The organism is Pinirhizobacter soli, assembly GCF_015905305.1.
Taxonomy (GTDB): Bacteria; Pseudomonadota; Gammaproteobacteria; order Xanthomonadales; family Rhodanobacteraceae; genus Pinirhizobacter; species Pinirhizobacter soli.
Genome location: NZ_JADZLQ010000005.1, coordinates 1 through 57,671, shown reverse-complemented (window position 1 = coordinate 57,671; position 57,671 = coordinate 1). Strand labels below are relative to the sequence as shown.

At 63.9% G+C, this 57,671-nt stretch carries 43 protein-coding genes and 1 pseudogene (1 of these 44 running past the window's edge); 23 read left to right on the top strand and 21 right to left on the bottom strand.

The window, feature by feature from the left end; all coding sequences use genetic code 11:
- The 8 genes from NDK18_RS18885 to NDK18_RS18850 all read left to right on the top strand — a co-directional run.
- Window positions 1–31, top strand: partial view of a fibronectin type III domain-containing protein gene (locus tag NDK18_RS18885; RefSeq protein ID WP_250628693.1) — the 3' end only. The gene continues 809 nt to the left of window position 1, outside the view; 31 of the gene's 840 nt are visible here — the last part of the coding sequence; its start codon lies beyond the left edge, outside the window; it ends in the stop codon at window positions 29–31.
- Window positions 32–198: 167 nt separating this feature from the next.
- Window positions 199–882, top strand: coding sequence for a response regulator transcription factor (locus NDK18_RS18880; protein WP_250628692.1), 684 nt, complete (start codon window positions 199–201; stop codon window positions 880–882).
- Window positions 866–2,242, top strand: coding sequence for a sensor histidine kinase (locus NDK18_RS18875; protein WP_250626634.1), 1,377 nt, complete (start codon window positions 866–868; stop codon window positions 2,240–2,242). The genes NDK18_RS18880 and NDK18_RS18875 overlap by 17 nt, the downstream gene beginning before the upstream one ends.
- A 148-nt stretch (window positions 2,243–2,390) precedes the next feature.
- Complete coding sequence (locus NDK18_RS18870; RefSeq protein WP_250628691.1) at window positions 2,391–5,579, top strand: efflux RND transporter permease subunit; 3,189 nt, start codon at window positions 2,391–2,393, stop codon at window positions 5,577–5,579.
- Window positions 5,572–6,747 (top strand): efflux RND transporter periplasmic adaptor subunit, encoded by a 1,176-nt coding sequence (locus tag NDK18_RS18865; RefSeq protein ID WP_250628690.1) that lies wholly within the window; start codon window positions 5,572–5,574, stop codon window positions 6,745–6,747. The genes NDK18_RS18870 and NDK18_RS18865 overlap by 8 nt, the downstream gene beginning before the upstream one ends.
- Window positions 6,734–8,158, top strand: coding sequence for an efflux transporter outer membrane subunit (locus NDK18_RS18860; RefSeq protein ID WP_250628689.1), 1,425 nt, complete (start codon window positions 6,734–6,736; stop codon window positions 8,156–8,158). The genes NDK18_RS18865 and NDK18_RS18860 overlap by 14 nt, the downstream gene beginning before the upstream one ends.
- Window positions 8,159–8,436: 278 nt before the next feature.
- Entirely contained in the window at window positions 8,437–9,753 is a 1,317-nt protein-coding gene (locus NDK18_RS18855) for an ABC transporter permease (RefSeq protein WP_250628688.1), read from the top strand.
- A gap of 11 nt (window positions 9,754–9,764) precedes the next feature.
- Window positions 9,765–10,994, top strand: coding sequence for an ABC transporter permease (locus NDK18_RS18850; RefSeq protein WP_250628687.1), 1,230 nt, complete (start codon window positions 9,765–9,767; stop codon window positions 10,992–10,994).
- A 125-nt stretch (window positions 10,995–11,119) separates the two neighbouring features.
- On the opposite strand, the gene tal is transcribed toward NDK18_RS18850, so the two are convergent.
- The 3 genes from tal to NDK18_RS18835 form a co-directional block, all read right to left on the bottom strand.
- Window positions 11,120–12,073, bottom strand: a complete 954-nt coding sequence (gene tal, locus NDK18_RS18845) for a transaldolase (RefSeq protein ID WP_250626640.1) — start codon at window positions 12,071–12,073, stop codon at window positions 11,120–11,122.
- Between the two features lie 83 nt (window positions 12,074–12,156).
- Entirely contained in the window at window positions 12,157–14,331 is a 2,175-nt protein-coding gene (locus NDK18_RS18840; protein ID WP_250626641.1) for a primosomal protein N', read from the bottom strand.
- A gap of 371 nt (window positions 14,332–14,702) precedes the next feature.
- Complete coding sequence (locus NDK18_RS18835; RefSeq protein ID WP_250626642.1) at window positions 14,703–15,884, bottom strand: DUF3667 domain-containing protein; 1,182 nt, start codon at window positions 15,882–15,884, stop codon at window positions 14,703–14,705.
- 151 nt (window positions 15,885–16,035) lie between these two features.
- Here NDK18_RS18835 and NDK18_RS18830 point away from each other — a divergent pair, with 151 nt between their 5' ends.
- Both NDK18_RS18830 and sppA read left to right on the top strand, forming a co-directional pair.
- Window positions 16,036–17,403, top strand: coding sequence for an MATE family efflux transporter (locus tag NDK18_RS18830; RefSeq protein ID WP_250626643.1), 1,368 nt, complete (start codon window positions 16,036–16,038; stop codon window positions 17,401–17,403).
- Window positions 17,404–17,455: 52 nt separating this feature from the next.
- On the top strand, window positions 17,456–19,405 hold the full coding sequence (sppA, locus tag NDK18_RS18825; RefSeq protein WP_250628686.1) for a signal peptide peptidase SppA: 1,950 nt from the start codon (window positions 17,456–17,458) through the stop codon (window positions 19,403–19,405).
- A gap of 9 nt (window positions 19,406–19,414) precedes the next feature.
- Here sppA and NDK18_RS18820 read toward each other — a convergent pair whose 3' ends face one another.
- Together NDK18_RS18820 and NDK18_RS18815 are read right to left on the bottom strand one after the other, a co-directional pair.
- Window positions 19,415–19,663 (bottom strand): hypothetical protein, encoded by a 249-nt coding sequence (locus NDK18_RS18820; RefSeq protein ID WP_250628685.1) that lies wholly within the window; start codon window positions 19,661–19,663, stop codon window positions 19,415–19,417.
- On the bottom strand, window positions 19,663–20,466 hold the full coding sequence (locus NDK18_RS18815) for an ABC transporter ATP-binding protein (protein WP_250628684.1): 804 nt from the start codon (window positions 20,464–20,466) through the stop codon (window positions 19,663–19,665). The genes NDK18_RS18820 and NDK18_RS18815 overlap by 1 nt, the downstream gene beginning before the upstream one ends.
- Window positions 20,467–20,528: 62 nt before the next feature.
- On the opposite strand from NDK18_RS18815, the gene NDK18_RS18810 reads away from it, so the two are divergent.
- Entirely contained in the window at window positions 20,529–21,311 is a 783-nt protein-coding gene (locus NDK18_RS18810) for an SDR family oxidoreductase (protein ID WP_250628683.1), read from the top strand.
- A 14-nt stretch (window positions 21,312–21,325) separates the two neighbouring features.
- Here NDK18_RS18810 and NDK18_RS18805 read toward each other — a convergent pair whose 3' ends face one another.
- Window positions 21,326–21,961 (bottom strand): DUF4124 domain-containing protein, encoded by a 636-nt coding sequence (locus tag NDK18_RS18805; RefSeq protein ID WP_250628682.1) that lies wholly within the window; start codon window positions 21,959–21,961, stop codon window positions 21,326–21,328.
- Entirely contained in the window at window positions 21,961–22,905 is a 945-nt protein-coding gene (locus NDK18_RS18800) for a DegV family protein (protein ID WP_250626649.1), read from the bottom strand. The genes NDK18_RS18805 and NDK18_RS18800 overlap by 1 nt, the downstream gene beginning before the upstream one ends.
- 223 nt (window positions 22,906–23,128) lie before the next feature.
- Here NDK18_RS18800 and NDK18_RS18795 point away from each other — a divergent pair, with 223 nt between their 5' ends.
- The 4 genes from NDK18_RS18795 to NDK18_RS18780 all read left to right on the top strand — a co-directional run bounded on the left by NDK18_RS18795 (window position 23,129) and on the right by NDK18_RS18780 (window position 28,106).
- Window positions 23,129–23,920, top strand: a complete 792-nt coding sequence (locus NDK18_RS18795; protein WP_250626650.1) for an AMP nucleosidase — start codon at window positions 23,129–23,131, stop codon at window positions 23,918–23,920.
- A gap of 64 nt (window positions 23,921–23,984) precedes the next feature.
- The gene (locus NDK18_RS18790; protein WP_250628681.1) at window positions 23,985–25,670 is read left to right on the top strand and encodes a hypothetical protein; all 1,686 of its coding nucleotides are present in this window, start codon (window positions 23,985–23,987) and stop codon (window positions 25,668–25,670) included.
- A 413-nt stretch (window positions 25,671–26,083) separates the two neighbouring features.
- Window positions 26,084–26,542, top strand: coding sequence for a hypothetical protein (locus NDK18_RS18785; protein WP_250628680.1), 459 nt, complete (start codon window positions 26,084–26,086; stop codon window positions 26,540–26,542).
- Window positions 26,543–27,338: 796 nt separating this feature from the next.
- On the top strand, window positions 27,339–28,106 hold the full coding sequence (locus NDK18_RS18780; protein WP_250628679.1) for a hypothetical protein: 768 nt from the start codon (window positions 27,339–27,341) through the stop codon (window positions 28,104–28,106).
- A 120-nt stretch (window positions 28,107–28,226) separates the two neighbouring features.
- Here NDK18_RS18780 and NDK18_RS18775 read toward each other — a convergent pair whose 3' ends face one another.
- The 10 genes from NDK18_RS18775 to NDK18_RS18730 all read right to left on the bottom strand — a co-directional run bounded on the left by NDK18_RS18775 (window position 28,227) and on the right by NDK18_RS18730 (window position 47,578).
- Window positions 28,227–31,211 (bottom strand): TonB-dependent receptor, encoded by a 2,985-nt coding sequence (locus NDK18_RS18775; protein ID WP_250626654.1) that lies wholly within the window; start codon window positions 31,209–31,211, stop codon window positions 28,227–28,229.
- A 449-nt stretch (window positions 31,212–31,660) separates the two neighbouring features.
- Complete coding sequence (locus NDK18_RS18770) at window positions 31,661–34,744, bottom strand: TonB-dependent receptor (protein ID WP_250628678.1); 3,084 nt, start codon at window positions 34,742–34,744, stop codon at window positions 31,661–31,663.
- 629 nt (window positions 34,745–35,373) lie between these two features.
- Window positions 35,374–38,463 carry a TonB-dependent receptor gene (locus tag NDK18_RS18765; protein ID WP_250628677.1) on the bottom strand — a complete coding sequence of 1,030 codons (3,090 nt, stop codon included), beginning with the start codon at window positions 38,461–38,463 and terminating at the stop codon, window positions 35,374–35,376.
- Window positions 38,464–38,738: 275 nt separating this feature from the next.
- The gene (locus NDK18_RS18760) at window positions 38,739–41,489 is read right to left on the bottom strand and encodes a TonB-dependent receptor domain-containing protein (protein ID WP_250628676.1); all 2,751 of its coding nucleotides are present in this window, start codon (window positions 41,487–41,489) and stop codon (window positions 38,739–38,741) included.
- Between the two features lie 169 nt (window positions 41,490–41,658).
- Window positions 41,659–42,582 carry a Grx4 family monothiol glutaredoxin gene (gene grxD, locus NDK18_RS18755; protein WP_250628675.1) on the bottom strand — a complete coding sequence of 308 codons (924 nt, stop codon included), beginning with the start codon at window positions 42,580–42,582 and terminating at the stop codon, window positions 41,659–41,661.
- 103 nt (window positions 42,583–42,685) lie between these two features.
- Window positions 42,686–43,084: an EF-hand domain-containing protein gene (locus tag NDK18_RS18750; protein ID WP_250628674.1), complete on the bottom strand. Its 399-nt coding sequence runs from the start codon at window positions 43,082–43,084 to the stop codon at window positions 42,686–42,688.
- Window positions 43,084–43,677 carry a GTP cyclohydrolase I FolE gene (gene folE / locus NDK18_RS18745; RefSeq protein ID WP_250626662.1) on the bottom strand — a complete coding sequence of 198 codons (594 nt, stop codon included), beginning with the start codon at window positions 43,675–43,677 and terminating at the stop codon, window positions 43,084–43,086. Before folE ends, NDK18_RS18750 begins: the two co-directional genes overlap by 1 nt.
- Before the next feature lie 121 nt (window positions 43,678–43,798).
- A complete protein-coding gene (locus tag NDK18_RS18740) occupies window positions 43,799–45,166 on the bottom strand; it encodes a DNA recombination protein RmuC (protein WP_250628673.1) in 1,368 nt (455 codons plus the stop codon).
- A gap of 30 nt (window positions 45,167–45,196) precedes the next feature.
- The gene (locus NDK18_RS18735; protein WP_250626664.1) at window positions 45,197–46,270 is read right to left on the bottom strand and encodes a DNA topoisomerase IB; all 1,074 of its coding nucleotides are present in this window, start codon (window positions 46,268–46,270) and stop codon (window positions 45,197–45,199) included.
- 45 nt (window positions 46,271–46,315) lie between these two features.
- On the bottom strand, window positions 46,316–47,578 hold the full coding sequence (locus NDK18_RS18730; protein ID WP_250628672.1) for a 6-phosphofructokinase: 1,263 nt from the start codon (window positions 47,576–47,578) through the stop codon (window positions 46,316–46,318).
- A gap of 136 nt (window positions 47,579–47,714) precedes the next feature.
- Here NDK18_RS18730 and NDK18_RS18725 point away from each other — a divergent pair, with 136 nt between their 5' ends.
- From NDK18_RS18725 to NDK18_RS18705, 5 genes and pseudogenes are all read left to right on the top strand, one after another.
- On the top strand, window positions 47,715–48,299 hold the full coding sequence (locus NDK18_RS18725; protein ID WP_250626666.1) for an adenylate kinase: 585 nt from the start codon (window positions 47,715–47,717) through the stop codon (window positions 48,297–48,299).
- Between the two features lie 60 nt (window positions 48,300–48,359).
- Window positions 48,360–49,718: a UDP-N-acetylmuramate:L-alanyl-gamma-D-glutamyl-meso-diaminopimelate ligase gene (gene mpl / locus NDK18_RS18720; RefSeq protein WP_250628671.1), complete on the top strand. Its 1,359-nt coding sequence runs from the start codon at window positions 48,360–48,362 to the stop codon at window positions 49,716–49,718.
- Between the two features lie 10 nt (window positions 49,719–49,728).
- Complete coding sequence (locus tag NDK18_RS18715; RefSeq protein WP_250626668.1) at window positions 49,729–50,331, top strand: LON peptidase substrate-binding domain-containing protein; 603 nt, start codon at window positions 49,729–49,731, stop codon at window positions 50,329–50,331.
- Between the two features lie 20 nt (window positions 50,332–50,351).
- On the top strand, window positions 50,352–51,170 hold the full coding sequence (locus NDK18_RS18710; RefSeq protein WP_250628670.1) for an SDR family oxidoreductase: 819 nt from the start codon (window positions 50,352–50,354) through the stop codon (window positions 51,168–51,170).
- A 302-nt stretch (window positions 51,171–51,472) separates the two neighbouring features.
- Window positions 51,473–52,399, top strand: a pseudogene (locus NDK18_RS18705) (sigma-54 interaction domain-containing protein); the annotation flags it as partial.
- A 103-nt stretch (window positions 52,400–52,502) separates the two neighbouring features.
- Here NDK18_RS18705 and NDK18_RS18700 read toward each other — a convergent pair.
- On the bottom strand, window positions 52,503–52,664 hold the full coding sequence (locus tag NDK18_RS18700; protein ID WP_250626670.1) for a hypothetical protein: 162 nt from the start codon (window positions 52,662–52,664) through the stop codon (window positions 52,503–52,505).
- A 258-nt stretch (window positions 52,665–52,922) separates the two neighbouring features.
- Between NDK18_RS18700 and NDK18_RS18695 the strand changes: the two genes are divergently transcribed.
- Entirely contained in the window at window positions 52,923–54,197 is a 1,275-nt protein-coding gene (locus NDK18_RS18695; RefSeq protein WP_250628669.1) for an acetylornithine/succinylornithine family transaminase, read from the top strand.
- Here the strand turns inward: NDK18_RS18695 and NDK18_RS18690 are convergent.
- Genes NDK18_RS18690 through thiE form a run of 3 tightly spaced genes read right to left on the bottom strand, consistent with a single transcriptional unit; the run spans window position 54,168 to window position 56,709 of the window.
- On the bottom strand, window positions 54,168–54,788 hold the full coding sequence (locus NDK18_RS18690) for an HAD-IA family hydrolase (RefSeq protein ID WP_250628668.1): 621 nt from the start codon (window positions 54,786–54,788) through the stop codon (window positions 54,168–54,170). The genes NDK18_RS18695 and NDK18_RS18690 overlap by 30 nt on opposite strands.
- The gene (gene hemL, locus NDK18_RS18685) at window positions 54,785–56,074 is read right to left on the bottom strand and encodes a glutamate-1-semialdehyde 2,1-aminomutase (RefSeq protein ID WP_250626673.1); all 1,290 of its coding nucleotides are present in this window, start codon (window positions 56,072–56,074) and stop codon (window positions 54,785–54,787) included. Before hemL ends, NDK18_RS18690 begins: the two co-directional genes overlap by 4 nt.
- Complete coding sequence (gene thiE, locus NDK18_RS18680) at window positions 56,071–56,709, bottom strand: thiamine phosphate synthase (RefSeq protein ID WP_250628667.1); 639 nt, start codon at window positions 56,707–56,709, stop codon at window positions 56,071–56,073. Before thiE ends, hemL begins: the two co-directional genes overlap by 4 nt.
- A 95-nt stretch (window positions 56,710–56,804) precedes the next feature.
- Between thiE and NDK18_RS18675 the strand changes: the two genes are divergently transcribed.
- Complete coding sequence (locus NDK18_RS18675) at window positions 56,805–57,002, top strand: rubredoxin (RefSeq protein ID WP_284691639.1); 198 nt, start codon at window positions 56,805–56,807, stop codon at window positions 57,000–57,002.
- 117 nt (window positions 57,003–57,119) lie between these two features.
- The gene (locus tag NDK18_RS18670; RefSeq protein ID WP_250626675.1) at window positions 57,120–57,284 is read left to right on the top strand and encodes a hypothetical protein; all 165 of its coding nucleotides are present in this window, start codon (window positions 57,120–57,122) and stop codon (window positions 57,282–57,284) included.
- Window positions 57,285–57,671: the final 387 nt, after the last annotated feature.

The window sequence follows — 57,671 nt, the reverse complement described above, 5'->3', positions numbered from 1 at the left end:
GTCTCTGGTCATCGCCCAAACCACTCTCTGACCTCTGTTCGCGGGAGCTCGTGGCTGGCAACGGGCACGAGTTCTTGCGATTGGTTCGAGGTCCTGATAGCCGGATTTCGCAGTAGCGGCAGGTCCAGGCGTATCATTCCCGGAGTCGGCCAGCGCCTGCCTGCCCCGACTTTACGAGGCTCCACGAGGACTCAACATATGCCGCGCGCTTTAATCATCGAAGACGATGAAGTCACTGCCCGTGAAATTGTCGCGGAGCTGGTCGTGCACGGCATGGTGGCGGAGTGGGTCGCGGATGGGCGACATGGCCTGGACCGGGCACTGGAAGGGAAATTCGACCTGATCACGCTGGACCGGATGTTGCCCGGGATGGACGGAATCGATGTTGTGGCCGCGCTTCGGCGCGCTCAAGTCGATACGCCAGTCTTGATGATCAGTGCGCTGAGCGATGTCGACGAGCGCGTTCGCGGGTTACGCGCGGGAGGCGACGATTACCTGACCAAGCCGTTCGCCCCGGACGAGATGTCCGCCCGTGCCGAGGTACTGCTGCGTCGGCGCCAGGTCGGCGAGAGTGGCGTCAACCGGTTGCGCGTGGCGGACCTGGAACTGGACCTGGTGACCCATGCGGCCAATCGTGCCGGCCAGGAACTGCCGCTTCAGCCCACCGAATACCGCTTGCTTGAATTCCTCATGCGCCATGCCGGCCAGGTGCTGACGCGCACGATGATCTTCGAGCATGTCTGGGGCTTCCATTTCGATCCGGGCACCAATGTGATCGACGTGCATATCGGCCGGCTGCGCCGGAAGATCGATCAGCCGGGGCAGTCGTCTCTCATTCGTACCATTCGCGGTTCGGGATACGTCATTGCGCCCGCTGACTGAAGTCTGGAGCGCCGCCACCTCGCGGTTGATGCTCATCTACGGCGGCCTGTTCGCCATCTGGTGCGTGGTCCTGCTCGGTGCCGTGCAATTTGAATCGTCGCGTTACCTTTCCGGCGTGATCGATACCATGCTGCAGCAACGCATTACGCTGTTGTCGCGCTCGGAACCGTCGGGATTGAAGGGTGCCATCGAGAACGCGGTAACGATCGATCCAGCCGGCGTGATGTGGCTGGGCCTCTTCGATGACCACGGCCGTCGCATTGCCGGTAACGTCAGCGCGCTACCGGCTGAACTGCCGGTCGATGGCCTGGTGCACGTGGTTGAATCGGGTGCCCTGCATCCCGTGGTGGGCCGTCCCGTACGCTCGCGCGCGGTGGTGATGACACTCCCTGACGGCCGGCGTCTGGTGGCCGCGAAGGATTCGCGCACCATCGATGGCCTGGGCGCGATCATGCGCCGCGGCCTGTTATGGGGGCTGACACTTACGCTTATTCCCGGGCTGCTGGGCGGCTTCCTGCTGAGCCGCGCGCCGGCCAGGCGTATCCGGCAGATGCAGCTGGCAGCCGAACCGATCCAGCGCGGCGATCTTTCGCGGCGCCTTCCTGTCAGTGGCAGAGGCGATGAGATCGATCTTCTGGCTGGCATCGTCAACACCATGCTGGCCGAGATCGAGCGGCTGATGGGCGAGGTCAAAGGCGTGTGCGACAACATCGCCCACGACCTGCGCACCCCGCTCACCCACCTGCGCGCCCGTCTTTACCGCACGCAGCAACAGCTCAAAGGGCCCGAAGAGGCCGCATCGCTGGACGCGTGCCTTGCCGACATCGACGCCCTGATGGCGCGTTTCCGCGCCCTGTTGCGCATCTCGGAACTGGAGGACGGGCAGCGCAGCGCCTGTTTCCAGCCGATCGACCTCGCCGATGTGATGCGCCAGGTGCACGAGTTCTATGGCCCGCTGGCCGAAGACCGTGGCCAGCGCTTCGAACTGGACCTGCAACCGATGCCCGCCACGCGCGGCGATCCGCAGCTGTTGTTCGAGGCCTTGGCGAACCTGGTGGGCAATGCGATCAAATTCACCCCCGCCGGCGGCATGGTGACCTTGCGCAGCGCCAACGACGATGACGGCGGCTACATCGAGGTGGGCGATAGCGGCCCGGGTATCCCTGAAGGTGAGAGGGAAGCGGTGCTGCTGCGCTTCTACCGCGGCGACGGCAGCCGCAGCACACCCGGCTCGGGCCTGGGGCTTTCCATTGTCAGCGCCATCGCGCGCCTGCATGGCTACGGCCTGGAAGTGGGCGGTGACGGCCACGGCGCACGTATCCGCATGCGTTTCGGACCTGCGGCGTCAGCCGTCGGCTAAACGTAAAGACGTCCAAACTTTCCTGCGTCTTTCATTCAATTTATTTGAATGATGAAACAATCTTCATCGATCCGGCGGGCCGGATATTTATGCTGCATGGCAAAATAAGCAGGTCGGCGCCCTTTCCCAGCGCCGGGAAACACTCCCCATGATTGGAATTGTCCGGATCGCGCTGACGCGGCCGTATACCTTCATCGTCCTCGCGTTGCTGATCCTGATCATCGGCCCGCTCTCGGCCATGCGTACGCCCACCGACATCTTCCCGGATATCAAGATCCCGGTGATCAGCGTGGTGTGGCAGTACACCGGCCTGCCGCCCGACCAGGTGGCAGGGCGGATTTCCTCGCCGTTCGAACGCGTGCTTACCACCACGGTAAACGACGTGGAGCACCTTGAGGCATCGTCGATCTCCGGCTTCGGCATCATCAAGATCTTCTTCCAGCCCACGGTGGATATCCGTACCGCCAACGCGCAGGTCACTGCCGTGGCGCAGACGCTGCTCAAACAGTTGCCGCCGGGTATTACGCCGCCGCTGATCCTGAACTACAACGCCTCCACCGTGCCGATCATCCAGCTGGCGCTGTCGGGCAAGGGGCTGACGGAACAGAACCTGGGCGACCTGGGCCTTAACGCCATTCGTCCACCGATGACCTCGGTGGCGGGCGCGTCGGTGCCGTATCCCTTCGGTGGCAAGTCGCGCCAGGTGCAGATCGATATCGATCCGGCGGCCTTGCAGGCACGCGGCTTGTCCGCGCAGGACATCGCCAACGCCCTGGCCGCGCAGAACCTGATCATCCCGATCGGTACGCAGAAGATCGGCGATTACGAATACACGCTTCAGCTCAACAACGCACCGAGCGACATCGCCGACCTGGGCAACCTGCCGATCAAGACGGCCAACGGCACCACCGTGTACATCCGCGACGTGGCCCACGTGCGCGATGGCGCGCCGCCGCAGACCAACATCGTGCACGTGGACGGCAACCGTTCGGCGCTGATGACCATCCTGAAGAACGGTTCGGCCTCGACGCTTGCGATCATCGCCGGCGTGAAGGACAAGGTGAAGGAAATCGCCCCGACCCTTCCCGATACGCTGAAGATATCCCCCATCGGCGATCAGTCGCTGTTCGTCTCCGGTGCGATTTCAGGCGTAGCGAAGGAAGGCGTGATTGCCGCGGCGCTGACCAGCCTGATGATCCTGCTGTTCCTGGGCAGCTGGCGCTCCACGGTGATCATCGCCATTTCCATCCCGCTGGCCATCTTAGGTTCCATCGCGGCGCTATCAGCCATCGGTGAAACCTTGAACATCATGACTCTCGGCGGCCTGGCGCTGGCGGTGGGCATCCTGGTGGACGATGCCACGGTGACCATCGAGAACATCAACTGGCATCTTGAGCAAGGCAAGGAGGTGGAGGAATCCATCCTCGATGGCGCGGCGCAGATCGTCACGCCGGCGTTCGTATCGTTGTTGTGCATCTGCATCGTGTTCGTGCCGATGTTCTTCTTGAACGGCGTGGCGCGCTTCCTGTTCGTGCCGATGGCCGAGGCTGTGATGTTCGCCATGGTGGCCAGCTTCATCCTGTCGCGCACCCTGGTGCCGACCATGGCCAACTACCTGCTGCACAAGCACCAGGCCGGTGAAGAGCATGGCCATTCGATGGCGCCGTCGCGCAATCCGCTGGTGCGTTTCCAGCGTGGTTTCGAAAAGCGCTTTGAAAACATCCGTGGTGGTTACCACGGGATGCTGGCGCTGGTACTGGAATACCGCAAGGTGTTCGTGATCGGCTTTCTGGTATTCGTGGTGGCGACCTTCGCGCTGGTGCCGTTCCTGGGCAAGAATTTCTTCCCGGCGGTGGATTCGGGCCAGATCCTGATGCACGTCCGGGCGCCGGTGGGTACCCGGGTGGAGGAAACCGCGCGCATCTTCGCCGACATCCAGGCGTCGGTCCGCCGCATGGTTCCCGAGGACGAACTGGGCACGGTGGTGGACAACATCGGCCTGTCGATCTCGGGCATCAACAATGCCTACAACAACACCGGCACCATCGGCGAGCAGGACGGCGATATCCAGATCGCGCTGAAGGAAGACCACGCGCCCACGGCCAAGTACGTCAAGGCCTTCCGCGAACGGCTGCCGCGTGAATTCCCCGGCGTGACGTTCTCCTTCCCACCGGCGGACATCATCAGCCAGATCCTGAACTTCGGTTCGCCCGCGCCGGTGGACCTGCAGATTCGCGGCAACAACATCGGCGCGAACTTCGACTTCGCCAACAAGGTGCTGCGCGAGATCCGCCGCGTTCCCGGCGTTGCCGATGCGCGCATCCAGCAGTCGCAGCAGAACCCGGTGTTCAACGTGGACGTCGACCGCACTCGCGCGCAGCTGGTGGGCCTGACCGAGCGTGACGTCACCAACAGCCTGGGCGTGAACTTCGCAGGCTCCAGCCAGGTCGCCCCGACGTATTGGCTGAACCCGCAGAACCAGATCTCCTATCCGATCGTGATGCAGACGCCGCAGTACAGCCTGGACAGCCTGCCGGCGCTTGAGAACCTGCAAGTGTCCGGCCCGGGTGGTTCGCAGATCCTGGGCGGCTTTGCCAAGCTCACGCGCACCAACTCCAACGCGGTGGTGACCCAGTACAACATCCAGCCGGTGGTGGAGATCTTCGCCACCACGCAGGATCGCGACCTCGGCGCCGTGGCCGCGGACATCCAGAAGATCATCGACGCCCACCAGAAGGAATTGCCCAAGGGCTCGAGCATGGCCTTGTTGGGCCAGGTGCAGACGATGAACAACGCCTTCAGCGGCCTGATCCTCGGCCTGCTCGGCGCGGTGGTGCTGATCTATCTCCTGATCGTGGTGAATTTCCAGTCTTGGAGCGATCCGTTCGTGATCATCACGGCGCTGCCCGCCGCGCTGGCCGGCATCATCTGGATACTCTTCGCCACGCACACCACGCTTTCGGTGCCCGCGCTTACCGGCGCCATCATGTGCATGGGCGTGGCCACGGCCAACTCGATCCTGGTGGTGAGTTTCTGCCGCGAGCAGCTGGCCCTGCATGGCGACGCCGCCAAGGCGGCACTGGAAGCGGGCTTCGTGCGCTTCCGCCCGGTGCTGATGACGGCGCTGGCCATGATCATCGGCATGGCGCCCATGGCCCTGGGGCTGGGCGAGGGCGGCGAGCAGAACGCCCCCCTGGGCCGCGCGGTGATCGGCGGCCTGGTGTTCGCCACCGCGGCCACGCTTCTTTTCGTACCTGTCGTTTTCGCCATCATCCACGGGCGGCATGCCCGCACCGCACCCGCGGCGCCTGCTTCCGGAGAACCTGTCCATGTCTGACAACATCACGAAGCCCTCGCGTCGCGGCTTGCGACTAGCCGGCTTCATCGCCCTGGTCGTGGTCGTCGCCATCGTGGTCGCCGGCATCGCCACCCGCGCCGCCGATGCCCGCCGGCTGCGTACGTGGACGGACGATCAGGCCGTGCCCACGGTCACCGTTGCCCCGCCGTCCCCGGACAACGACGGAGCGCCGCTGCAGTTGCCTGGCCGCACTCAGGCCTATTCGCGTGCGCCGTTGTTCGCCCGCGTCAGTGGTTACCTGAAGTCGTGGTCGGTGGACATCGGCGGTAAGGTCAAGGCCGGCCAGCTGATCGCCGAAATCGAAACCCCCGACCTCGACCAGCAACTCCTGCAGGCCAAGGGTGCACTGGCAAGTTCACAGGCCAACGCAGCGCTGGCGGCCACCACCGCCAAACGCTGGCAGTCGATGCTGGGCTCCGATTCGGTATCCAAACAGGAAGTGGATGAGAAGACCGCCGATTACACCGCCAAGCTCGCCATGCAGCGCGCGGCGCAGGCGGACGTGGACCGCATCCAGGCCCTGAAGGGCTTTACCCGCATCATCGCGCCGTTCGATGGCGTGGTCACCGCACGCAATACCGATGTCGGTGCGCTGATCAACGCCGGTGGCGGCACGGGCCCGGAACTGTTCGAGGTTTCGGACATCCGCAAGCTGCGCGTGTACGTGCGCGTGCCGCAGAACTACGCCCCGGATATCCATAATGGCGACATCGCCGAGCTCACGGTGCCTGAGTACCCGGGCAAGTCCTTCAGCGCGAAGGTGGAAGCATCCGCCGGCGCGATCAACGCTGAGTCGGGCACGACCCTGGTGCAGCTGGCCGTGGACAATGCTGACGGCAAGCTGATGCCCGGCGCCTTCGCCAACGTCAATTTCAAGCTGCCCGCCGACGCCAGCGCCTTCAGCATCCCGGCCAGTGCGCTGGTGTTCGATGCCAAGGGCATGCGCGTGGCAACGCTGGGCGCCGACAACCGGGTGAAGTTCAAGCGCGTGACCATCGCCCGTGACCTTGGCAAGACGATCGAGCTCGGCTCCGGCGTCGACCCGCAGGATCGCGTCATCGAGAACCCGCCCGACGGGCTCGACGATGGCGATCCGGTGAAGCTTGCTCCCAAGGACAATACGGCAGAAGCCCATGGCAAGGCCTGATCGCGCGATCCTCGTCGCCGCGCTGACAGCCGTGCTCGGCGCCTGCTCGCTTGCACCGAAGTACGAAGTCCCCCAGGTGCCGGTGGCCGACCAGTACAAGCAGGTGGCCCCGTGGGCGCCGGCCCAGCCCGCCGATGCGTTGCCGCGCGACGGCTGGTGGCATGCCTACAGCTATTCGCGCCTGGATGAATTGCAGACAAAGCTTGCCGCCAACAACGCCGATCTCGCCGCGGCATTGGCGCACTACCAGCAGGCCGACGCCTTCCGCAGGGAGGTTCGCTCAGGCCTGTTCCCGACCATCGGGGTCGATGCCGATGCGCAGCGTGATCGCCAGTCCGATACCAAGCCATTGCGCGGCGTACTGGGATCGCCGACTTCGCCGCGTACGTACAATTCGTTCACCGTCGGCGCCGACCTCGACTACGAGATCGACCTTTGGGGTCGCGTGCGCGATAGCGTCAAAGCCGGCAATGCCGAGGCCGAGGCCGCCGCGGGCGACTTCGCTTCCGCACGGCTGAGCCTGCAGGCGCAGCTGTCGGACAGCGTGATCGTGCTCAACGGCCTGGATCGGCAGATCGACCTTCTGCAGCAGAGCATCGGAGCCTTTGAAAAAGCGCTGCAGCTCACCGAAGACCGCCATGCCGGCGGCATCGCCTCGGGGCTGGATGTGGCGCGCGCGCAGACACAGCTCTCCAGCGCGCGTTCGCAGCTGAAACAGACCCAGGCCCAGCGTGAGATAACCGAGCACGCTGTCGCCGTGCTGGTGGGCGACTCAGCGTCGACATTCTCGCTGCCGACGGACCTCACCGCGGTGAACCTGCCAGCGATCCCGGTGGGTGTGCCTTCAACCTTGTTGCAGCGCCGTCCCGACATCGCCTCCGCCGAACGCCGCACGGCGGCGGCCAACGCCCGCGTGGGCGTGGCCCGTTCGGCGTACTTCCCGCAGATCACGCTGGATGCGCAGGGCGGTTACCAGAGCTCGGTGTACGGCGGCCTGTTGAATGCACCGAACCATTTCTGGTCGTTGGGGCCGAGCTTCCTTTTGACATTGTTCGATGGTGGCCTGCGCAAGGCTGGCGTTGAGGCGGCCAAGGCCGCCACGGACGAAGCCGGCGCGAAATACCGCAGCGTGGTGCTGAACGCCTTCGCCCAGGTGGAAGACAGCCAATCCCAACTGGCCGACTTCGCCTCGGCGATCGAAGACCAGCAGGCCGCCGCCGACGCTGCGCAAAAAACCCTCGACCTCTCCATGGAACGCTACAAGCAGGGCGCCGTCGGCTACCTCGACGTCGTCACCGCCCAGCAGACCGCACTGGACGCCAAGCGCAGCCTGATCAACCTGAAGACCCAGCAACTGCGCGCCAGCGTCCAGCTGGTCAAGGCCCTCGGCGGCGGCTGGCAACAAACCTAACCACCAGCCACTAGGGGTCAGAGTCATAGCGACCCGCCGCAAACATCACTAGGGGTCAGAGTCATAGCGGTCTGGAAACATCACTAGGGGTCAGAGTCATAGCGGTCTGGCATCAAGCCCGCGCACTATGACTCTGACCCCTAGTGGAGGCTGTCCGTGTCCATTGAGCGAGTTGTCCGCGGACACCGCTTCCGGCTTCGCGCCCTGTGTCGCAGTGCGCCTTCGCAGTGGCACGCTGGTTGCTACGCTGCTTCCCCAGGGGAACAGGGGCGACACGAATGGGTGGTTATTACGTGCAGTTGGCGCTGGGAAGTTTCCGGCGCAACCCGGTGCTTACGGCGCTGATGATATTGGCCATTGCCATCGGGGTGGCCATGTCGATGACGGCGTACACGATTCTCGCGGTGATGGCGCGAGATCCGATCCCGTGGAAGTCGGGCCAGCTATTCGCCGTGCAGGTCGACAACGGCGGTCCCCGCAGTCGCAAGCCCGGTGATGATGAACCTCCCACGCAGCTTTCCTGGCGCGATATCTCGGGCCTGCTGGCGTTGCATGGACCCATCCGTCAGGTCGCCATGCACCAGGTGTCGTTGACGCTTACGCCTGCCGACCACGCCGCCAAACCTTTCTCCGTAGCGGGCCGCGCCACCACGCCGGCATTCTTCGCCATGTTCGACGTGCCCATGCTTTCCGGGCGCGGATGGAGCGATGAAGAAGAGAATCGCGGTGCAGCGACGGTCGTGATCACGCGCAAGCTCGCCGAACGGCTCTTTGGCAGCGATGCCGTCGTCGGCAAACACATTGACCTTGGCGGTGATCCGTACACCATCATCGGTGTCACGGGCGATTGGGATCCGCGTCCGCGCTTCTACGATGTGATCAACGGGCAGGATTTCGAGGAAGGCGAGGATGTGTATCTGCCGCTCTCGGTGGCCCATGCGAAAGAGATGACCACCAGCGAATACGAATTCTGCGATGCCGGTCCGCGCGGTGAAACCTTCGCCGAGCTCACCCGAAGCGAATGCGTGTGGCTTCAGTACTGGGTGGAGTTGCCCACCGCCGTATCGGTCGCGGCATACCGCAGCCAATTGACCAACTATGCCAGTGAGCAGCAACGGACAGGCCGATTCAACTGGCCGCCCAACGTGCGCCTGCGCAATGTCACGCAATGGCTGGAAGCCCGCAAGGTGGTTCCCGATGACGCGAAGCTTTCCACCCTGGTCGCCTTCGGTTTTTTCCTTGTATGCCTGGTGAGCGCGTTGGGACTGATGCTTGCCAAGTCACTTGAGCGGGGTGGCGAGTTCAGCCTGCGCCGTGCGCTGGGTGCCAGTGCGCGCAGCATCTTCGCCCAGGCCCTGACCGAATCGGCCATGCTCGGCGTGGTCGGTGGTATCGGTGGCCTGGCCCTGACCGCGCTGGCGCTGTGGGCCATGCGTGCACTATTTCCCGAAGGCATGGAACGCATTGCCCGCATGGACACCACCCTGGTGGCTACCAGCATCGCCGTGGCCGTGGGCGCGACGCTCGTCTTCGGCATCTATCCGGCATGGCGCGCGATGCGTGTGATGCCGGCCCTGCAACTGAAGAACGGATAGAGGGTCCGAGCATGCAGATCGCACCCATCCTGGCTGCGCTCAAGCGCAGCAAGACCGGCGCCGTACTGGTAGTGCTGCAGGTGGCCCTGACCTTGGCCATCACCAGCAATATCCTGTCGATCGTTCAAGCGCGCGTGGCCCTGGTCATGCGCTCTACCGGCGTTGATACCGAAAACGTGTTCGCTCTTGGTTTCCGCCTGGATGCAGGGGCCATCACCCGGGCCTCGCGCGACGCGGATCTCGCCGCCGTGCGCGCGGTACCGGGCGTCGTCGACGCGGTGGCGGCAAACAGCTACCCGCTGCGCGGCACCGGTTGGGTCGATGGCGTGAGTCTCACCCCGGGTGTCAAGTCGATTCAGGAGCAGAATGCCTCCGCGGCTTTCTATGCCATGGACGAACATGCCATCCCGGCGCTGGGCCTTGCGTTGGTCGAAGGCAGCAACTTCAACGGCAACGATAGTCTGGAAGGAAACTTCAACGCAGGTCCCATGCCGAACGTCGCGATCCTCAGCGAAGCCCTGGCACGGCACCTGTTTCCGGGCGCAAGCGCACTGGGCAAGGTGTTGTACGTGTCCTCCGACGCCTCGCGGCCGGTCAGCGTGGTGGGTGTGGTGAAAGCACTACAGACGCCCATGGCGGCAGGCACGATCGACCCCGCCATCAGCGACTACAGCGTAATGGTGCCCATCCACGGTGGCGGCTCGCTTGGCCTGTACCTGGTACGAGTGCAGTCCGGCCGGATGGACATCACGATGGGCAAGGTCAGGCAAGCGCTTAGCGCCGTGGAACCTGCACGCAGCTTCGGCAAACTCAAACCCTTCGCCGATGTCCGCGATGCCGCCTACCGCAAGGATCGCTCGCTCGCCATCGCGCTGTCCGTGGTGTGCCTGGTGCTGGTCCTGGTGACGGTGCTCGGCATCGTTGGCCTCACCAGTTTCTGGGTATCGCGACGCAAACGTCAGATCGGCGTACGCCGCGCATTGGGCGCCACCGGGGGCGCCATCGCACGATATTTTCTTCTGGAGAATGCCTTGTTGTGCACGTTCGGCGTGCTGCTGGGCGTCGTGGTGGCAGAGGCGTTGAACGCCTGGCTCGCCACCCATTACGGCGTTTCGCACTTACCAGCGTGGCAACTGCTGGCAAGCATCGTGATCGTGCTCCTGATCGGCCAACTGGCCGCCGCAACCCCCGCATGGCGTGCCTCGCGCCTGCCACCCACCGAAGCGCTACGCGCCGTCTAGCGCCGCTCACTAGGGCGCTCACTAGGGGTCAGAGTCATAGCGGCACGCCGCCAATGCTATGCACTATGACTCTGACCCCTAGTGGCGCTTGCGAAGGGATGCTATGACTCTGACCCCTAGTGGGGTTAGAGCTTGGCGCCGAGGAGTTCTTCGAGCTTGCGCTGGTCGACGGCGAACTTGCGGATGCCTTCGGCGAGCTTGTCGGTGGCCATGGCGTTTTCGTTGTGGCCCCAGCGGAAGGCGGCCTCGCTGATCTTCGCCGGGCGGTCTTCGCGCTTGCCGTTGTCGGACAGCACGCGAGGCAGGTTGTCCTGGGTTTCCTCGAGCTTCTGCAGCAGGTCGGGGCTGATGGTGAGGCGGTCGCAGCCGGCCAGGGCCTGGATCTGGCCGATGTTGCGGAAGCTTGCGCCCATCACGATGGTCGGATAGCCGTGCAGCTTGAACCAGTCGTAGATGCGGCGCACCGACTGCACGCCGGGATCTTCAGCCGGCGCATACACCTTCTTGTCGGTGTGCTCGACATACCAGTCGTAGATGCGGCCGACGAACGGTGAAATGAGCGTGGCACCGGCTTCGGCGCAGGCGCGCGCCTGTTCGAAGCTGAAAAGCAGCGTCAGGTTGCAGTTGATGCCTTTCTTTTCCAGGTACTCGGCGGCGCGGATGCCTTCCCAGGTGGATGCCAGCTTGATGAAGATGCGCTCGTTCTTGATGCCGGCATCGTTGTACATGCCGATCAGCCGCTCGGCCTTGGCAATGGAAGCGTCGGTATCGAAGGAAAGGCGCGCGTCCACTTCGGTGGACACGCGACCGGGCACGATGTCCAGGATCTTCAGGCCCGCCTGCACGGCCAGGTAGTCGCTGGCATCGGTCAGCTGCTGCTGGCGGTCTTTCGATTTGCCCTTGGCCCAGGCGATGGCCTCGTCGATCAGCGGGGCGTAGCCGGCGTCACCAGCGGCCTTGAGCAGCAGCGAAGGATTGGTGGTGGCGTCCACCGGCTTCCACTTGGCGACCGCCTGGATATCGCCGGTATCGGAGACGACAGTGGTGATCTTGCGCAGCTGTTCGAGTTGGCTCGCCATGGGGGACATCCTGGAGTCGAAGGGAAGGGCTAATCAGACCGATATTTGTACCAGACCGTGCGTTGCCAAGGTGTCGATGGCGGTTAGTAAAGGTCCACGGGGTCGACATCCAGCGACCAGCGCACCTTGCGCGCCCCCGGGGCGGCCGCCAGACGGGCCGCCCACGTCTTCAGGAAGGCGTGAAGCTTGCCGCGCGTGGCAGCTTCCACCAGCAACTGGCCCCGGTGGCGGCCGGCCCGGAGCGGCATGGGCGCGGGCATGGGACCTGCGACACCCCATCCGGCCTCTGGCGGAATCGCGGCCAGCGCCTGGGCCAGGAAGGCATCGACGGCGTCGCGGCCGAGCGCGTCCACGCGCAACAGCACCTGGCTGCCGAAGGGCGGCAGTTCCGTCACCCGCCGTTCGTCCAGGAGCTGTGCGGCGACCGCGCCGTAACCCGACTGCAGCAAGGTGCGCAGCATCGGGTGATCGGGATGGTGGGTCTGCAGGATCACCGTGCCTGGTTTGCGCGCGCGCCCGGCACGCCCGGCCACCTGCACCACCAGCTGGGCGAGTCGCTCGTTGGCGCGGAAGTCCACGCTGTGCAGGCCTTCATCGACGCCGACGATGGCCACCAGCGTGAGGTTGGGCAGGTCGTGGCCCTTGGCCAGCATCTGCGTACCTACCAGGATCGCCGGCTTTTCGTCGGCCAGTGAGCCGAGCAGTTCTTCGAAGGCGTCACGGCGGCGGGTGGTTTCGCGATCCACGCGCAGCACGGGCACATCCGGAAAGCGTGCGGTGAGCGCTTCTTCAAGCCGCTCGGTGCCCTGGCCCTGCGGTCGAAGCTCGGTGGCTCCGCAGTTCGGGCAGGCCTCCGGCAGGCGTTGTTCCCGGTTGCAGTGATGGCACACCAGCCGGCGTCGCCCGGCGTGCAGTGTCATCGGCCGTTCGCAGCGCGTGCAGTCGGCATGCCAGCCGCAGGCGTGGCACAACAACACCGGTGCATAGCCGCGGCGGTTGCGGAACACCAGGGCTTGCTCGCCGCGCGCAAGGCACGCCGCCACCGCGTTGATCAAGGTGGGCGACAGGCCGTGGTCCAGGCGTTGCGCACGCATGTCCACGATCTCCACTCGCGTGGGTTGCGCCGCGCCCGGCCGCACCCGCAGGCGCAGGTCGCGGTAGCGGCCTGCATCGACGTTGGCCAGGCTCTCCAGCGACGGCGTGCCCGAACCCAGGACCACCGGCACGTTCAGCGCGCGGGCGCGCACCAGGGCGAGGTCGCGCGCGTGGTAGCGGAAGCCTTCCTGCTGCTTGTAGGACCCATCGTGCTCCTCGTCCACCACGATCAACCCGGCCTCGGGCAGGGGCGTGAACACCGCCGAGCGCGTGCCCAGCACCACGCGCGCACTACCGTCGCGGGCGCGCAGCCAGGCACGGGCGCGGTCGCCTTCGGACAGATTCGAATGCAGCACTTCCACCGCCACGCCCAGGCGGTCGCGCAGGCGTCGCACCGTCTGTGGGGCGAGCCCAATTTCCGGCACCAGCATCAGCGTCTGCTTGCCGGCGGCCAGCGCCTGCTCGATCAGGGCGAGATACACCTCGGTCTTGCCGCTGCCGGTGACGCCATCAAGCAGGAAAGGCTGGAACTGACCGAACGATTCGCCGATGGCCGACACCGCCGCGGCTTGCTCGGCGGTCAACTGCGGCGCCGGCGCGCCACGACGGGGCAGGGTAGCGGCGGACCACTCCAGCTTCTCCACCAGGCCCCCTTCCAGCAGGCGCCGGCCGGCTTCGCGCCATTTGGGAACAAGCTCATCCAGTTCATCGGCGGCGCGCGGACCGTCGGCCAGTGCATCGAGCAGGCGCAGGCTGCCACCCTTGCGCGTGCCGGCGGCGTGGGCATCGCGGCCTGCCTGCGTCGTGGCCCAGGCTTCGCGACCCAGCGCCGGCAAGGGCCGGGGTTCGCGCAAGGCCAGGGGCAGTGCGTTGACCAGCGCCTCGCCGGGTGCTCCCAGCCAGTAGTCCGCAGCCCAGTTCACGCTGGCCAGGAGTTCGGCATCGAGCAGCGGGGCATCGTCCAGGAGTTCCAGGGCGGCTTTGAGTTTTCCGCCCGCGACCGTGGATTCGACCGCCGGATCCACCACCACGCCCACCACCTTGCCCTTGCCGAACGGCACCAGCACCCGCGCGCCAGCCCGGGCCTGGCCGCTGGCGGGCGGCAGGTAATCGAACAGGGTGGGTAGGGGAACGGGCAGGGCAACGCGCAGGACGACAGGCATGGCCAGAAGTGTAGCGGGCGGCGTCGCAGGGCCTGCGACCGCCTGCGTGCGGAGGCTTCCCGGTCTGGATCATTACCTTGGGCAGCGATTGATCACCGTCATCGAGATGTCATCGCTAAGTATCTATGGGTGGGGGGGTTTCAACCTTATCCACAACATCTGTGGATAAGTCTGTGGATGGAGGAAGGGCAGAGGCTCTTTTTGCACGGCGGGGGGCCTCGTTGGTCACCCTGATTACATTTTGATCACCCAAAAAAACTGTTTTTAATCAATCAGATACAAATTCATGCCTTGCAGTGTTCATGTTCTGGTCACCATCTCGTCACCTTGGTTGACGAGCCTCGGCGTCTGTGCAAAACCCTGGCGGCCGCCTAGTGCGAAAGACTGATCGCGGCCGCTATCAGCAGCGCCCAGAACAGCATCCACGCGTACCAGAACCCGGCAAAAAAGTACTTCATGACGGTTTTGAACCAGCCCTGCCGGTAGACCCGTTTCTGGGTCAGCAACAGATAGATAGGCATCCACGTGAAAATGGCGGCCTGCAGCCAACCGGTCGTCGTGTACGCCCACTGCGCATGGGGCCTAAGCAAGCTGCCCAGCATCGATAGCAGGGCCACCAGCAGCACGGACAGGAACAGGAAGGCATGGCTGTGCAGGGACACGATCATGTGCTCCATGTACAGGCGCCGGCGGAAGATATAGACGATCTTCAGCAGCAGGGCGAAGACCGGCAGCAGCACCAGCATGGTTTGCGGAAGCACGCTGAACAGGCCGGTGATGAACCGTTCCTTGGCGTCGGCGTCACCGTCCTTCATGGCGGCCAGGTTGGCCTTCACCCGCACCCAGCCCTGCTCCAGGCGGATGTTCACCAGATTGGGCAGCCAGCCGATATGGAAGCGGGTGGCCTCTTCCGGATGGCTGGGGTCGACCCGTTCATCGGGATGGTTGTGCTCGAAGGCGTTCAGCTCGGCCATGCGCCGGTTGGCCTCGTGCACGCGCTGCGCCGATTGATCGTCCAGAGCCGCAATGTCAGCGCCAGGCTTGTGGCGAGCGGCATCGATCTGGCCCTGGGCGGCATCCAGGCGCTTTTGCACGCCCTCCTCGGTGGTATCGCGGGCGAATTCCCCCGCATCGCCGTCGCTCCACTTGGTGGTGACGTGCGTGCCATGGGCCGCGGGTACGGTGCTATCGGTATGTCCGAAGCCTATCGCCAGGTGCACGGCGAAGAACGCCAGCAGGCAGAACACGAACATCAGGCGGAACGGCTGCACATAGCGAACGCGGCGCCCGGCGAAGTACTCCAGGGTAAGGAACCCGGGCTTCAGGAAGAGCGGCGGCAAGGTGTGCACGATGCGCTCGTCGACATGGAAGACCATGTCCAGGGTGTCTTCCACCATCGAGTGGATCGGCCGCAGTACGCTTTTCACCGACTGGCCGCAGGCATGGCAGAACGGCCCTTGCAGGGGCGCCTGGCAGTTGGCGCAATGCAATGCCGGGGCAGTCGCCGGTTCGGTTTCCGGTGCTGCCGTCGGCGCGAGCTCGTTGCTGGACATCGTTCCCTCCCCGGGACAAAGCTTGGCGGCGCGAATGATCGCACAGCCGGTCCTCCACCGGCTCACGCCATAGGGCACCCTCGCTTTCGGCACAGACCCCGCCACCGCATCGCCCGTACAATGGCCGGCCCCATTGTCGTTTGCCTTCTTCATGGCCGTTCACACCATCGATCGCGCCCGCGTCCGCCGCGAAGCCGGGGCGACCGTGCGCCTGGCCTTGCCGCTGATCGTCGCCCAGCTGTCGGCGATGGCGCCCAATGCGATCGACGCCATCCTGGCCGGCCATTTCAGCGCCCACGTGCAGGCGGCGGTGGTGACCGGCACCAGCATCTGGGTGCTGGCCCTGGTGCTGGCCCTGGGCACCATGATGTCGGTGTCGCCCACGGTGTCGCAGCTCGATGGCGCGCAGCGGCGTGGCGAGATCGGTGCCATCTTCCACCAGGCGCTGTGGATCGCCTGGATCCTGGGCGCGGCGCTGTGGTTCGCCTCGCGCAATGCCACGCCCTTGATGACCGCCTTCGGCGTGGTGCCCTCGCTGCACGACGACGTCGAGGCCTTCCTGCATGCGATCAGCTGGGCGGCGCCGGCGCTCACCACCTACTTTGCGCTCCGCGGCTTGTCCGAAGGGCTGTCGATGCCGATGCCGTCGATGTATTTCAGCATCGGCGGGCTGTTCGTGCTGGCGCCACTGGGCTACGTATTGGTGTACGGCAAGCTCGGTTTCCCGCCGATGGGAGCCCGCGGCACCGGTATCGCCACCGCGGTGGCGATCTGGGCGGAAATGATCGGTTTTGGCATCTACGTGCTCACGCACCGCGCCTATCGCGACATCAATCTGCGCCAGCGCTTTGCCATGCCGCGGTGGTCGAAGATCGCCCCGCTGCTGCATATCGGCGTGCCGATGGCCATCACGCTGTTGATGGAAGCGGGCATGTTCGTGGGTGTGGCGTTGCTGATCGGCCGGCTGGGCGAGACAGTGGCCGCCAGCCACCAGATTGCCCTGAACGTGGCGTCGATGTCGTTCATGGTGCCACTGGGCCTGTCCATGGCCATCACGGTGCGCGTTGGCAATGCTGTGGGCCGCAAGGACGCCGCGGGCGTGCGCTATGCAGGTTTCTGCGGCATCGGCCTGGTGGTTGCCGTGCAACTGGTGGCGGTGGCGCTGATGCTGGGTCTGCCGCACGGTATAGCGGCGATTTATTCCAACAATCCGGCAGTGATCGCGATGGCCGCGCACCTGTTGTTGTTCGCCGGCATGTTCCAGTTTTCCGACGGTATCCAGGTGGCTTCCAACAGCTGTCTCAGGGGTCTTAAGGACACCCGGGTACCGATGGCGATCACCCTGGTGGCCTATTGGGTGATCGGCATGCCGATCGGCTGGTACCTGGGCTTCCCGCGGGGGCTGGGCGCCCCGGGGATGTGGATCGGCCTGATCGCCGGACTCACCGCGGCGGCGGCATTGTTATTCGGGCGTTTCTACCGGGTGGCCCGGCGCGCCAGCTGGACTTCCGCCACGTGACCGCTCCCGCGGGAACGGCTACGCTGCGCACCGAGCCCACCGGATTTCCTGCATGAGCGACCAGCTGCCACCTGCCTACCCACCGCCGCCACCGCCCCCTGCGCCCGGGCCGGCTCCGGTGCGAGTTCAGGCGGCCGCGCCTGTGCGTCGACCCAATGGCTTCTGGACCTTCCTGAAGGCCCTGGGTCGGGGCATCAACATCACGCGGCTGGTGGTATTGAACCTGCTGTTCTTCGGCGTTTTGTTCATCGTACTGATGTTCGTCCTGCTGAGCGCCGTGGGCAGCCGCGAACTGCGCATGGTCAAGGACGACAGCGTGTTGCTGATCCGGCCTGAAGGCCGTCTGGTGGAGCAATTCAGCGATCCCATCGGCACGGCCATCTCGCGCCTGTCGGGCAACAAGACACGGCAAGTGCAGGTGCGCGACCTGGTCGGTGCCATCGACAACGCCGCCACCGATTCGCGTATCTCGCGCATCGTGCTGGATGTGGACGACATGCAGGCAGGCGGCTTCGCTGCCTTGCGCGAAGTGGGCGCGGCGATCGATCGCTTCCGCGCCACCGGCAAACCCGTGATTGCCTGGGCCGCCAACCTCGACCAGGGCCAGTACTACCTCTCATCGCACGCTTCGAAAATCCTGCTTGATCCGCAAGGCAGCGTGCTGCCCACGGGTCTTGCCAACTACCGGCTGTTCTACAAGAACCTGCTGGACAAGATCGGCGTGGACGTCCACCTGTTCCGCGTGGGCCAGTTCAAGTCGGCCGCGGAGCCTTTCATCCTGGATCATGCCTCGCCTGAATCCAAGGCCGCCGACACGTTCTACCTTGGCGGCCTGTGGGATACCTGGCTCGAGGAAGTAGCCGCGGCGCGCAAGATCGACCCGGCCAAGCTTCGCGCCTCGATCGACAACATGCCCCAGCTGATCGCTTCAGCGCGCGGCAACATCGCGCAGCTGGCGCTGGACCAGCACCTGGTCGATGGCCTGGCCACGGAAGAAGAATTGATCGACGGCCTGCGCAAGGATGGCGTACCCGCCGGCAAGAACGGCGAAGGCGTGCGCAGTGTTTCGCTCGAGCGCTACAACGCGCAGATCGCCTCCCTCAGCCCGTTCAACAGCAAGCCCGGCGTGGCCGTGGTGGTTGCCGAAGGCGAGATCGTCAGTGGCAAGCAGCCGCAGGGCCAGATCGGCGGCGAATCCACCGCGGCACTGATCCGCAAGGCGCGCCTGGACAAGAAGACCGCCGCTCTGGTGCTGCGGGTGGATTCCCCCGGCGGTGAGGTCTACGCCGCCGAGCAGATCCGCCGCGAAGTGGCGCAGACGCGCGAGGCCGGCATTCCGGTGATCGTCTCGATGGGCGACGTCGCCGCCAGCGGCGGTTACTGGATTTCGATGAACGCCAACGCGATCCTGGCCGAACCGAACACCATCACCGGCTCCATCGGCATCTTCGGCATGTTCTATACGGTGCCCAATGCCTTGGACAAGATCGGCGTGCATTCCGATGGCGTGGCCGTGGGCCCGCTGGCGGGCTCCTTCGACATCACCCGGCCGCTGGATCCGAAGATCGGCCTGGTGGTGCAGTCGATCATCGACAAGGGTTACCGTGATTTCGTCGGTGGCGTGGCCGCGGCGCGTGGCAAGGATTTCGCCAGCATCGATGCCATCGCCCAGGGTCGCGTGTGGACAGGCACCCAGGCGCATGAGCGCGGGCTGGTGGACAAGCTCGGCGGTCTCAGCGACGCCATTGCCCTGGCGCGCAGCGAGGCGAAACTCGAAAAGGATGCGCCCACGCGTTACATCGAGGCGGACCTGGGCACCTTCGGTCGTGCGGTCGTCAGCATGAACGACAGCGCTGCGCTGGAAATCGGGCGCTCGTGGGGCTTGGGGCTGCCGAAGTGGTTGTCGACCATCGACGAGCGCCTGCCGGAATTGAAGCTGCTCGAACACGCGCAGGCCGGTCGCCCGAACGTCTACGCCTACTGCTTCTGTTCGCCGCAGTAGGCAACGGATTTATTTCGACTGGTCTTCCACCGCCGCATCTTGCGTGGCGTGCTGCTGGTCCACGGTGGTCTGCACCGCGCGGGCCCGGTCGCGCGTCTTGAGCATCGGGTCGAGCGGGTTGTAAGGCCTGGCCGTGGTTTGCGCCGCCTGCGGCGCGGGCGGTGCGTTAGGGTCGGGCGGCGGGGGATGGGAACAGCCGCAGGCCAACGCGGCGGCAGTTGCCAGGGCACATGCGCGCCATGATCGTGTGTTCTTCATCAAGCCACCCTCGCCGAATACCAAGCCTCGTTTCGCTGCGCGAGCAGCGGCATGTCGAACAGGCGCGACAACGCATCGCCGCCCAGGATCTCCGCCTTCGGGCCATCGGCGAACACCTTGCCATCGCGGATCATCACCACACGGCCGATTTCGGGGATGATCTCCTCGATGTGGTGGGTGACCACCACCAGGGTGGTGCCGCCCTGGGCCAGTTCCCGCAGATGGCCCAGGAATTCCCGACGCGCGGAAAGGTCGAGCCCGGTGCAGGGTTCGTCCAGGAGAAGGGCACGCGGCTGGTACACCAGCGCACGGGCAATCAGCACGCGCCTCGCCTCGCCGGTGGACAACGTGGCCACTTCCCGATCAGCCAGCGCCAGCATGCCCATCCTTTCCAGAGCCCGGTTGGCGGCCTGCTGCATGTCGTGGGTGACATCGTGGTCCAGCCCAAGCACCAGCGAGGCAAAGAACCCGGACAGCACCACCTCGCGCACTCGAAGGCCCTCGACGGTTTCCAGGTCACGTCGCAGTTCCGCCGACACCACGCCGATCAGGCGACGAAGCTCGGTGACATCCCAGCGGGCGCGGCCGAAAACGCGTACCGGGTCGCGCCCGTCACCGGGTGAGAGCGGGTAGAGGCGGCGTTCGATCATCCGCACCAGGGTGGATTTACCCGAGCCGTTGGGGCCAAGGATCGCCGTGTGCTCGCCGTCGGCAACGCGCAGGCTGAAATCCGCCAGCAGGGTGCGGTCGCCGCGGAGCACGGTGGCATGGTCGATGTCGAGCAGGATGGCAGGCTGGTCCATGCCTTCGAGGATAACGCGCCGTTGTACGATGCGTGCAGTCCTTCACTTTCGGGAGACGCACCATGCATCCACGGCTGGCAAGCTGGCGACTGGACGGCCAGACGGCGCTGGTGACTGGTGCGAGCAAGGGCATTGGATACGCCTGCGCGCGCGAGCTGGCCGCATTGGGCGCGGACCTGTTGCTGGTGGCCCGTGACGAGATCCACCTGGATCACGTTCGCGTCGAACTCGCCGACGAAGCCCCGCACGCGTCGGTGCTGGCGCTGGCCGCCGACCTGACGGACCCTGAGGACCGCCTGGCCGTGTTCGACTGGATCGCCGACCTCGGCAGCCCCCTGTCACTGCTGGTGAACAACGTCGGCGGCAACGCGCCGGCGGCCACGGTGGATTATTCACCCGATGACTACCGCCGCCTCTTCGAAACCAATGTGTTTTCGGCCTTCGAGATGTGCCGCCTGGCTTATCCGCACCTGGTGCAGCACGGCAACGCCGCCATCGTGAACGTGGGATCGGTGTCCGGCGCGATCCACGTGCGCACGGGCTCGGTCTATGGCATGACCAAGGCCGCCGTGCACCAGCTCACGCGGAACCTGGCCGTGGAGTGGGCCGAGGACGGCATCCGCGTGAACGCCGTGGCGCCCTGGTACATCCGTACCCAGCGTTCGGAACCGGCGCTGGCCGATGCGGATTACCTAGAGGAAGTACTCGACCATACGCCGATGCGCCGCATTGGGGAGCCGGAGGAAGTGGCGGCTGCCGTGGCCTTTCTGTGCCTGCCAGCATCAAGCTACATCACCGGCGAGGTGCTGGCGGTGGACGGCGGGTTCCTGCGTTACGGCTTCTGACCGTTCGATGCGGATTACGGACCGCAACCCTTCAGCTGGGCACGCAGTTCCGCGTCGCGCTGTTCGAAGGGCGGCTGCTGGCTCTTGAAAGCCTTGCGCAGCTTGTCGCCGTTCTCGTCCAGTTGGTCCTGCAGCGCCTTGCAGGTTTCCTCCGGCGAAAGCTGATGGCAGCTGTCCTGCACCCAGACGTAGTTGTTGCCGATCATCTGGCCGGTGACCTTGCCCCGGTTGAATTCCGGTGCCGAAGGCACGGCCTGGGCCGATAGCGAGCTGCCATAGCTTCCCACCACGCCCGCCGGCGCCAGGTAGGGCTGGCCCGGTCCGTTACTGGTGTAGGGCGTGCCGTCAGTGGCGCGCACGCAGCCGTACATCACCGGAATACCCGGCGGAGGCGGAGGCATGGCGCTCAGTTGCGCGGGCGCGGGAGGGGGTGTCGGCGCCACCGGCGGCAACGGCGCGGGTGGCGTCGTCATCGGCTCGGTATCGTCGATCACCCGCTTCTCAGACTTCGCCCCGTGCGGGCATGGCATGTTCTGGTAAGTGACCTCGCCATTGCCGGCGGTGCACTTGTAGATGTCCGTGGCATGGCTGGCCGGCGTGCACGCCAGGAAACCCAACGCCACCAGGAAAACGAAGCCGGCAAGACGCATCAGAACTCCGCCACGTGCTCTTCGGCGGCGAAGCCGAGGGTCATGGCGCCTTCGCCCACGTTCACCATCCCGGTGATGCTCATCGGGCTTTCCAGCATCTCAACGCCGGCGCCCTCGCAGGTCTTGAGCAAAATCTCGTAGCCGGGAAGATTACGCATCACATCCAGCTCGCCCCCGTAGGACAGGCTCATCGCCGGTACCAGCAGGCCTGCTTGCACGCGCTTGGCAGCGTATTCGAAAAGCGTTTGCGCGCCGTGCTCGAAGCCACGGATCTTGCCCACCGGGCCGGTTTCACCCCGGTAGCAACGCAGCAGCGGCTTGATGTCCAGGGCCGAACCCAGCATGGCGCTGAACATGCTGACGCTGCGGTCACCCTTCTTCTTGGCCCGCGCACGCAGGTAGTAAAGGTCGCGCGGCAGCATGTACCCGTAGGCGTTGTTGGCGATGTGCGCCGCGCGCTCGCGCATCTGCTGGGGGGACTCGCCCGCGGCGATCATGCGCACGGCTTCCACCACCGGCGCCGCGGCGCCGGCGAAGATATTCCGGGTATCCACCACGCGCATCAGGAACGGCTGGCGGTTGCCCGCCGCTTCTCGGATGGGGCGATAGTGCTTCAGGATGGCGAAGCTGGCGCGGATCACATTGTCGTGGATCGGGCTGCGCGTGGCGGTGATGGTCAGGCAGATCACGCAGTCGTAATCCACCACCATCTTGTCCAGGAACACCCGCTGCACGTGCTCCACGCTGCTGGGTTCGGTTTCTGCCTCGTGGGCCCGGCTACCCATGTTCTGGTCGATGAAACGCTGGGTTTCAGCGGCGTTCCTGTCGTCCAGGAAGGTCTGGCCGTCCACCTTGATGGTGATCGGCAACACCGTGATGTTGTTTCTTTCGATGAAGTCCCGCGGCAGGTCGCAGGCCGCGTCGATCGCTACGCCGATTCGCATGATTTTCCCCGGCTGAAGAACTCGACCACGTCGGGGCGAAAGGTAGCACGCCGGGCCCCGGAAAATGTGCGATCCCCGGCATCGCCGCGCATGCTCTGACCCCCAACCCCTCGCGCTCGGGCCGGGCAAGGCGTATTCTGCCGTGACAATTAAATGGCCCCTGCCGGCGTGGCGTCGCCGGTGCCGGCACCGATCGGTTCGGTGCCAGAAAAAGCTGGAAAACATGAAGACCAAGCAAGAGATCGTCAGCAACTGGCTGCCGCGTTATACCGGCACTGCGCTCGAGGAATTCGGCGAGCACATCCTCCTCACCAACTTCGGACACTACGTCGAGCGCTTCGCCGAGTGGAACGGCGTGGATGTGAAGGGTCGCGACCGGCCCATGCCCAACGCCACGGCCGACGGCATCACCCTGATCAACTTCGGCATGGGCAGCCCTAATGCCGCCACGGTGATGGATCTGCTAAGCGCCATCGGCCCCAAGGCGGTGCTGTTCCTTGGCAAATGCGGAGGGCTGAAGAAAAAGAACGCCATCGGCGACCTGGTGCTCCCCATCGCCGCCATCCGTGGCGAAGGCACCTCCAACGACTACCTGCTGCCCGAGGTGCCGGCGCTGCCGGCGTTCCAGCTGCAGCGCGCAGTGTCCACCATGATCCGCGACCTTGGCCACGACTACTGGACGGGCACCGTGTACACCACCAACCGCCGGGTGTGGGAGCACGACGAGGCATTCAAGGAGTACCTGCGCCGCACCCGCTCGATGGCCGTGGACATGGAAACAGCGACCATCTTCGCCGCGGGCTTTGCCAATTCGATCTCGGTCGGCGCGTTGCTGCTGGTGTCCGACCAGCCGATGATCCCCGAAGGCATCAAGACGGAGAAGAGCGATCTTGCCGTTACCACCAACTATGTTGAGCGCCACATCCGCATCGGCATCGAGGCGCTGAAGCTGGTGCGCCGGCACGGGCGAAGCATGAAGCACCTGCGGTTCGAGGATGAGAATTCGCTTGAGTAGGGGTTAGGCGAAACGTGGAAGCGGGTGTGGAGGGTGCGGGCTAGCATAGGTTCGATTCCCCGACATGGATGTCGACGTGCCTCCCATGCTTTCGTTTACCCCCGCCATGTTCCATCGCGTGTTGCCGCGCGTGTTCATGTCAGCCAATTCGCAAGGTTCGAGTGTCAGCGCCCAGTTGGGGAATGTGCGTCATGCCGGGCCCACCGCCTTCGGACGTCCGGCCATTCCCACATCACCCCATTCCAGAGCCAGGGAACTGCTTCTGGAGAAAGCGCAACTGAAACCGGGTGCAAGCCGCGAATTCGCCATAAACATCGTTAAGAATGCCGGCGCGGCCCGCTGCAAAGGTGACTACGCACTGGCCGGACATATTCTTGCTACAGGACTAGCCACCTTCTTTTCGGCGAGCGGTGCGGCGGCGGGCGACGACACCCCATCCAAACCTGACGCCGTGCACGCAGGATGGCAGGCGAACCTGGGTCGCGGTGTCGCTGCACTCATCGCGCGCGCAGAGACGCAATTGCAAATGGTGCAGCAGGACGCCAATGCGGATGTCGTGGATCACGACCCATCCCACGATGGCCTGCTCGAAGCACTGATTCGGTTCGATGGCGGCATCACGGCTACCTATCGTCTTGCGATTGTGCGCGCCACCATGCTGACCAACGAGGGACGACACGATGAAGCCCTCGCGGCGCTGCGCGAGGCACCAGCGCATCAGGCCATCATGAATCATTTCGCGGCGCCAGTCGGCGCGCCCGGATCGGACAGTAGCCTTCGTGCCCTGTCAACAGCGCATGACGCGCTCGACAAATTCCAAACCCTCGTGAACGGTGACGACGACGCCCCTACCGGTTCTTTGGGCCAGCAGGTGTCCTATGCTCGGGACAATCCCGATGTGCTTCGGGTACGCGGGCTCGTTCAGTCGGTCGGCGCCGAGCTCTTTCGCGTCGGCGATTACGGAGCCGTCCTGGACACGGTCCGTCCGCCTCTCCCGCCCCGCGTCTCCGCTGGAGGCCAGGCCACCTGCTTCCCGCCGAGCGTTGCGGCTGGTGGAGGCGACACAAGCGCCGCCACTAGTCCGACGTTAGTCGCGCAATCTCTGGCAGCAAGCTCCACCAATTTGGCCCCAGAGCTCGAGAAACGGGCCACGGTAAGCGAGTCTTTACCTGAAATACTGCATGCAGGTTGGCGAGCAAACCTTGGCCGAGGTGTAACCGCTCTCATTGCACAGTTCGATACTCAGCTAACAAAGCTTCGGCAGGACATCTATCGCAATGTCGTCGACGGGCATTCGTCACGCGATGCCTTGCTCGAAGCGACCCGGGAAGACAGCCGCATGATGGTGGAAAATCGATTCGCCATCAGATATGCCGAAAAGTTGAGCGATAAGGGCGCGCATGATAAGGCCCTTGTCGTATTGCGGGAAGCTCCGGAGTATCAGCGCGTTATGATGAATTTCAAAGTGTCGTCTGGTGCCGAAGCCGATGCGGCCGATCATGCCCTGTCGACCTCACGCGATGCGCTTTCCAGTTTCCAAGCCGTTGTAGACGACGATGGCAATCCCGCAGGCGTAGTTGACGAGGAAGTGAAGTACGCACGCGAAAATCCCGATGTGCTTCGCACGCGCGAGCTCGTCCGGTCGGTGGGTGACGAGCTTTTTCGCCTCGGCGCTTACCGCGAAGTCTTGACCACGGTCCGGCCGCCTGTGCCGCCCCGCATCGTCGCAGGTTCTTCTCCGAAGTTGTGAAGAATTCGCCGGATGGACCTCCATTCGTTTCACGAGCACCACGGGCCTTCGCGCATCACCTACGTCAGGATGTTTCCATGACCCCAGTAATCTCCCTTCCGGGCATCGCAAAGCTCGCTTCCCTCCTTGGCGACGCGGCGAAACACGTGGCAAGCAAGGTGAATTTCGCCAACGCCTTTCGGCAAGTCGGCCAGGTTGGCGGCCAGGCACCGGGAGCGCCACGGCTCAAGCGCCTTTCCTCCCTCGATGGGGGTCGACTCGTATCGACCATGAAGTCGAGTGTCGACCCTTCGCTCGAACAGCGCCGGAATAGCCTGGATAGCAGGGAGCGTGCCGTTGCCGAACGGCGAGCCTCGCGGCAGGGTACGCCTGCATCTGGCAACTCGATTCCACATGCCCACGCGGAGATGGTCGTGCAGAAGGCGACCGTCCTGGCCAAGGATTACTTTCGTGCGAGAGGAATTGACACCTCACCGAAATGGCGGCGTACGCCCCAATCGTATCTGCTGCCTTCCGATTGGAGCTCGCCTCGGGCCAGGTTGGCCGGGCAAACATTAACCCGTGATCGGCTCGGCAACGGTCACGAGATGCAGGCACCGCAGCAAGTCGCCGCGCCTTCGCAGGGAAAGGATGTCCAACGCCATACGGCCAAGGCCCTGCGCGACCTGCAGGATGAGCTGGCCAATACGGCGCAGCTCTTCGATGGTACGGTGCGAGGTGATGTGGCGCGGCTCATCGGCCCCGTAGTTGCGCTTGTCCGGAAGGAGTGCGGGCCTGACGAGGCGCTTCGCATCGCATCGCTGGGTATCCAAGACGTTCGATCAGCCCCGGCCAAACTCCTTGTGCAATCGCGCACGCATCGCCTGATCTAGTCATATTGCATTCAATACACGGACGTATCCCATGCTCATAGAACTTCCAAGCGTTACTAAACTAGTCGCAAAGTTTGAGCAACTTGTCGACCGGACCGGTCCCGAAGACACGAAGGCCGCGCGCTATCGGGTTCCAGCGCGCAATGCGAAGCCATCGGCTGTGGCGAACACCCCGCGTGACTCTTCGATCCGTCATCAAGCCGTTGCCGGCCCCCAGCCAGTGCGTCGTCCGACACCTCTTCCGGCTTCTTCCGAACATGGAAGAGGGACGAATCCGGCGACATCGAGGTCGACGACTGAAACGCCCGTTCCCCGGTATCAAGCGAATTTCGCCAAACACAGGGCGGTCTTTGAACAACTTGCTTCGAAATCGAACGAGGCCCAGACCCCAGTGCGCCTGGACCGTGCTGTCACACCAAAGCGTCTTGGCACAGGCATACACTCAGGCACCGTCGTGTGGGAGCCGACAGCCCGAGACCGCGTTTCCTACCCCGAGCGCGTGCCTTCTCGTAGCGAAGTGATGGATCGCCCACAAACAATGCAACCAGGCAAGTCGACGAAGACTCCTGGTCCGATCGTCAATCACCTCGCCAATATCGTTCGAAACGGTAAGGCCAAGTTGCGGGCATGCAAGGCGTCGGTGGCTCCCGGAAGCGAGCGCATCGACCAAGCAGCGAGATTCTCCATGGCTCGTATTCCATCGTCTCGGGCACCATTGGTCCCACCAGGCCATGGTCATCTCAGTCCGGTTGATGACGCTCCCCGATCGGGGCAGCCGTCGGTATTCTTGCAGTACATGTTGGTCGATTCACACATCGATTCTTCCAAACGGGTGCTGTCGCCTGGGCCGGATGAGCGTGCGCACTCCGACTATGAAAGCGATTCATCCGGTTCTTCGGCAGGATCGTCGCCACCGGGGTCGCCCAATGCACTGGATCCAGTGATTTCCTGGTCGCAGGTGCTCGCCGAAGACCCCACGGTGACGGAGTTAAAAGATGAGCTCGGACAACTCGAACGGGCCATCGAAAATGAGAACAAATACCGCGTGCCGGACGATGCGGCCGACCAACTTGACCTTGCGATGGAGCACTACAGGAACGGAGACATCCCTGGTGCCTACGCTGCGATCATGGCGGCCCTCGATGGCGTGACCGAGATCCTGGCACCGCCGGGATCGAGAAAAACTCCATCGCCGGCCGATTCCGACTACGCCAGCGATTCCGACAAGCCGGGACTCTCGTTGGACGCAACGAGCGCGGAACTATCCGATCAAATTACGCGCGACGACTTGTTGTCCGAAGCTCGCGACAAAGCCGCCTCATTGTCGGAAGGCGTCAATCACGCCTGGATAGACTCCCGATTGAACCTCGGCAGGGCCAGAACGCGCATCCAGGCAACGATAAAACGGCATACCGGAACAACCTGGGAAGGGAGAGCGAAAGTCTTGCTGGCGAAGGTCGATACCCAGGCGCGCATTGACCGCCTAGCTGCCATCGACATGGCTCGTGACGGCCTGAAGACCATCGCTGGCACTCAACTCCGTCGCATAGACCCGGAATATTGACCGTAGCTTGGCTCCCGAAAAAAAAAGGCCACCGTCCTTGGGGTGACGGTGGCCGATCTGGGGAGATGCATTTCGGCGGCTGCGGGAACAGCCGCCTTCTTTTCTAGTTATGCAAGGTTCTTACAGCGAGAAGTCATACCGGGCGCCCAGGCGCACATAACGCGGATCCTGGAACGAACGGGCACGCTTGAAGTTCGGGTTGGCCACGCCGGCGGCGGACTCACCCGTTTCGAAGTACTGCGTTACCTGCTGCTTGCCGATGATGTTGAAGATGTCGATCGACAGGCCCAGCTTGTGGTCGGCGAAGGCCGGCTTCCACAGGGCGCTGACGTTCGCCGTATAGGTCCACGGCGTGCTGCCGTACGAGCCGCGCGGTGCCGGCTTGCCGTTGCAGTACAGGTAGGCTGCGCCGTAGCCGAACGGGTCGCCGCCGAGGGCCGGCGGACGCTGGCCGAAGCAGTTCACCGGGTAGCCCGATGCGATACGCGTGTTGCTCGAAACCGCCCACTCTTCGTTGAACTGGTACGTGCCATAGATACGCAGCTGGTGCTTCTGGTCCGACGGCAGGCGGCCGTTGGAGTTCTCCATGATTTCCGGGAAATCCCAGGACTCGGTGGTGGACACGTCGGCCTGCACGATGTCCGAATCGAGCTGGCCTTCAGCGTTGCCGTAGCTGCGCGAGAAGGTGTACTCGATCTTGCCGTACCACTTGTCGCTGAACTGGTGTTCGGCATAGAAGTCGGCCATGTAGTAGGCACGCTTGGCCTTAGGCTCGCCGATCTCCACCGCGTTGAGCGGAATGGAGATGTACTGGCCATCGGCCGGCGACAGCGTGAACGTGTTGGCGCGGCCCGGGTTGTACAGGAAGCATTCGGTGGAACGGGCCAGACCCGCTTCCACTACATCCAGGTTGCCGTGCTCGGCACCGTAGGTTTCGAACGGGCGGATATCGCAGGTATCGTCGATCAGGCTCTTGAGCTTGCGATACATGAACTTCGTGCCGACCGTCCAGTTGTCCGGAAGCTGCTTGTCCGCACCGAAGATGTACTCATCCTGGTAGTAGGAATGCAGGTGCTGGGCCGACACCACCTTGGCGTCAGGCGGCGTGCCGTTCTCGCCGTTGAGGAAGTAAAGGCCTGCGGCCGGATTGGCGGTACCGAGCCCGGTCGGGATACCCGTGGTCGGATCGATGCCCGTGAACGAATAGTACTGTGACGGGAAGGTGGAAGGACCTGCGCCGCGGATAGCCACGGATGTCGGCAGACCCAGATGGTAACGACCGGCGTTGGCGTAGATCTTCAGGCTGGAATCGCCTTCAACGTCCCAGGAAATACCCAGACGCGGATCAAGCTGGTGACGCTGGCTGGCATAGGCTTCGCCCACGCCGTTGTAGTTGGTGAACTGCTCGTTACGCAGGCCGATGTAGCCGTGCCAGCGGTCGGAGATCTGCCAGTTGTCTTCGACGAACTGCGAACGCTGGTTGGTGCGAGCAGTGGTGCCAGACGAAAGGCCCGTCTTGTCGACGAAATATCCATTGGGATAATCGGCCGGGTTGTACAGGCCCGGATCCAGGCCCAGGTTGGTCAGGCGCTGCTGGATCGACGAACCGTTGCCCACGTCATTGTAGATGTAGCTGGCGCCGCCCACCGGCGATGAACCGGCCGTGGCACGAAGCACGTAGTTATCCACGCCGGCGCGAAGATCGTGATCGCCAATGTGATATTCGATGTTGATCGCCCAGCCGGTGGTGCTGTCCTTGGCGCCTGGCACTTCGATGGTAGCCGAGCCCACCGTGCAACCGCCCTGCGGATTGTTCTTGAAGGCGACGCGGGAATCGGTGATCGGCGGGCAGACGACACCGCTGGCGCCGCTCACGTCCTGTTCGTGCGGCGAACGGGTCTTGCCGTACAGGGCGTTCACCGTCAGGTCGTCGGTGATGTAGCCGGTGTAGTGGCCGATGTAGGTGGTACCGCCCGGCGTGGCGTTGGTCTGCGTGCCGTTGAAGTTCTTGGTGGTCTGGTGGCCCAGGTACGCACCCTTGCCGGTGGTGTAGTTGTAGCCAAAGATCGAGCTGGTGGTGTACTCCGAATCGCCCATCCCGGTGAATTCCAGGATGTGGCTGTCGGTGATGTTCCAGTCGATCTTGCTCAACCAGCGCGTGGTGCTGGGCGACTGGTTCTCGTAGTCGTTCGCGCCGTTCACGCCATAGAACTGGCCGGCCGACTTGATGAAGTCGCCAGCGGCGAAGAAGAACAACTTGTCCTTGATAAGCGGGCCGCCAACGGAGCCGGAGTACTGGATCTGGTTGTTGTTGAAGCGGTTGAAGGCGTTGCCGTTCTGGTACAGCGTGCCATCGCGCAGGTATACGCTGCGGGGACTCTGCTGCAGCTGCTGCGGCGACCACAGCACCTGGATGTCACCCTTCCAGGTATTGGTACCGCGCTTGGTCACCACGTTGATCACGCCGCCGGTGGAACGGCCATATTCGGCGCCGTAGCCGCCGATCAGCACCTGTTCCTGGTCGATCGCGTCATAGGGCAGCTGACGCGAGCTCACGCCCGTCAGCGGATTGGTGGCCTGGAAACCATTGATGTAGTACGAGTTCTCGGAGGCCGACGAGCCGCCGAAGGAGAGCGCGTTGCCGTAGCCGCGTGCCGCCGGCGTCGTGCCGGGCGCCAGCAGGGCGATAGAGCTCACCGACGTGCGGTCGATGGGAAGCTTGGCCAGCTGTTCGGCCGTGAGCACCGTGCGCGAGTCCACGGAGCTGACGTCGATGCTGGGAAGAGCCGTGCCGATTACCTGGACGGCACCGAGATTGGTGGCGTTCTGGCTGCTTGTGGAGGCGTTGAAAGACACCTCGGTACCGGAACTGATCGTCGTCTGCACACCCTTGTGGCTGTCCACCACGGCGCCACCCTTCATCAGGGTCACGTCGTACAGACCGATAGGCAGCGAAGCGGCGCGGTAACGGCCACTGGAATCCACCGGAATATCACGGCGGACGCCCGTATCCGGGCTTTCGACATGCACCACATCACCAGGTTCGGCGTTACCAAAGATCACACCGGTGGCGTTGGACTGGGCCAGGACAGTCCCGGCCGTCATGGCGAGGCCGAAAGTTACAGCGCAAGAAAGTGCGGTTCGCGCGAAGCGATGCACGGACCCCGAGCGGGGGGCCGGCTTGATAAGGACAGGCATTGACAGTCTCCCAAAGAACAACAAGACGCATCCATGCAGTCAGAAAAGCGAGGGTCGTCTCCCCACGAGCCTCGTAGCGAAGGCGTTTGCCGCCGGCGCAATCGTTAAAACCCCATGAGGAGAAGGTGAGGCTCGGAACCTTTCGACTTGCTTTCACAAACGTCAAATGCTGCGGAACTAGGAAAAATTCCTACGAAAATCGTGAAATACTGCCTAGGACATCAAATGGGTCAGCACAAAAGGGCGCCGAAAAAAAAAGGCCATCGCCCTTGGTGAGCGATGGCCTAGTCCGGGGAATGCATGGCGACTGCGGGAACAGTCGCCGGGTTTTTCTAGTTATATCCGATCGTAATTAATCAGAAGTCGTAGCTGATGCCAAACTGTAGGAAGCGTGGCGTTTCGTAGGAAATAGGCAGCTGGTAGTCAGGCGACAGCTGGCCCGGCCCCGATACCGACGTGGTGGTGAACTGGGTTGTACGCTGCTGGTTGAGCACGTTGTAGACCAGCAGGCTGAAGGCCAACTTGTGATCGGCGAACGCCGGGCGGTACTGCGCGTTGAGGCTTACGATTTCCTGCCACGGGGTACGCCCCACCTTACCCGGCGTTGCCGGACGGCCCTCCGGGCCGCAGAAATGGTAGGCGTCGGCATAGCCGTATGGATCGGATTGCTCGGGGCCGAAGAAGCTCTGGCAGACCTTGGGCGTACCTGAAAGCAGCTGAGCGTTACCGCCGACCAGCCATTCAGGCGTGAGCTGCCAGTAACCGGTGAACTTGATCTGGTGACGGCGGTCATTGGCCTGGTCGCCGTTGGTGTTCACCATCACGCCAGCGTTGTCCCAGTCTTCGGTCTGAGCCACATCGGTCTGGCCGATGTCCGAACGTACCGAGCCTTCAGTGTTGCCGAAGCTATGGGCAAGCGTGTAATCGATGCGGCCGTACCACTTGCCGTCAAACGGATGCTCCAGATAGGAATCAAGTGCGGTGTACTTACGCTTGAGGTCCGGCATGCCAAAGGCGGACCACGGCACCGTCATCGTGCCAAAGGTGCCATCGCCATTGGATACGTTGAACTTCTGCGTCTTGCCCGGGTTCATGATGTAGCAACCTGAGCCCAGCGCGAGGTCCGGATCAAAGCCCTGGGCCGCGCCCACGGCCGAGAACGTGGCGCCGTCGCAGACATCGTCCAGGTCGTTACGCAGTTTGCGGTAGGTGAACTTGGTACCGGCCGTCCACTTACCGCCCATCATCTCAAAGGCCTTGTCGAGGCCCGCGATGTACTCATCCTGGTATTCGGCCGAAACGTCCTTGCTGGTCACCGTCTTCGGGTTCGGCGGCACGCCAAACTCGTTGTTGGCCGACACACCCGGATAATGGCCCTGAGGAATCTGCGTCAGGCCCGTCGGGGCGCCCGTGGCCGGATCGATGCCGGTGTAGGTGAAATACTGGTTGGTAAAGACGCTGCCCGCCGCGCCGCGAATGGCGACATTGGTAGGCTCATCCAGGTAGTACCGGCCAGCGTTGGCGTATACCTTCAAGCTCGAATCGCCCAATACATCCCAACTGGCGCCAAGACGTGGCGACAGGTTCGGACGGGTAAGCCGGATGTACGGCTGCGAGTCCGGGTTGTAGTTGGTGAACTGGTCATTGCGCAAGCCGATGGACAGCAGCAACCGGTCGGTCACCTGCCACTCGTCCTGCACGAACTCGGCGCGCTGCTTTACCCGCACCTTCTTTGCGCCCGTGGTGTAGATCTCCTGGGACACGTAATAACCGTTGCCACCGGGTGCCGCTACCTCCTGGCCACCGAGGGTGCTGATCGGCGTATTCGGATCGCCGTGGCCGTACACCCAGGCATAACCCGGGCCAGGGAACGTGTCGCCGATGTTCATCGAGGACGTGTCGAGGTTGTCGATACCGGCGGTGATCGAATGGGCGCCGAGCTTCCAGTTCAAGTCAAGACGCAAGTTACGCGTACGATCCTGGGCGGCTGGGTTTGACACGGTGGTACGCGTGGTCTGCGGGCCGACATTCTCGACTCCGCCGTTGAGTGCCGGATCCTGGTTCTGCGCGCGTAGCACCGGGGCGTCGGGGCCGCCGGCGGTACGGCTATAGTCGGTCTGAAGCATCTTGCCGTAAAGCACGTCGACGGTGATGTCATCGGTGATATAGCCGGTGTACTTGGCGATCGCGACACGCGCGCCGTCATTGGTGTAGGTACCTGGTCCGAGATAATCCCCGAACTGGCCCTTGTCCTTCTTGCTGCCGATATCCGGGTAGGTGTAGTTGTACACTTGGTTGGTGTATTCGGTCTTGTTCGACGCGGTGGTGAACTCAAGGATATTGTTGTCCGTGATGTTCCAGTCCAGCTTGGCGTAGTACTTCGGATCGTTGTAGCTGTAATGCTCGGCCTGATTAACCTGCGAGCTTTCAATCTGCTTGCCGTTGACCTGGCGCTCGGCCTCGACAGCGCCGAAGATGAAGAGCTTGTCCTTGATCAGCGGGCCGCCGAAGTAGGCATCCACGACTTCCGTGGACGATTTGTTCTGGTTGCGATAGGCGTATTCCTCGCCCTGCGCTCCGCCATCGGCCGCGGCCAGGTATTGTGGGCCGGAGGGATAGTAGGTGTTCTTCGGGTTCGCGTTGGTCACCTTGGGCTGGAAGAGGATCTGCGCGCCGAAGTGCCATTCGTTCGTACCGCGCTTACCGACCTGGCTGATCACGCCGCCGTCGGAACGGCCGTACTGTGCGCCGTAACCACCCGTGAGCACCTGCTCCTGGTCGATGGCGCCGTAGGGGAGAGTCAGGCCGCCGAAGTTCTTCAGCGGGTCAGACGTGTTGAAACCGTTGATGTAGTAAGCGTTCTCGGCGATGGACGAACCGCCGAAGGAATTGAGCACCTGGCCCGTCGGGCTGGTGAAGTACGAGCTACCGCGGTTAACTCCGGGCGCCAGGGTGGCGACGGCTTCGGCGCTACGCTGCAGCGGCAGTCGCGCTAGCTGGTCGGCGGTGATCGTGGTGCGCGAGTCCACCTGGGTCACGTCGATTGCCGGCAGGGCGTTGGCCGTAACCTCAACCGAGCTCAGGTTAGTGGTGGACGAGGACGATGCCGGGGAGAACGACACCTGCGTGCCGCCGCCAAGGGTCAGGGTGACGTTCTTACGCGAATCGACCGTGGCCCCATCGCGAAGAAGGGTAACGGAGTACGTGCCCAGCGGCAGCGAGCCTGCTGAATAACGCCCGCGCTCGTCCACTTGCACAGTGCGGCTGACGCCGCTGCTGCTTTCGATCAGGACGGTTTCGTTGGCCGCTGCCGGGGCATCACCGTAGATCGTGCCGGTGGTGGCCTGGGCAAGGGCGGTGGTGGAAGTGCCAGCTGCAAGGGCTGCAACGACGGCAATACTTAACGAACGGCGCACAAGTGCGCTGTGACGGTAGTACATCAGGTTGTCCCCTAAAAACCGCGTTCTGCGGAAAATCGATGTTCAAAATCGGCAGGAGCACGATCGTAGGTTAAGCCTTTCGTGAATCTTTCTTGCTTAATGAAATCGCAACAAAATAGGAAACGTTCTTATAAGAATTGTTCCTAACAGAAATAATTACGATCAACTAAATCAAGCGCAACAAAAAACGAAGTCGAAGGGCCTCGGCAGGAATCCGACGATGCTCCTACCTGCGCCCCTGGAAAGGCGCGGCATTTCTAGTTACGGGTATAGACCTGCTACACCCTGCAACCGAAAGGTTACGTATGCGGCCGTCCTCCAGTGTATGTGTGGATGGACTAACCTTTGAGCAATTGATCCAAGCACCTGGGTCAAGGTTCGGACGAGTCAAGGCCAAAAAGCTGGAGCCGGTCTTGGGCCCCGGCATATTTTTGAGAATGCCTCGCTAAGTTGGAAAATTTCTGCGCCGCAAGTTAGTGCTGTAGGACAAGTTTATGTGGATTGGGGCTACTTCAAAAAGAAAGCCGCAAAAAAAAGCCGAGGCCAAAGGGCCTCGGCATGAGTCTGGGGATGCTTTTCGCAGCGGCCTCGGGAAAGGCCGCCGCTGTTTCTAGTTATGGCTATGAAGCTTAGAAGTCGTAGGTGACGCCGAACTGCACGTAGCGCGGGGTCTCGTAGGACAACGGCAGGAAGAAGTTCGGCGACGGGACACCCGGGCCGGATTCCGACGTGTTGTCGAACTGGGTCGGGCGCTGCTGGTTGAACAGGTTGTAGACCAGCACGTTGAAGGCCAGCTTGTGGTCGGCGAAGTCCGGACGGTATTCGGCGTTCAGGCTGAAGATTTCCGTCCACGGGGTACGACCCGTCTTGCCCGGAGGCGCAGCCGTGCCGGCCGGTCCGCAGTAGTGGTAAGCCACGCCATAGCCGAACGGGTCGTCCTGCTGGGGTCCGAGGTAACCCAGGCACGTCTTCGGCGTACCCGAGAGCACCTGCACAGTGGCACCGACCAGCCATTCCGGCGTGATCTGGTAGTAACCAATCGCCTTGATCTGGTGGCGACGATCGTTTGCCTGATCACCGTTCGCATACTGCATCACGCCCGAGTTATCCCAGTCTTCGGTCTGCGACACGTCGTTCTGGCCGATGTCCGAACGCACCGAACCTTCTGTGTTACCGAAGCTGTGCGACCAGGTGTAGTCCAGGCGGCCGTACCACTTGCCGTCGTACGGATGCTCCAAGTACATGTTGAGGGCGGCGTACTTGCGCTTCAGGTCCGGCATGTCAAAGGCCGACCAGGGAATGGTCATCGTGCCGTAGGTGCCGTCGCCGCGCGGAACATTGAACGTGGAGTTCTTGCCCGGGTTCATGATGTAGCAACCCTGGCCTTCGGCCGCGGCTTCGTCGAAGCCCTGGGCTACGCCCTCGGCGCCGAACACGGCGGTGTCGCACACGTCGTCAAGGTCGTTACGCAGCTTGCGCCAGATGCCCTTGGCGCCGGCCGTCCACTTGTCGCCGAACATGTCGAACGACTTGTCGATACCGGCGATGTACTCGTCCTGATACTCAGCCGAAACGTTCTTGCTGGTCACCTGCTTCGGGTCAGGTGGGGTGCCGAACTCGAGGTTGGCCGACACGCCCGGATAACGGTCCTGCGGAATCTGCGTCAGGCCCGTGGGAGCGCCGGTGGTCGGATCGATACCGGTGTAGGTGTAGTACTGGTTGGTGAACACCGAACCCGCGGCACCGCGAACGGCGACGTTGGAGGGCTCATCCAGGTAGTAGCGACCAGCATTGGCATACACCTTCATGCTGGAGTCGCCGAACACGTCCCAGCTGGCACCCAGGCGGGGCGACAGGTTCGGGCGGGTCAGGCGGATGTAAGCCGCACCGTTCGGGTTGTAGTTGGTGAACTGGTCGTTGCGCACGCCGATCGACAGCAGCACGCGGTCGGTCACCTGCCATTCGTCCTGGACGAACTGCGCACGCTGCTTCACGCGCACCGACGGGGCGAAGGTCTGGAAGATGGTCTTGGAGACGTAGTAACCGTCGCCGCCCGGGGCGCCGACGCCTTCACCCGGCTGGGTAATGATCGGCGTGTTCGGGTCGCCACTGCCGTAACTCCATGCATAACCACCCGGATACTCCGAACCGGCATTGATGGACTGGATGTCCATGTTGTCCATACCGGCCGTGATCGAGTGCGAGCCGACCTTCCAGTTGACATCGAAGCGGGCATTGCGCGTCTTGTCGACGATATTCGGGTTGTCCACCGTGCTGGTGGCCACCGACGTGCCGGTGATCGAGTTACCGCCAGTGAACGCCGGGTTCTGATTTGCCGCGCCGATGATCAGGTTGGCAGCGCCCGGAGCGATCGTGGTGACGTCCGTCTGCTTCATCTTGCCGAAAAGGGCGTCGATGGTGATGTCGTCGGTGATGTAGCCGGTGTACTTCAGGATGCCGACGTCGGCGCCCTGCTTGGTGGCAATGCCCTTGCCGATGTACTGGTCACGCTGGCCCTTCGGGCTGCCCACCGGGTAGGAATAGGTATAGGCCTGCGGGTCGTATTCGGTCTTCTGCGACGCGCCGGTGAATTCCAGGATGTTGTTGTCGGTGATGTTCCAGTCGACCTTCGCGTACCACTTCGGATCGGTGTAGCTATAGGTCTGGTCAAGGCCGGTGTCGGACGAGCCGGTGTTGCGGCCGTCCACGCGGCGCTCGGCCTCGACTGCGCCGAAGACGAACAACTTGTCCTTGATCAACGGGCCGCCGAAGTAGCCGTCTACCGTCTCGGTGGTGTCCTTGTTGTTGTTGCGATAGCGGAACAGCTGACCCTGGCGACCGCCGTCGTCAGCAGAGGCGTACTGCGGGCCAACCGGGTAATAGATGTTCTTGGGGTTCGACTCGAGGGACTTGGGCGTGAACAACACCTGCGCACCGAAGTGCCATTCGTTGGTACCGCGCTTGCCGACCTGGCTGATCACGCCGCCGTCGGAACGGCCGTACTGGGCGCCGTAACCACCGGTAAGCACCTGTTCCTGATCGATGGCGCCGTACGGGAGGGTCAGGCCGCCGAAGTTGCGCAGCGGATCGGTGGTGTTGAAGCCGTTGATGTAATACGCGTTCTCGGCGATCGATGAACCACCGAACGAGTTCAGCACCTGGCCGCCCTCACCGGTGAGCAGCGATGTGCCGGAGTTAACACCGGGGGCCAAGGTAGCGATGGCCTCGGCGCTACGCTGCAGCGGCAGTTTGGCCAGCTGCTGCGAAGTGATGGTGGTACGGGAATCCACCTGGCTCACGTCGATCGCGGGCAGGGCATTGGCAGTGACCTGCATGGCGCCCAGTTCCGTGGCGCCGGCGGCGTTGGCACCAGCGTTGAAGGACACCTGGGTGGCACCACCGGCAGACAGCGTGATGTTGTTGCGGGTATCGACCGTGGAGCCATCACGCAGCAGAGCCACCGTGTAGGTACCCAGCGGCAGCGAGCTGGCCGCGAAACGGCCGTCGGCACCCACGGTGATCGTGCGGCTAAGACCCGACGAGTTCGTCAGGGTTACCGTTTCGTTGGCGCCTGCGGGCGCGTCACCATAGATAGAACCCGTGGTGGACTGTGCGAATACGGGCGCCGCGGCGCCCAGCGAAAGCGCCGTGACAACGGCGAGCGTAAGCGAGCGACGCGCAAGCGCGCGACGGCTGCGGTGGTTATTCCCCAAGGACATGTGCATCTCCGGACAAGTATTGGCAAACGCATCCATGCAATCGAACTATCACCAGCAACGAGTGCTCCCCTTCGTTGCGGGCTTTGGCGTTAAGAAAAGCCAAGGCTGCTTGTTAAATTCCGATTAGCAACCTTCCACTGGTTTTCTTTCGCGTTCCTTTCAGAGCTTTTCATTTGCATGACGACATCTTCACAATCGCGAAACACTGCGAAATCCGCAAAAAATAAGGGCGCCAAACGGCGCCCTTATTCGAACATTATCGTTTTATATTGCGGTTATTTCTTGCCGCCAAAATGCCAATTGAACTCGACGAACACGGATCTTCCGTAGATGTCGTAATTATCCGCATTGAAATACGGAAGCGAGTAGTACGAGCGATCCATCGGCGGCTTGGTGTTGCGCAGGTTGTTCAGCACCAGGCTCAGGCTGGCATCGTCAGGGAGTTGGTAACCGATGTTCAGGTTGAACGTGGTCCATGAACCCAGATGGCCGGCACCCGGCACGGCATAGCTGTTGTTCACCTGCGCCAGGTAGTTCGGGGTGCGGCCGCGGCGGTTGCCGAATAGCGTGGCCGACCAGTCGCCCCGGTCCCAGCCCACGGAAGCCGTGGTGATGGTCTTGAAGTCGGTGGAGTACTGCGGTGCGCGCAGCAGGTCGATCGTGGACTCCCCGGCGTATTGCTGGAGCGTGTGCTTGAGCGTGTTGCTGTACGACGCGCCCAGCCGGAGGTTGCCGGCTGCACCCATGCCGATGCGGTAGTTCGCACCCGCGGTAAGTGCATCCACCCGTTCATTGGACGAGTTGATCGGGCCGCTGCGGATGTTGGTGACGGCACCGGTGGCATCACGGGTGATGCGCGACAGGGCGTCCTGGCAGGTGGCTGACCCGGCATCCTGGCGTCCGGTGCGGCAGTCGGCCTCGTTGCGGAACAGGGTGGTGACGGAGAGGTCTTCCACCTTGTCCGCGATGCGGATGGAGAGGTAATCCAGGCTCAGGTTGAAGTCCTGCGTGGGCGACCACACCGCGCCTACGCCATAGGACTTGGCCGTGATGGGTTTCAGGTCCGGGTTTCCTGCACGGACGCCGGGGGTGGACTGGTTGTACGCCGGGCAATCGCGCAGTGCTTCGCCCGGATAGAAGGTCTCGCAGCCGTAGAAATCCGGTGCGCCGGTGAAATAGCCGCTATCCCCGGCGAACAGGTAACCCATGTCCGGTGCGCGGAACGCCGTGGCGTAGTTGGCGCGCAGCAACAGGGTATCGATCGGGCGGTACTCGAACGCCAGCTTGTAGGTGGGTCGGCCGATGGCGTTGCCCGTCCACTGGTAGCGGTCGTAACGCACGGCGGCGCTGGCCAGCAGTTCCGCGGTGATCGGCACGCTCAGCTCGCCGGCCAGCGCATAGTGCTGGCGCTTGCCGTGGCCCTGCGTGCCAGAGAGGCCCCAGTAGTCGCCGTTGACCACGCCTAGGTCTGTGCGGTTGCTCCAGTGTTCGTTGCCAGCCTGGCCCACGATGGCAAGGCCGATGTCACCGGCTGGCAGCGCGGCCAGCGATGTATTGGTGAGCTGGACATTGAGGTCCTGCGTCCAGGTCTGCGACACCGAGTTGATCTGGCCGAGTGTGGCGATGTACTGCTCAGGGGTTACCGCCTGGTAGAAGTTCGCCCAGTTCGGCGCGTAGATCGGCAGGCCGGTGGTGGCATCGTTACCGAGCTGGGGGCCCATGAACTGCTGTTCGAACAGCGCATCGAGCGGGCCGGCGAGCGGGCGGTTCTGCTTGTTGGTCAGTGAGTACGCCGAGCGGTTGTAATAGGCATCGTAATCCCACGCCGAATCGCCAAGCTTGCCGCGGGCGCCCAGGATCACCTGGTACTGCTGTCCGATGTTGCGGTCGCCGATGCGGTCGTAACCGCCGGTTTCTTCCGGTGACAGTGCGTGCTGGGCGACCGTCTGCTGGCCGGTGCCCTGGTCGATGAATCGGCCGCCGTTGTTGGCGCTCCAGAAGGTGAAATTGGAACCGGCGATCGACGTGTTGCTGGAGGAACCATACAGCCCGCTGCCATACAGCTCCAGATGGTCGTTCACCTTGAACGAGCTCGACACGTAACCCGTGGCCGAACGCTTCTTGTTCGAAAGCGTGGCCTGGCCGACGTCCTGGCTGCCGCAGTAGTAGCCCGAGCCCGGGCGATAGGCGTAATACGTGCTGTTGTTGAACAGCGATGAGACGTTCTCGCACGCCTCGGCGCCCGGGTCCACGTACGAGCCGCGGCCGTTGGCGTCGTAAGCCAGGCGGAGGAAATTCCGCGAGGCGATCGGGTCTGCGCCGTTGCGCGAGGGATCGGACGCGGTAGAGCGGGTGAGCTTGCGGTCCGCGCCATAGATCGGCGCCTGGTTACCCAGCTCAACACTGAAGACGGTTTTCGAGCGATCGGTGGAGTGGCCGCCGGTCAGCTGCACGCGCTGGTTGCCGCCACCGCCGTCGGTATAGCCACCGCCACGGAAGTTGACGTCGAAGCCGTCGACGTTCTTCTTCAGGATGATATTCACAACGCCGGCAATGGCGTCCGAGCCGTACACGGCCGATTGGTTGCCCGGCACGATATCGATGCGCTCGACGATCGAGGTGGGGATGGTGGAGATGTCGACGAAGTTGCTCTGGCCGTTGTAGAGCAACGGGTAGTTGGCCAGCGGATGGCCATCGACCAGGATCTTGGTGAAGCCCGGATCCAGCCCGAACAGGCTGATCGACTGCGCACCCTGGGTGAAGGAGCCACTGGACTGGGCATTCTGCACGGCGCCGGACGCCAGCGGAGAAGCCCGCAGAGCGTCGGCGACGGTCTTGAAGCCCTGCCGCTGGATGTCGGCAGCGGTGATCTCGATGGTTGGCGTGGCGGTTTCCACCACGGCTCGCGGAATCAGCGAGCCGGTAACGGTGACCGTTTCCAGCGTCTTGGGTTCGGTATCGGCCGCGAATGCCGGCACGAAGAAGGCGGCCGCAATGGCGGCGGCCAGGAGCTTCCTGGATTGCATGTGAGTTGTCTTCCCTGGTGATGTGTACGGACACGGCAATGCCGGACCCGACATTCGAAGCTAGGGGAATCCATTGGCAGGGAATATGGAAGAAAGCTCAAATTCTCCGCAGCAACAAAAAACGGCGACGTGCCGTGGCACGTCGCCGTTCATTGCATACCGGATGGAATTAGTAGCGCGGAACGCTCGAATCCACTTCCTGCGACCACGCATCCATACCGCCGGCCACGTTGAACACGTTGCTGAAACCGTGCGCGGCGAAGTGGTTGGCGGCGGCCATGCTGGAGTTGCCGTGGTGGCAGATGAAGGCGAGCACGGTGTCCTTGGGCAGGCGGCCTAAGGCGTCGTAGCCTTCTTCTTCCAGGATGCGGGCGTTAGCGAGCGGCGCGGCGGCGGCACGGCCGTTGGCCGGACGCACGTCGACCAGGATGAGGGAGCCTTCGGCAAGCCGCTTGGCCAGCTCCTGCACGGTCATCGACTTCACTTCGTTGGAGCCGGGGAATTTCAGGCTGAGGCCTTCGCCCTGCACGGTGCTCACCCAGTCGATCACGATGCCCTTGGCGCGCTGCGCACTACCCGGGTCGAAATGCACGTCGATGCCGCTGGCATTCACCACGATGTCGTGGTCCTGGGCGGGTGCGAGCTGGAAGCCGGCGCCATGGTCCGGGCCGATCTCAAGATGCAGCACCACGCCCTGGGCATCGGCCATGCCGGCGCGGATGGCCTCGGCGGCCTTCTCGGTGATGGTGATTTCCGGCGGGGTGCGGTCGGGCGGCGTAGCGCCGAACAGCGTGTGCAGCTCACCGCTGCCGTACATCTGGCGGATGATGTCCGCGCCGCCGACCAGCTCGCCTCCCACATACAACTGCGGAATGGTGGGCCACTGGCCGTAGGTCTTGATGCCTTCGCGGATCTCCGCATCCTGCAGCACGTCCACCGTGTGGTAGTCGGGCAGCAGTTCGTTCAGCACATTGGTGGCCGAGGCCGAAAAGCCGCACATCGGCTGGCTGCGGTTGCCCTTCATGAACAGCACCACGCGGTGTTCGTTCAGCAGGGTTTCGATGCGTTCGCGGGTGGCGGAGTCGAGGCTCATGAGGGATCCGGGAAAGAATGGGGAATGGGCGTAGTTTAGCCGTTCGCCCGAGATGGCCGCTGCGGGCCGCTATTTCAATGGGTTACCGCCGGGATTCAGGCCTTTATTGCGGCGGCTGGGCGAGTTCCTTGGCGCTCAGGAACCCGTCGTGGTTGCGGTCCAGGCGGTGAAACTGGGTTTCGTAGTTCCGGCGCACGTCTTCCAGCCGTAGCGGCTTGCCATGCTGGCCGGGAAGTTCCGATGCGTCGAGCACCCCGTCGCCATTGGTATCCATGTGGCGAAAGCCGGCGGTCATATAGGTAAGGTACTCGTCCAGGCTCACCTTGCCGTCGCCGTTGGTGTCGAACTGGCGCAGGTATTGGGTGGGAGTGGCTTGGGCTTGCGCAGGAGAAGCCAGGAAGGCCGATCCAAGGAGCAAGGCCGTGGCGACCACGCGGCCCAGCGAGCCGGGGTCAGAGTAAATACTCTGACCCCCAACCGCCGCCACGTCGCGACTTGGCATCAGCGCCGGTCGACGCCGACGAAGCGCAGGAACTCGGCGCGGGTGCGCGGGTCCTCGCGGAAGCTGCCGAGCATCTGGCTGGTCACCATCGATACGCCGCGCTTGTGCACGCCTCGGGTGGTCATGCATTCGTGCGAGGCATCGATCACCACGCCCACGCCGCGCGGCTGCAGGGTCTGGTCGATGCATTGGGCAATCTGCGCGGTAAGTTTTTCCTGCACCTGGAAGCGGCGGGCGAAGCCATCGACCACGCGCGCCAGCTTGCTGATGCCCACCACGCGATCGGTGGGGACATAGCCCACGTGGGCGCGGCCGATGATCGGCGCCATGTGGTGCTCGCAATGGCTTTCGAACTCGATGTCGCGCAGCACGATCATCTCGTCGTAGCCGCCGACTTCTTCGAAGGTGCGCGCCAGGTAGTCGGCTGGATCCTGTGCATAGCCGGCGAACCAGTCGCGATAAGCCTTGACCACGCGTTTGGGCGTGTCGAGCAGGCCCTCGCGGGTGGGATCCTCGCCCGCCCAGCGCAGCAGGACGCGCACGGCGTCCTCGGCCTGTTCACGGGTGACGTCGGGGTTCTTTGGCTCGGTCATGGGTTGTCTTAGTGCCGCCGGCTAAAGCAGCCATTGTAGCGCCGCCTCCGCGCCAGGGCCCACTAGGGGTCAGAGTCATAGTGGCACTAGTGGCAATGACTCTGACCCCTAGTGGGTGGGGCTAGTCGGAGGTGGGGAGTTCGTCTTCGAGGTCGTCGTCGGGGTCGGCGGGTTCCAGGGCGATCTTCAGTGCGTCGCTGGAGGCTTCGCTGCCGAGGGATTGGACTTCGCGCAGGCGCTTCTCGATGGCCCGGGTGCGGACGCCGGCGCTGTCGATGCTGTTGCGCACGGTGTCCAACTGCTTGCGGGTTTTCTCAAGCACCATGCCGAACTTGCCGAACTCGGTCTTCACTGCGGCCAGCACGTGCCAGACCTCGCTGGAGCGCTTCTCGATGGCAAGCGTGCGGAAGCCCATCTGCAGGCTGTTCAGCAGGGCGGTGAGGGTGGTGGGGCCGGCCACGGTGACGCGGTATTCCCGCTGCAGCAGGTCCGACAGGCCGGGACGGCGGATCACTTCCGCGTAGAGGCCTTCGGTGGGCAGGAACAGGATGGCGAAGTCGGTGGTGTGCGGCGGCCCCACGTACTTGCCGTGGATGCGCTTGGCTTCCTCGCGCACGCGCACTTCCAGCGCACGGCCGGCAGCGAGTGCGGCGTCGACGTCGGCGGCATCCTGGGCGTCGAGCAGGCGCTGGTAGTCCTCGACCGGGAATTTTGCATCGATCGGCAACCACACCGGCACGCCCTCATCGGTGCCCGGCAGGCGGATGGCGTATTCCACGCGCTCGGAAGAACCGGGGATCGTCGCCACGTTGGCGGCGTATTGCTCGGCCACCAGGATCTGTTCCAGCAGCGAACCCAGCTGCACTTCGCCGAAGGTGCCGCGGGTTTTGACATTGGTCAGCACGCGCTTCAAGTCGCCTACGCCGGCGGCCAGGGTCTGCATCTCGCCCAGGCCGCGCTGCACCGCTTCAAGGCGCTCGGATACCAGGCGGAAGGATTCACCCAGACGCGTTTCCAGGGTGGCGTGCAGTTTCTCATCCACCGTCTGGCGCATCTGCTCCAGCTTGGCCGCGTTGTCGTCCTGGATGGATTTGAGCTTCGACTCCAACACCTGACGCACTTCGCCCAGGCGTTTCTCGTTTTCGGTAGCGAGTGCGCCCAGGCGCTGCTCCAGCAGGCTGCCGAACTGGCGCAGGGTGGCCGAGCCTTCCTCGCGGGCCTTGCGCGCGTCCTCGCCAAGGCCTTCGCGCAGGGCCTGCATGCCGCGGTCGGTGCGCTCGGTAAGTTGGTCCACACGGGTACCCAGCTCCGCGCGGCCGGCGCGTTGTTCCTCGCGCAACGCGGCTTCGAGCTGGCGGTTGCCAGCCAGCAGCGCATCGAGCTTGCCGGCGTTGCCATCGTCGCGCGGCTTGCGCACGAGCAGCATGACCAAGAGCAACAGACAGGCCAGCACGGCCACCAGCAGGACGATAAGAAGAGTGTCGGTCATGCGGCTATGGTACCCGCAGCCGTCTCACCCTTAGCGACGGCGCAGACGCCGCTTCAAAAAGGCCTGGGTTTTCAACTCCAGCTGGCGCGGATGGCGGCCGGTTTCCGGCGGCACCGCCTTATGCAGCGTGCCATCGCGCCAGCCTTCGAAAATCTCCGGATGGATGTACGACTTGCGGCACACCGTTGGCGTATTGCCCAGGGTATCGGCCACTTCCTGCACGGCTTCCTTCAAAGTGACACGGATGGCCCGCTCACCGCCCGATTCCGGCAGCGGGGTGCGCGCCAGCACCGCCACTGCCTGGGTGGTGCCTCCCCAGGTACGGAAATCCTTGGCGGTGAATTCCCCGCCGGTGATCTCGCGCAGGTAGTCGTTCACCATCCCCGAATCCACCGGCTGGCGGGTGCCTTCGTCATCGAGGTACTGGAATACGCGCTGGCCGGGAAGGTCCTGCACCTGGCGCACGGCCTTCACCAGGCGCTTGTCGTCCAGCTCCACCTCGTGCTCCTTGCCGCTCTTGCCACGGAAGCTGAAAAGAAGGCGGCCGGGCAGGGCCTTGATATGCCTTGAGCGCAAGGTGGTAAGGCCGAACGAGTTGTTCTCCTTCGCGTATTCATCGTTGCCCACGCGAATGAGTGTTTCCTCCAGCAGGCTCACGATCAGCGCCAGCACCTTCTCGCGCGGCAGGCCGGGCAGCGCCAGGTCGCGCTTCAGCCGTCGGCGCATGCCCGGCAGTTGCTGGGCGAATTCCACCACCCGTTCGAACTTGCCGCGGTCGCGCTCGTCGCGCCACTTGGCGTGGTAGCGGTACTGCTTGCGCCGCCGTGCGTCGCGCCCCGTAGCCTGCAGGTGGCCGCGTTCGTTCTTGCAGATCCATACCTGGGTATACGCCGGCGGGATGGCCAGCATGCGGATGCGGTCCAGGGTATCGGCATCGCGCACGGTCTTGCCGTCGATACCGACATAGGAAAACCCCTTGCCCTTGCGGCAGCGTGTTATGCCCTTGTCGGTGTCGCACACATACACCAGGCCCGCATCGCGTGCGTGCTGCTGTTCGGCGGTGATGGCCACCACCAGGGGAGAGGGTTCGGGTTTGCGTGTCATGCCACCGGAGTGTGTCCGGCGGCATGATCAAGCGACGGTGAAAATCTAGCCGAAGGGTTCGAGCTTCTTCTTCACGGCTACGTTTTTCAGCGTGGCATAGGCGGGCAAGCCGTTCTTGCCATAGGGCGGCGGCGCCTCGCCCTGGATCAGGGGCGCAAGATATCGCCGGGCGGCGGCGGTGATGCCGTAGCCGTCCTTGGTGATGAACGAAGAAGGCATTTTCTTCTCGCGGTTGGCGATCTTCGACAGTTCCGCCGGTTCCACCTTCCAGCGGTACGGCGCATCGGATGTGCGAACGATCACCGGCATCACCGCGTTCATGCCTTTGGCCGCGTACTCCACCGCGGCCTTGCCCACGGCGTAGGCCTGTTCCACGTCCACCTTCGAAGCCGCATGGCGGGCCGAGCGCTGCAGGTAGTCAGGCACCGCCCAGTGGAACTTGTATCCCAGCTTGTCGCGGACAAGGCCCGCGATCACCGGCGCCAGGCCGCCCAGCTGGGCATGGCCGAAAGCATCGCGGCCACCGGCCTCGGCCAGGAACTTGCCGTCCGGTGCCAGCAAGCCTTCGGACGCCACCACCGTGCAATAGCCCACGCGCTTCACCGTGGCCTTCACCTTGGCGAGGAATTGAGCTTCGTTGAAGGTGCGTTCGGGGAACAGGATGATGTGCGGCGGGGCATCGCCGCCTTCACCCGCCAGGCCCGCGGCGGCGGCGATCCAGCCGGCGTGCCGGCCCATGACTTCAAGGATGAATACCTTGGTGGAGGTTTCGGCCATCGAGGCCACGTCGAGGCTGGCCTCCAGGGTGGAAATCGCCGTGTAGCGGGCCACCGAGCCGAAACCAGGGCAGGTATCGGTAATCACCAGGTCGTTGTCCACCGTCTTGGGCACGCCGATGCAGCTCAATTCATACCCGAGGGATTTGGACAGCTGGGACATCTTGTAGGCGGTGTCGGCCGAGTCGTTGCCGCCGTTGAACAGGAAGGTGCGGATGTCGTGGGCTTTGAACACCTGGATCAGGCGTTCATATTCCTTGCGGTCGGTATCGATGGATTTGAGCTTGTACCGGGCCGAACCGAAGGCGCCGCCTGGGGTATGGCGCAGTGCCGCGATGGCTTTGGCGCTTTCCTTCGAAGTGTCGATCAGGTCCTCGCGCAGGGCGCCGAGGATGCCGTTACGGGCCGCATAGACCTTCAGTCCCTTGGCCCGGGCGGTCTCGATCACCCCCGCGGCGGTGGCGTTGATCACGGCGGTGACACCGCCGGACTGGGCATAAAGCAGCTTGCCGGGGGACGACCTGGTTGCCATGCGCTGGTTCCTTCTCGCGGGGGTACTTACCTTAGCCCAGGCCGGTTTGACGGGGAAACACCCAGAAGTTACCGTGACTGTCATTTTTTCGATGTTCGGCGCCCTTTCGCGGGTGCCCGGACGGATATGGAGCCATATGCGACTCGTGCTACTCGGTGCCCCCGGATCGGGCAAGGGAACCCAGGCCACGCGCCTGAAGGAAACGCTCGGCGTGCCGCACATTTCCACCGGCGACCTGCTGCGCGCGGCCGTGTCCGCCGGCACCCCGCTGGGGCTGAAAGCCAAGGAAGTGATGGACGCCGGCCACCTGGTGTCCGACGACATCGTGCTGGGCATGCTGGAAGAACGCCTTTCCCAGGACGATGCCCGCGCCGGGTTCATCCTCGATGGTTACCCGCGGAACCTCGCCCAGGCCGATGCGCTGGACGGCCTGCTGTCCCGCCTGCGCCAGCCGCTGGACGTGGTGGTGAAGTTCGAAGTGCCCAGCGACGCCATCATTGGCCGCGTGGAACAGCGCTTCAAGGCCGAAGGCCGCGCCGACGACAATCCCGATACCGTGCGCAAGCGCCTTGAGGTCTACGCCGAGCAGACCGCCCCCGTGGCGAATTTCTACGCCCAGCGGCACTTGCTGAAGGTGGTGGACGGCGTGGGTCCTATCGACGAAGTCACCGAACGCATCACCGGCGTGCTGCCCCGGGGCACCGCGCCCGCGGGCGGTTAAGGCCGCATCGAATCATCCGGGCCGCGCTGCGGCCCGACGCCCCAAGGCAACCGGAATCCCATGCGCCTGCACATTCTTGGCATCTGCGGCACCTTCATGGGAGGCCTAGCCGCGATTGCACGCGAGCTGGGCCTGCAAGTGGAAGGCTCCGACACCAACGTCTACCCGCCGATGAGCACCCAGCTCGAAGCCTTGGGCATCGAGTTGAAGCAGGGTTACACGGCAGGGCACCTTCACCCGGTGCCGGATCTCGTGGTGGTGGGCAATGCGATGACGCGCGGCAACCCCGCCATCGAAAGCATGCTCGACGAACGCATGCCATACATCAGCGGCCCGCAGTGGCTGGGCGAAACCGTGCTGGCCCAGCGCCAGGTGCTGGCCGTGGCCGGCACGCACGGCAAGACCACCACCACCAGCCTGCTGGCGCACCTGCTTGAATCGGCGGGCCTGGCGCCAGGTTTCCTGATCGGCGGGGTGCCCGGGAATTTCACCGTGTCCGCGCGACTGGGCACCGGCGCGCAGTTCGTGATCGAGGCCGACGAATACGACACCGCCTTCTTCGACAAGCGTTCGAAGTTCGTGCACTACCGGCCTTCCATTGCCATCCTCAACAACCTCGAATACGACCACGCCGATATCTTTCCCGACGTCGAGGCCATCGAGCGCCAGTTCCATCACCTGGTACGCACGGTGCCGGGCAACGGACGGCTGATCGTCAACGTCCACGACCACCACCTGCGCAAGGTGCTGGCCATGGGTGCGTGGACACCGGTGGAAACCTTCGGTATCGGCGAAGGTGATTGGCAGGCGCGGTTGTTGGAGGCCGATGGCTCGGCCTTCGAAGTGTCGCGTGGCGGCCATGTGGTGGGTACCGTGCATTGGGACATGCTGGGCAACCACAGCGTGCTTAACGCCCTGGCCGCGATGGCCGCGGCTTCGGCTGCCGGTGCGGACCCTGGCGCCCTGCTTCCAGCGTTTACCAGCTTCCGCTCGGTGCGCCGGCGCATGGAGAAGATCGGCGAGCACCACGGCATTACCGTGTACGACGACTTCGCCCACCATCCCACGGCCATCGCCACCACCCTGGCTGGCCTTCGCGCCAGCGTCGGTGAGGCCCGCATCGTGGTGGCCCTGGAGCCCCGTTCCAATTCCATGCGCGCCGGCGCGCACGCCGAGGGCCTGGCGCCTTCGCTGGCCGATGCGGACGCCGTGGTGTTCCTGCAACGGCCGGAACTGGCCTGGGATGCAGGGAAGGTGACCGACGCCCTGGGCGGCCGTGGCCAGACCGCGCCATCGGTCCAGGCGCTGATCGACCGATTGCAGGCGCTTATCCGGCCCGGCGACCGCGTGGTGTTCATGTCCAACGGCGGCTTCGAAGCGGCGCCGCGGCGCTTTCTTGCGGCAATCTCCGCGGGCTAGACTCCGGGATATGGCCTCATCCAAGCCTGGCAATGACATCCCATTGTTTCCCCTCTCCAACGTCCTTTTGCCGGGCGGGGAACTGCAGTTGCGCATCTTCGAACCGCGTTACCTCGACCTCGTCCGCGAGTGCACACGGGGCGGCACGCCGTTCGGCGTGTGCCTGATCGCCGAGGGGCGCGAAGTAGGCCTGCCCGCGGCCGCAGCCGCGGTGGGCACGCTTGCCGACATCATCGACTTCACCACTCGTGGCGACGGCTTGCTTGGCATTACCGCGCGCGGCGGCGGCCGGTTCCGCGTCACGCGCACCCGCGTGCGTGCCGATGGCCAGGTGCGGGGCGACATCACCCACTGGCCGGAGGAACCCGCGATCGAGGTGCCGGTGGAACTTGCCTTGCTGCCCACCATCCTCGAGCGCCTGATCGACCAGATGGCCCCGCACTATCGCAATGCGCCGCGCCAGCTCTACGACGACGCCAGCTGGGTTGGCTTCCGTCTTACCGAACTGTTGCCGCTGGCGCCCGACGAAGCCCAGCACATGCTTGAACTCACCGACCCCACCCGGCGCCTGGCGGAACTGCGCGATATCCTGCCGCGCTTCCAGCGCGACTGAACTCATTGGAAGGACACCCCATGACCACGCTCGCCGGCAAGACCCTTTTCATCACCGGTGCCTCGCGCGGCATTGGCCTGGCCATCGCCCTGCGCGCGGCACGCGACGGCGCCAACATCGTGATCGCGGCCAAGAGCGGCGTACCCAACCCCAAGCTTCCCGGCACCATCCACACCGCCGCGGCCGAGATCGAGGCGGCCGGCGGCAAGGCGCTGGCGCTGCAAGTGGACATCCGCGAGGAAGACCAGGTGCGCGATGCCGTGGCGAAGGCGGTCGAGCGCTTCGGCGGCATCGACGTTTGCGTGAACAACGCCAGCGCGATCTGGCTCGCCGGCATCGAAGGCACGCCAATGAAGCGCTTCGACCTGATGAACCAGGTCAATACCCGGGGCACCTTCATGGTGACCCAGGCCTGCCTGCCGCACCTGCGCAAGGCGGCCAACCCGCACGTGCTGATGCTGTCCCCGCCACCGTCACTGGACCCGAAATGGTATGCGCCGCACACGGCCTACACGATTGCCAAGTTCGGCATGAGCCTGTGCGTGCTGGGCATGTCGGCCGAGTTCGCAGAGGCCGGCATTGCCGTCAATGCGCTGTGGCCCAGGACAGTAATTGCTACGGCAGCTATCGGCATGATCGAGGGCATCCACGCGGAAAACTGTCGGAAACCGGAGATCGTGGCCGATGCCGCGCATGCCATCCTGGTGCGTTCATCGCGCGAAAACAGCGGCCGCTTCTTCATCGACGATGAAGTACTGGCGGCCGAAGGCGTGGGCGATCTTTCAAAATATGCCGTAAAACCAGGCCAAAACCTTGCACCAGACCTTTTCCTCGACTAACGCGTTCTCGTCCTTTGCTGAACAAAGTGACAGGAATAGACATCACGGCCTCGGCCGTTAGTCGGATGGCGGGGTTTTTTCCTCCCGAGTAGTTTTCTTCGGGCAGTCCTTAGAAGAAAAATGGCACGGGGCCGGGTTGTTTGGGGGCGACGCGGTGGCAGGCGGGATCAAGCCCGCAGCAAGGATCTTCGGGGTAGGGCATGTTGCGCAACGCTAAGCAAGTCTGGGCCGGTGGGCCCCCTAAAGGCGTGGACACAGGCCAGCCGTTGTTGCCACTGGGCGCGAAAGCCGCGCAAGCTGTGATCATTGGATTCAGCCCGGCCATCCGGCTCGTGGCAGAAAGCGTTACCCGTTTTGCTCATGTGGAACTTCCGCTGCTGATCACCGGCGAGACCGGTACCGGCAAGGAGTTGGCGGCGCGAAGCCTGCACCAACTTTCGCCTCGTGGCGAGAAGCCTTTCATCGCGGTGAACTGCGGTGCGTTGCCGGCGAACCTGGTGCAGTCGGAATTGTTCGGCCACGAGCGCGGCGCCTTCACCGGCGCCATGGGTCGACGCGTGGGCCTGTTCGAGGCCGCCGACGGCGGCACCATCTTCCTGGATGAGATCGGCGACCTTCCGCTGGAAGCGCAAACCAACCTGCTTCGCGTTTTGCAGGAAGGCACCATCGAGCGCATCGGTAATTCGCACAGCACGAAGATCAACGTGCGCGTGCTCGCCGCGACCCACGTCGATCTTGAGAAGGCCGTAGCCGAGGGTCGCTTCCGCGAAGATCTCTTCTACCGGTTGAACGTGCTTCGCCTGCGCATGCCGCCGCTGCGCGAACGCCACGGCGACATCGAATTGCTGGCGCAGCGGTTCCTGGACGAATTCCGCGAAACCTACGCCACGCGTGCGCGTGCCTTCAGCGCCAGTGCGCGCCGGGCGATGGAATCGTTTGCCTGGCCGGGGAATATCCGCGAGTTGATGAACCGCGTGCAGCGCGCGGCAGTGATCGCCGACGACGCGTTGATCACCCACCAGGACCTGGAACTGAGCGACGGCGATGCTGCCAGCCGCAATGCCACGTTGTGCAATGCACGCATCCTGGCCGAGCGCGAAGCCATCGTCAGTTGCCTGCGCGAAAGCGCATTCAACATTTCCGAATGCGCCAGGCGCCTGCGCGTGTCGCGCGTAACGGTGTACCGGCTGTGCAAGAAGCACCAGCTGAGCGTGGACGAATTGCGCTAGGCGAGAGAACGCCCCCCGTCCGCGTGTGCGGAGCGGGGGGATTCCCCTCGAGCCGTCCGGACTGGCAGGGTTGCCAGACGGCCGAACTTGCCACGAGGCGCTTTCAGGTGCAGGCATCCTCGTCGATTCCATCATCGTCATCATTCGCTGCGCCTTTGGTGGGCAGTCGCTCGTTGCCTGTGCCCTGGGCACAGGCCTCCAGGTAGCCGGCCGTGGCGGATACCAGCAGAAGCGTGCCGGAGCATTCCCAAAGGCGCAGGTACATGACATCGCCTCCTTCACTCACCCTGGATAAATAAGGCAAGCGACATGCCAATTCGGCAAATGCCTTGTTTCAAGCCCTTGCGGTAGCCCGCCGTGCTTACGCGCCGTTCACGGTGTTGGCGCGCTGTTACGGCCAAAGGACATAGGCGCAAGGAAAATGCCTTGTTGCGGGGCCGTGCCGGGTGTTGCACCGTTGATACACAGCTTCCGTTTACACTTCACATCCCACCCACGACCTTTGTTGTCCGGAGCCCCCGCCATGTCGCAGCACCCCGATCCCACCACCGACATCATCGGACTGGGCAAGCGCTACTGGCTGCCGGTATACCGTCCCCGTGACGTCGTACTGGACCACGGCAAGGGCGCGCGCGTGTGGGATACCGAAGGGCGCGACTACGTCGACCTGGGCGCCGGCATCGCGGTAAACGCGCTGGGCCACCAGGACGAAGACCTCGTCTCAGCCTTGGTGACGCAGGCCGGCAAGCTTTGGCACAGCTCCAACGTGTTCTACACCGAGCCCCCGCTGCGGCTGGCCCAGGAGCTGGTGCAGGCCTCGGGTTTCGCCGAGCGCGTGTTCCTGTGCAATTCCGGCGCCGAAGCCAACGAGGCGGCGATCAAACTGGTACGCAAATGGGCCGCGTCGGAAGGCCGTCCGGCCGACAAGCGCGTGATCATCACCTTCCGCGGCTCCTTCCACGGCCGCACGCTGGCCACGGTCACCGCCACCGCGCAACCGAAGTACCAGGAAGGCTACGAGCCGCTGCCCGCGGGTTTTCGCTATCTCGATTTCAACGACGAAGCCGCGCTCGCCGAGGCCTTCGCGCCGGGTGACGTCGCCGCCGTGATGCTGGAGCCCGTGCAAGGCGAAGGCGGCGTGCTGCCGGCCGCACCGGGTTTCCTGAAGAAAGTACGCGAGCTGTGCGACGCGCATGGCGCCCTGGTGGTGCTTGATGAAATCCAGTGCGGCATGGGTCGCACCGGCACCTTGTTCGCCCACGTGCAGGATGGCATCACCCCCGACATCGTCACCCTGGCCAAGGCGCTGGGCGCAGGCTTCCCCATCGGCGCGATGCTGGCTGGTCCCAAGGTGGCCGCGGTGATGCAGTTCGGCGCCCATGGCACCACCTTTGGGGGCAATCCGATGGCTGCCGCGGTGGCCCGCGTGGCGCTGGCCAAACTGTCCTCGGCCGCGGTGCTGCTGAATGTGGAGCGCCAGGCCAACGACCTTCGCACTGTGCTGGCCAGGCTCAATCAAGAGCTCAACATCTTTGAAGAGGTGCGTGGCCGCGGCCTGATGATCGGTGCGGTGCTGGCCAGCCCCTGGAAGGGCAAGGCCGGCGAGATCCTCGATGCCTGTGCCGCCCATGGCCTGTTGCTGTTGCAGGCGGGCCCGGATGTCCTGCGCTTCGTACCGCCGCTCACCATCACCGACGCCGAGCTTGCCGAAGGTATGGAACGCCTGGGTGCGGCGCTCCACGAGATCACTGCATCGGCGAACGACGCTTCAGGCCAGGCGCACGCCAAGGCGTCGTAATTCGTCCTCGAAGGCGGCCTGCGTGGTGAAGAAGTAACCCTGCAGGCCCGCCACCACGGCGCCGGTCACGTTCTCCTCGGCGTCGTCCACGAACAGGATGCGCGAGGGCTCAGCATCCATCGCGCTGGCGCACTGTAGATAGCATTCCGCGTGCGGCTTGATCGCCCCCATCTCAGCCGACGTCCACGCGCGGCCTTCGAACAACGGGAAAAGGCCCGGCGACACCGTGCGCAGGTGCCGCTGCATCATGAAGCTGTTGTTGGTGAGCAGGCCGATCTTCAGCGTGCCGGAAAGCTCCTCGGCCAACGCCACCATCGATGGTCGAACCTGAGTGGCGGCCACGCGCGCATGCAGCCAGGCCTCTTCGCTCAAGGTACGGCCGAAACCCGCCGAAAGCGCCGCCATATAGGCGTCGACATCCATCGCGCCCGCGTCGGCTTCCCACTCCAGGTTGCTGTTGTACATCACATCGCGCGCCGTCTCGCGGTCGGTACCCATCGCCTTGCCCAGTTCGTCCAGGCGGGTGTTGCGCGAGTAGTCGCAGAGCACGCCATCCATGTCGAACAGGATGGCGTCGACACCCACCGTCATGCCGCGATTGCCGCGTCGGCGAAGGCGCCGCGTGCAGCTTCCAGCGTGGCGGCGATCACTTCATCGGTGTGCATGCTGGACACGAAGCCCGCCTCGAATGCCGACGGCGCCAGGTACACGCCGCGTTCGAGCATGCCGTGGAAGAAACGGTTGAAGGCCGCGACGTCCGCTGCGGTGGCCTGTGCGTAGGTTTCCACCTGTTCACTGGTGAAGAACAGGCCGAACATGCCGCCGATGCGGTTCACGCTGAACGGCGTGCCGGTTTCGGCTGCCACGGCCAACAGGCCATCGGTCAGCAGGCGAGTCTTCGCCGCCAGGTTTTCATGAAAGCCCGGGGCGCTCACCAGTTCCAGCATGGCCAGGCCCGCTGCCATCGCCACGGGGTTACCTGACAGTGTGCCGGCCTGGTAGATCGGGCCTGACGGCGCGATCTGCTGCATAAGCTCTTTCCGCCCGCCGTAGGCACCCACCGGCATGCCGCCGCCGATCACCTTGCCGAAGGTGGTGAGGTCCGGCGTGATGCCGTAGTACGCCTGGGCGCCGCCCAGGGCCACGCGGAAGCCCGTCATCACTTCGTCGAAGATCAGGATCGCGCCGGAGGCCGTGCACAGCTCGCGCAGCAGCTGCAGGTAACCCTCGCGCGGCAGGATGCAATTCATGTTGCCGGCGACCGGCTCGATGATCAGGCCCGCGATCTCGTGCCCGCGGCTGGCGAACAGTTCGCGCGCGGCGTCGAAGTCGTTATAGGGCAGGGTAAGCGTGAGGTCCGCCGCGGCCTTGGGCACGCCGGGCGAGGTGGGCACGCCAAAGGTGAGCGCGCCGGAGCCCGCTTTCACCAGGAAGCTGTCGCCGTGGCCGTGATAGCAGCCTTCGAACTTCACGATCAGGTTGCGACCGGTGGCGCCGCGCGCCAGGCGAATCGCCGACATCGTGGCCTCGGTGCCGGAGTTCACCATGCGCACCATCTCGATCGACGGCACCAGCCGCACGATGGTCTCGGCCATGGTGACTTCCGCGGCGCAGGGCGTGCCATAGGAAAGACCATCGCCGATGGCGCGGGCCACGGCCTCGCGCACGTGCGGATGGTTATGCCCCGCCACCATCGGACCCCAGGAACCGACGTAGTCGATGTAGCGCTTGCCTTCCACGTCCCACAGGAACGCACCGTCGGCGCGGGCGGTGAAGAAGGGCTCTCCGCCCACCGAACGGAAGGCACGCACGGGCGAATTCACGCCGCCGGGCATCAAGGCCTGGGCGCGCTGGAAAAGATCGTGGTTGGAAGTCATGCGAGTCCTTCGAACAGGGCGGCGAAGTCGTGCGCGGCTTTTTCGGGGTGGTCGGCGGAAAACACAGCCGACACCACGGCCAGGTACTGGGCGCCGGCATCGATCAGGGAAATCCCATTGTCGAGGGTGATGCCGCCGATCGCTACCCGCGCCACGCCCAGTGCGGCGGCCTGCCGCAGGGTCTCCGGCCTTGCGCGGCCGGCATGGGGCTTGGTCGGGGAAGGGAAGAACGCCCCGAAAGAGACGTAATCGGCGCCGGCGGCTGCCGCCGTGCGGGCGTGTTCGATCGAATCGTGGCAAGACACCCCGATGATGGCGCCGGGACCCACGGCATCGCGCGCTTCAGCGACATCGCTTTCGAAGTCCAGGTGCACGCCGGCCTCCACGGCCGCGGCCAGGGCAATGTCGCCATACACGATGAAAGGCACTTGGTAGCGCCGGCACAGGGCGGCAAGGGCCTGTGCCTCGGACAGCCGCCGCGGATCGTCCGTGGTCTCATCCCGGTACTGCAGCATGGTGGCGCCGCCGTGCAGCACGTGTTCGCACACCTCCACGAGATCCGGCCGGGGCCCGTCAGTGAGGGCATACAGGCCGCCGCGGCGCAGGGCGGGGTGGATGGACGGGACGGCTGGCATGGGCGGACGGGCCTTGGTAGGTGCGGTAGCCGCACATCGTACCTCGCGCCGCTTATGCCAAAATGTCACTTTCCCCTCGTTACCTTGCTACCGAAATGAGCCAGACCAGCCCCGATTCCCGCCCCCTGCGCAAATGGATGTGCGTCGTCTGCGGCTTCATCTACGACGAGGCTGAAGGACTCCCCGACGAAGGCCTGGAGCCCGGTACCCGCTGGGAAGACATCCCCGATACCTGGACCTGTCCGGACTGCGGCGTCACCAAGGACGACTTCGAAATGGTGGAATTCGATTAATAAACGTCCGTTTTTACGTTTGTCATAGTTTTTCCTCATAACTTCCTCACCAACGCTTCTTCAGGATGGTTCCATCGATACCGTGGCCCACCGGCCGCGGCGACAGGGAGCTCGAAGATGCAGCGTTTCGTACCGTTCGAAGACCAGTGGGAACAGCTCGGCCTGGCGGCCGAATCAGGCCTGATTCCCTTCCAGCTTGGACTGCCCTGCGCACACCAGTTGGCCTGTAACGAAATCGAGTTCGAAATCCTGCCGAACGAGCCCATGGCGGCCGTCGGCTAAACAGCCCGTTTACCGAACATGAAACAAGGCGGCGCCCTGCAACGGGGCGCCGCTCGCCGCTTCGGGCGGCTTGCCGGAAAAGTGCTTGTTTTGCAGGCTTTCGGGCGGAGTGTGAAAAATTTCCGTCACAACCTCTTCCCACCCGGCACACACCGCGCTATTCTTCTCCTCCGCCGCGACGAAAGCCCTCCGCTGCGGACCTTCCTGGCGTCATCCAACACCCCGAAATAAAGCTTCACGAAGGGTGTTGACGGACCTCAAAAGCGATGTAGAATGGGCGGCTCACCTCGGACGAAACGTCCTGAGGGAATCCGGTAAAACCGGGTTCGGCGAAACGATCTTTGACAGTGTGCGCAGGTGAATTGTGTGGGCGTCTTGCCTGGATAC

Coding starts and splice junctions, on each gene's coding strand:
- NDK18_RS18880 (WP_250628692.1), top strand. CDS start 199: ATGCCGCGCGCTTTAATCATCGAAGACGATGAAGTCACTGCCCGTGAA.
- NDK18_RS18870 (WP_250628691.1), top strand. CDS start 2,391: ATGATTGGAATTGTCCGGATCGCGCTGACGCGGCCGTATACCTTCATC.
- NDK18_RS18865 (WP_250628690.1), top strand. CDS start 5,572: ATGTCTGACAACATCACGAAGCCCTCGCGTCGCGGCTTGCGACTAGCC.
- NDK18_RS18860 (WP_250628689.1), top strand. CDS start 6,734: ATGGCAAGGCCTGATCGCGCGATCCTCGTCGCCGCGCTGACAGCCGTG.
- NDK18_RS18855 (WP_250628688.1), top strand. CDS start 8,437: ATGGGTGGTTATTACGTGCAGTTGGCGCTGGGAAGTTTCCGGCGCAAC.
- NDK18_RS18850 (WP_250628687.1), top strand. CDS start 9,765: ATGCAGATCGCACCCATCCTGGCTGCGCTCAAGCGCAGCAAGACCGGC.
- tal (WP_250626640.1), bottom strand. CDS start 12,073: ATGGCGAGCCAACTCGAACAGCTGCGCAAGATCACCACTGTCGTCTCC.
- NDK18_RS18840 (WP_250626641.1), bottom strand. CDS start 14,331: ATGCCTGTCGTCCTGCGCGTTGCCCTGCCCGTTCCCCTACCCACCCTG.
- NDK18_RS18835 (WP_250626642.1), bottom strand. CDS start 15,884: ATGTCCAGCAACGAGCTCGCGCCGACGGCAGCACCGGAAACCGAACCG.
- NDK18_RS18830 (WP_250626643.1), top strand. CDS start 16,036: ATGGCCGTTCACACCATCGATCGCGCCCGCGTCCGCCGCGAAGCCGGG.
- sppA (WP_250628686.1), top strand. CDS start 17,456: ATGAGCGACCAGCTGCCACCTGCCTACCCACCGCCGCCACCGCCCCCT.
- NDK18_RS18820 (WP_250628685.1), bottom strand. CDS start 19,663: ATGAAGAACACACGATCATGGCGCGCATGTGCCCTGGCAACTGCCGCC.
- NDK18_RS18815 (WP_250628684.1), bottom strand. CDS start 20,466: ATGGACCAGCCTGCCATCCTGCTCGACATCGACCATGCCACCGTGCTC.
- NDK18_RS18810 (WP_250628683.1), top strand. CDS start 20,529: ATGCATCCACGGCTGGCAAGCTGGCGACTGGACGGCCAGACGGCGCTG.
- NDK18_RS18805 (WP_250628682.1), bottom strand. CDS start 21,961: ATGCGTCTTGCCGGCTTCGTTTTCCTGGTGGCGTTGGGTTTCCTGGCG.
- NDK18_RS18800 (WP_250626649.1), bottom strand. CDS start 22,905: ATGCGAATCGGCGTAGCGATCGACGCGGCCTGCGACCTGCCGCGGGAC.
- NDK18_RS18795 (WP_250626650.1), top strand. CDS start 23,129: ATGAAGACCAAGCAAGAGATCGTCAGCAACTGGCTGCCGCGTTATACC.
- NDK18_RS18790 (WP_250628681.1), top strand. CDS start 23,985: ATGGATGTCGACGTGCCTCCCATGCTTTCGTTTACCCCCGCCATGTTC.
- NDK18_RS18780 (WP_250628679.1), top strand. CDS start 27,339: ATGTTGGTCGATTCACACATCGATTCTTCCAAACGGGTGCTGTCGCCT.
- NDK18_RS18775 (WP_250626654.1), bottom strand. CDS start 31,211: ATGACGGCCGGGACTGTCCTGGCCCAGTCCAACGCCACCGGTGTGATC.
- NDK18_RS18770 (WP_250628678.1), bottom strand. CDS start 34,744: ATGTACTACCGTCACAGCGCACTTGTGCGCCGTTCGTTAAGTATTGCC.
- NDK18_RS18765 (WP_250628677.1), bottom strand. CDS start 38,463: ATGTCCTTGGGGAATAACCACCGCAGCCGTCGCGCGCTTGCGCGTCGC.
- NDK18_RS18760 (WP_250628676.1), bottom strand. CDS start 41,489: ATGCAATCCAGGAAGCTCCTGGCCGCCGCCATTGCGGCCGCCTTCTTC.
- grxD (WP_250628675.1), bottom strand. CDS start 42,582: ATGAGCCTCGACTCCGCCACCCGCGAACGCATCGAAACCCTGCTGAAC.
- NDK18_RS18750 (WP_250628674.1), bottom strand. CDS start 43,084: ATGCCAAGTCGCGACGTGGCGGCGGTTGGGGGTCAGAGTATTTACTCT.
- folE (WP_250626662.1), bottom strand. CDS start 43,677: ATGACCGAGCCAAAGAACCCCGACGTCACCCGTGAACAGGCCGAGGAC.
- NDK18_RS18740 (WP_250628673.1), bottom strand. CDS start 45,166: ATGACCGACACTCTTCTTATCGTCCTGCTGGTGGCCGTGCTGGCCTGT.
- NDK18_RS18735 (WP_250626664.1), bottom strand. CDS start 46,270: ATGACACGCAAACCCGAACCCTCTCCCCTGGTGGTGGCCATCACCGCC.
- NDK18_RS18730 (WP_250628672.1), bottom strand. CDS start 47,578: ATGGCAACCAGGTCGTCCCCCGGCAAGCTGCTTTATGCCCAGTCCGGC.
- NDK18_RS18725 (WP_250626666.1), top strand. CDS start 47,715: ATGCGACTCGTGCTACTCGGTGCCCCCGGATCGGGCAAGGGAACCCAG.
- mpl (WP_250628671.1), top strand. CDS start 48,360: ATGCGCCTGCACATTCTTGGCATCTGCGGCACCTTCATGGGAGGCCTA.
- NDK18_RS18715 (WP_250626668.1), top strand. CDS start 49,729: ATGGCCTCATCCAAGCCTGGCAATGACATCCCATTGTTTCCCCTCTCC.
- NDK18_RS18710 (WP_250628670.1), top strand. CDS start 50,352: ATGACCACGCTCGCCGGCAAGACCCTTTTCATCACCGGTGCCTCGCGC.
- NDK18_RS18700 (WP_250626670.1), bottom strand. CDS start 52,664: ATGTACCTGCGCCTTTGGGAATGCTCCGGCACGCTTCTGCTGGTATCC.
- NDK18_RS18695 (WP_250628669.1), top strand. CDS start 52,923: ATGTCGCAGCACCCCGATCCCACCACCGACATCATCGGACTGGGCAAG.
- NDK18_RS18690 (WP_250628668.1), bottom strand. CDS start 54,788: ATGACGGTGGGTGTCGACGCCATCCTGTTCGACATGGATGGCGTGCTC.
- hemL (WP_250626673.1), bottom strand. CDS start 56,074: ATGACTTCCAACCACGATCTTTTCCAGCGCGCCCAGGCCTTGATGCCC.
- thiE (WP_250628667.1), bottom strand. CDS start 56,709: ATGCCAGCCGTCCCGTCCATCCACCCCGCCCTGCGCCGCGGCGGCCTG.
- NDK18_RS18675 (WP_284691639.1), top strand. CDS start 56,805: ATGAGCCAGACCAGCCCCGATTCCCGCCCCCTGCGCAAATGGATGTGC.
- NDK18_RS18670 (WP_250626675.1), top strand. CDS start 57,120: ATGCAGCGTTTCGTACCGTTCGAAGACCAGTGGGAACAGCTCGGCCTG.